Genomic DNA, 57,671 nt, shown 5'->3' on the forward strand with positions numbered 1-57,671 from the left:
AAATAAAACGAGGAATGAATATAGCGAGATCAGGAAATTCAGGCTTATCAATCGGTCCACATCTTCATTATGAGGTTCATCATGATGGTGTCAAACTAAATCCTGAAGACTTTTTCTTTCAAGATCTTGCAGTATTTGACTTAAATAAAATTAAATAAAGGGTAGAAGAGAACTAAATGATTTGGACTGTTGAATTAGCATCATATTTAGATGATGCACCTTGGCCCGCTACTAAAGAAGAGTTAATCGAATATACCGAAAGAATCGGCGCACCCTATGAAGTGCTCGAAAATTTAATGGAGCTTGATGATTCTGATGAGCCTTATGAATCCATTGAAGATATCTGGCCTGATTATCCATCGGATGAAGATTTCTTTTATAATGAAGATGATTACTAATTAGCCATAACCGTGTTAAAATATCTTGATCAGATAGTAGGTCAACCAAAAGTAGTAAAACTTCTTTCAAATTTTTTAAATTCCGATAAAATACCCCACGCATTTTTGTTTACAGGTGAAAATGGTTTAGGTAAAGAAAATGCAGCCTTATGTTTTTCAAAAGAATTAAATTCAACTCACAATTCTGAAGATGTAATCAGTCAAATCTCGAATCTTGCCGAGCCGTTTGTAAAATATATTTTCCCTTTACCAAGAGGGAAAAATGAAGATAATGAATCCTCTCCCTATGAAAAACTAAATTCAGATGAGATGACTTCAGTCAAAGATGAACTTCAAAAAAAAATTAGTAATCCCTATTATAAAATATCCATACCTAAAGCTAATTTAATAAAGGTAAATAGCATCAGGGATTTGCGAAAATTTATATCAATGAGTTATTTAGATGTAAATTACAGAACGGTTATTATCTCTGATGCGCACCTCATGAATGAGGAATCACAAAATGCTTTGCTCAAGAATCTTGAAGAACCTCCAAGCGGTGTAATATTCATTTTAATTACATGCAAACCAGATATGCTTCGCGAAACTATTAGATCGCGTTGCTGGGAGATTAAATTCAATTTCCTGAAAAATGAAAATATAACATCTATTCTGACTAAATATTTTAATTACAGTAAAGTGCAAGCAGAAAATTATGCAGCCTTCTCCTTGGGTTCGATAAATGAATTTCTCTTCATTGAGGGTATTGATTTTGAAGATTTTTTAAATAGAACAATAGTCATACTGCGATTTTCTCTGGGCAGAAAGTTTCATTCAGCAATCGATGAAATAAATAAAATTGTTGCAAATGATATAGATTCTTTTAAACTACTCTTATTCTTGATCTTAAGATGGTTTAACGATCTTCAAAAGTTTAAAGTTCAAAAAGAAATTTCTTTTTTCGTAAATCACAAAGAAACTTTTCAAAAATTTTTGACTAAATTTCCAGAAATAAAATATCTAAAAATTGTAACAAAGATTGAAAATTTAATTTCTCTTTGCTCAAAAAATATTAACCTTAATATTCTAATTTCAGATTTGGCTGTGGAGCTCGGAAAATTTACAGTTGAAACCGGAATCAGAACAGATAAATCAACCCAGAAAATTAGAGGCTGAAATGAAAAAAGTAGTAATAACACATGCTAAAAGAACTCCAATCGGAAGTTTTAATGGATCACTTTCCCCATTTAGTGCAAGTGAATTAGGAAGCATCGTAATCAAAAGTCTAATTGAAGAATCACGGATTGATGTCAAATCAATTGACGAAGTGATAATGGGTAACGTACTTACCTCAGGGATGGGGCAGGCTCCTGCTCGTCAAGCTGCAATTTTTGCCGGACTTACCGATCACACCGAGTGCCTAACGGTTAATAAGATGTGCGGTAGTGGACTTAAAGCCGTAATGTTAGCTGCTCAGGCTATAATTGTCGGTGATGCAGAAATAATAATCGCAGGTGGACAAGAAAGTATGACAAATTCACCCTATGTCCTACCAAAGGCGAGAAATGGATATAGACTTGGCAATGGAGAAATTGTTGATACAGTAGTTTATGATGGATTATGGGATAAGTACAACAATATTCACATGGGAAGTTGTGCCGAAAAATGCGCTAAAGACTTTCACTTCACAAGAAATGAATTGGATGAGTTTGCAGCCGCATCATATAGGAAAGCACTTGACGCTCAGAATTCGGGTAGATTTGAGAATGAAATTACAAAAGTCACAATTTCTAACAAATCTGGTTCCGTAGTTTTTGATAAAGATGAAGAGCCACAAAAAGTTAATTTTGGAAAGATACCCGCACTAAAGCCTGTATTTCAGAAGGATGGTGTAGTTACAGCAGCCAATGCTTCCAGTATCAATGACGGTGCATCAGCATTGTTAGTTATGTCTGAGGAAAAAGCAATTGAACTTGGGTTTAAACCTTTAGTAGAAATAATTGCACAGAGTTCTGCGGCAAAAGCTCCAATAGAGTTTACTACTGCACCTGCAGATGCTATATCGAAACTTTTAAACAAATCAAATCTAAAAGTTTCTGACATAGATTTATTCGAGATCAACGAAGCATTTGCTGTAGTTTCATTAGCGGTAAATAAAATTCTTGCTCTTAACCCTGATAAGATAAATGTAAATGGCGGAGCAGTCGCACTTGGTCATCCGATAGGTGCCAGCGGTGCAAGAATTTTAACTACATTGATTTATGAAATGAAAAAAAGAAATTCTATCTATGGTGTCGCTTCCTTGTGTATTGGAGGGGGAGAGGCATCTGCTTTATTAATTAAAAATTTTAATAGTTAAGGGGTCACTAAATGGATATTAAAAATATTGCTGTAATCGGAGGCGGAACTATGGGTAATGGTATTGCCCACGTTTTTGCGCAGTATAATTTCAAAGTTCATCTTGTCGAAATGAACAACCAATTAATTGAAAAAGCTATGGCGACTATCAACGGTAATATAGATCGTCAGGTAAAAAAAGGAATTTTAGTCGAAGAGAGAAAATCCGAAATATTAAATCATATCATCCCAACTATTGGAATTGAAAGTATTCCTGAAAACACTGATTTGGTTATAGAAGCTATTTATGAAAATAAAGATGCTAAATTAAATATTTTCAAATCCTTAGATAGTACGCTGAATCAAAATTGTATTTTTGCTTCAAATACTTCATCCATTTCAATTACAGAATTATCCAGTAAAAATCGCCCTGATAAATTCATTGGAATGCATTTCATGAATCCAGTTCCTGTAATGAAACTTGTTGAAATTATTAGAGGTTATTCAACAAGCGACGAGACATTTCAAACTATAAAAAACTTATCATTGCAACTTGAAAAAACACCGGTGGAAGTATTTGATTATCCAGGGTTCATTTCAAATCGAATATTAATGCCGATGATCAATGAAGCGATTTTTACTTTAATGGAAGGGGTAGCATCAGCCGAAGATATCGATGTTGTAATGAAGTTGGGTATGAATCATCCCATGGGACCTTTGACACTTGCTGATTTTATCGGGCTTGATGTTTGCCTTGCCATTATGAATGTACTTTATACTGGCTTCAATGATTCAAAATACAGACCTTGCCCTTTGTTAAAAAAAATGGTGGCAGCGGGAAAACTCGGCAGGAAAACAAAAGAAGGTTTTTTTAAATACTAAAATGGTCCTGATTGAAATCAGTCAAAAGAAAATATTTACAGAAATATTTAATTAAAATTAGAAACGCCCAACGCTGGTTCAGAAAATACTTTAATAGATTTTCATTTCCAGAGTACACTTCATTCACTCTTTTCTCCTTACTGATAGGAATTGCAGTCGGTTTAGCAGCGGTTTTTTTTCACAATTCAATTGAGTTTTTCAATAAGATATTCTTTGAAAAAACAAAAGATGGACTATACTTTTTAGGAGCCGCCTCGGTAATATTTTTACCTGCGATTGGAATGTTGATTCAATCATTTATGATCAGGTCCTCGCCTAATATCGCAAAGCAAAAGGGGGTCTCAGAAATTATAAAATCGGTTGCTACAAGGAATGCATTCATACCTTTTAGAACAACTTTGTTCCATTTTATTGCACCCGTAGTGTGTATCGGCTCAGGTGGTACATTAGGCCCGGAAGGTCCGGCGGCGCAATTAGGCGGGGGTATCTCAAGTAAAATTTCACAAATATTTAATTTTACCGATGAAAGAAGAAAAATCTATACAGCGGCTGGAGCAGGTGCAGCTATTGCTGCGATATTTAACACACCCCTTGGAGGAGTATTTTTTGCACTGGAAATTGTTTTATTGAATGATTTTCGGACAGCTACTTTTTCTTCTTTAATTATTGCTTCAGTTACAGCAAGTACAATTTCACGAATATTTTTAGGCAATGAATCTATTTTTATTTTCTCTGTTAATGCTTTTGAACAATATTCTCACCTCATTTATTATATTTTACTTGGACTGGTCAGCGGTTTTTTATCCTTATCCTTTATCAAGTATTCAGCTATTGTAAAAAGATTATTTCTTAAAAAAATATATACATCAAAAATTCCTCAATGGCTAGTGATGTCTTTCGTAGGGATTTTGGTTGGGCTTGCAGGCTTTTACTTCAAAGAAATTTATGGCATTGGATATTCATCTATCAACGAAATTTTAGCAATTTCATTAACCTGGAAAATAGTTTTAGTATTGCTTGGTCTAAAATTTTTACTTGTTCCATTAATCTTATATTCTGGTGGTTATGGCGGTGTATTTGCTCCATCGCTATTTATGGGAGCTTGCCTCGGATATCTCTTCACCATTTTATTAAATATCTTTTTTGGAATTACGGTGGATACAACTACAATGATTCTTGTGGGAATGGGTGCAGTTCTTGGAGGGATCAATACCATACCTATCTCGGCGATTATGATAATTTTTGAAATGACACAGGAGTATTCTTTTATACTTCCATTGATGCTTGCAGTTATATTTAGTACTACCGTTGTACAATTGATTTTGAGAAACTCAGTTCATGTGAAAAATTTAGAAGCAGAGGGATTTAAGCTTACTGATATTTCAGAAAAGAATATTCTTACTGATCTTCTTGTTTCAGAAATAGAGTTACATCCGATAGAATTAATACCAGACGAAACATCCTTGCCCGTGTTAACCTCAAAATTTATCGAAAACCCCAATAGTTCTTTTTATACTACTAATGCTGAAGGAAAGATTTCGGGTATTATTTCGGAAAACGAACTTCGTCCAATTATCACAGAATATGAATCTTTGAAAGATGTTATTGTAGCGAAGGATATTATAAATCCGGATGTATATTTTATAGAAGGAACTGATAGTCTCGATTATGTTCTTAAATTATTTTCAAAATATAACTATGATCAATTTCCAGTGATTAGTTCTGGAGATTCATCAATAATATTGGGCTCGATTACAAGGCAGCAAGTATTGGAAATATATAACCGGGAAAGTTTAAAGAATAATTTAGCTGAAGGACTTGCTAGAGAATTTCGATCACTCGAACGATATAGCTCAATAAAAATAAGTGAGGGGTTCTCTATAATTGAATTACCTGTACCGTCAAAATTTATTGGAAAAAGTTTATCAGACTTGCGTCTGCGAAATAAATTCGGATTAGAAATATTAATGATAAAACAGGCTGCGGAATTTTTAGTTGATAACTCGAAATTAGAGATCAAGCAACCAGACGCAAATTATTTATTAAACCAGAATGATATTTTGATCATTTTTGGTCGGGATGAGAAGATTCAACATTTTCGTGAGATGTAACTTCATTTTGTCCTATAATGTATATTATGTAAACTTAGATAATTATCAGATATAGCCTTTATATTTTAGATAAAATAATACTGCCACCACAATGAATAATAATAATCCATAACTACTCCTCTTCTTAGTAGTGAACTTTCGTGAGCGTGAGAATCCTAATTTCTTTTTCTTTTTTTCTTGAGGATCATCTTCAGGTTTGTAAAACCTTGGTTGATAATCAAAAATTCTATGTCGAGGTTTTTTCATAAACATAAAAAACTTTCTAATTCATCAAAGTATTTACAAAAGTTCCGGATCAAAATTTTGCAGGTCATCAATTTTTTCACCAACGCCAATATATTTTACCGGAATCTTTAATTTATTTGTAATATGGAAAATAATACCACCTTTTGAAGTTCCATCAATTTTTGTTAAAACGAGACCAGTTAACTTTACAACTTTCCCAAATTCTTCTGCTTGCTTAATGGCATTTTGACCGGTAGTTCCATCTAATACAAGCAATATTTCATTCGGAGCATATTGCAGTTTTTTATTGATAACTCGATTTATCTTTCCCAGCTCATCCATCAAATTTGATTTATTGTGAAGTCTTCCGGCTGTATCAATTAGTACAACATCATAACTTCCTTCAATAGCTTGATTAATCGTAGCATAAGCAACTGCTGCAGGGTCACTTCCTTGCTGACCACTTACTATCTTTACGTTTGCTCTTTGTGCCCATACATCAAGTTGTTCATTTGCTGCTGCGCGAAAAGTATCTGCAGCTCCGACAATCACTTTTAATCCGGCTCGCTTAAAATTATGAGATAGCTTACCTATTGTAGTTGTCTTCCCTGCTCCATTCACACCGACTATAAGAATAACGTAGGGTTTATATTTAATTAATTCTTCATCAAAATTTGTTTTTGGGGTTGAATTAAGGATGTTATGCAGTTCACTTTTAACCGCACTAATCAGATTTGTATTCGATCTATCCGAAGTGCTCCGAAGTTTAATTCTCACATTATCAATAATTTGAACCGAAGTTTCATAGCCAATATCAGAAGTAATCAGAATCTCTTCTATTTCTTCAAGAGTTTTATCATCAATGACAGCCTTCCCGGAAATAACTTCTGTGATCGAATTTAAAAGCTTTGTCTTTGTCTTGGACAGACCTTCTTTCAGCCTGCCCAAATTTATATTCTTAAATATTCCCATTTGTTATTTTTTTTGTAATAGGTTTGGTTTGAAAATTTGTACTGCGCGAAACAGATAAATAGAAAATGATAAATAAAGAAGAGTTATACTGGAATAGTAAAAACTTTTAAACAATAAACCATTCTGATCAATTCGCAAAATGATTAGAAGAATCACTAATCCAATATTAAATACAGCAATTTTGCCTGGAATATTTGATGGTAGAACCTTGCCTAATTTCTTTGAAACGAATACTCCACCTAAAAAAATTAATCCATCCCGCAGAAGAATCAAAATGATGTAATACGGTGTTATCAAATTTAGTAGAAACAGTTTCGTAACTATTACTGCAACTGCAATTTTATCAGCGAGTGGATCAATTATCTTTCCAAGCTCAGTCACTTCATTATATTTTCTTGCGAGTCTTCCATCCATTATATCAGTATAGGCGATAAGAATGCAAATTGAAAATGCCACATATCTCCACACTGGCTCCTGAAGGTAATCCAGAACAAACCACATCGGTATGGCAAGAAGCAATCTGAAAAAACTTAACAGATTAGATTTCGTATATATTTTATTAATTTGAACTATCATTTAATTACGGCAAACTTTCCAATTTTTTCTTCAAGTTCTTCACCAAGCTCGTCCTGTTTAATCACTCGATAAAAATAAATACCTGATCCGATTTCATCTCCGTTGAAATTGCGAAGATTAAATTCCAAGCCCCCATCCCCGTTCTTTTCCTCAAGTTCATTTATTTTGACCCCGTCAATTGTCCAGATGGTTACTTTAGCGTACTGCGGTAGATTGGCAAAAGTCATTTTTAATCCGGTTTCATCAGCTCTTACAGGATTAGGATAGACAAAAACATTATCAAGATTTTCTGCAAACTTGGTTAATACGATATAACTTCCAGCACCTTCCCCAATGGCAATATTCCCGGTTATATTTGAAGAGAAAATGTTTTTTAATTGCAAGGTATATTGAATACCAATAGAACCAACCGGTTTGTTTTTATCTATTGTTAAGTAGAGTACCTTTTTATCGGCAGGATCTAGTTTTGCAGAGACGACTTTATTATCGGGATTAAATCTATAATTAGATAAATCATTTATTGAATTTTCATCTAATTCCAGATTGAAAATTAGTTTAACATTATTTTGATCAATTATATCAAACGAGGAGATAAAGAAATCTTCAATCTCAATTATATCATTCACAATAAATGAAATTGAATCACTTTCGATAGGCGACCCATAATCATCTTTCAAATTATTTACATAAAGAGTGTTCGAACCTAAAGGTAAATTATTTTTGAAAGAAAGCAAATATGAAAATTGATCATTAGGTGAAATTGAGTTTGGAAATCCAAAATTTTTAATTTCAAAAGACTCAAGATTTTCAATCGTTGTATTCACTCTTTCTGAAAATCTGACAACTACAGATTTTGAACTTTTACTTTCTGCCGATTGCAGCTTTGCCGGTAAATGGGTAAATACTTTTATCACAGAACTTCGCGACGAATAAGGGTAGGTCTTGGAGTAGTCAACTCCTTCCAAAGAATAAAAATAATCTTCGTTAACATTCAAATTAAAATCAAGATATTCGTGTGAATCAGTTGAATCAATAAAGGATTGGTAGTTTTCCTCAGTTCCCCTGTAAATCCTGTATGAATTCGCGTTCCCGCTCCAATTCAATTTGATAGAGTTTTCATTTAAACTGAATCCAGTTAAATTGTTAGGCACCGAAGGCTGATCAGTAAGTGAAAACTCAGAGAAAGTAATTCCGTTAGAAGTCGGAAATCCTATTTCCAAGATATTATTTGTATTCAGATCACCTACAAAAATTGTATTTGAATTTATATTTTCTTTAAATGATATTATTTTTGTTGCACCATCCTTTAGCTTTAAAATATAGGAATAAGGAAATACAAAAGCGAGCAATTCATCTTTCCCATCATTATCAATATCTGCAAATCGTATTGCTTGTTCAGATTTCTGAAACGTCGAATTAAATTCGATTGATGCATCAATAAGACCCTGGTCATACAACACATTAAATTGATCGTTCTTTAAGTTGAAAACTATTAATCTATAAAATGGTGCTATATCAATCTCCTCAATTGAATGGAGAAGGACTGCCATATCAATTGTTCCATCACCATCATAATCACCGCTTGTTAAAAAAGAAGACGAACTCAAAAACCCGGTTTCGATAACACTTCCCTGCTGATAATTACCGGCGCTAACAATATCATAATTAAAAATGTCGCCATCAGTATCAACGAACCAGATTTCATTTTTTCCGTCACTATTCATATCCACTAATAGAGCGTTAGGAGAATCAAAAACCTGACCGCCAAATCCATTAGCAGTAAAGTTTACCAACGATTTTTTATTACTAATTGAAAAATCACTGCCAATATTATAAATGGCTGCTGAAGTGTCGCTGTCCAAAACCATTAAATTGGTAAGACCGTCTCCATCCACATCTTTAGCAAACACAGGCCAGAAGCGTTCACCAACTCGAGAAAATTTTTGAATCATATGAGAGGAAAAAGTATCTGCCTGTTCATAGAAAAATCCATCATAAACAAAATAAGTGAGCATGTCTTTTTTCTGATTATTGTTAAAATCACCAAAGTCCTTAACAATTTGATCACTTAATGAATCTTCTTTTTGTAGCCATTCAGAATTGAATCCTTGTTGCCATTTATAAATGAAAGAGGTTTTTGGTGTGTCGAATTCGCGCAGGACAATCTCCTTCGCATCATTGGAAGTTAAAGAAATCGGGTTACGGTATATTTCGCCGGCAGGTAAATTAAATGGAAGAATTTCTTCGGAGGCAAATGCAGCGTTATAATCTGTGTTTACCAAAAAATTTTGTCCATCATTTTTAATCTCTGTTTTTAGACCGACAAGATTTTCAACTTCAAAATAAATTTCATATTGTGAGTTTTGCTCGACTAATTGTTTAGGAATAAATCCATAGTGTAATTGTTTTACAAACTTGTTATTAATTGTAAAACCATCGAGTGTAATGAAATTATAATTAATATCTCCAAATTTTTTATAAAACATTTTTGCCGTGCTCGACTGATCAGAATACAGTGAAGCAAGCACGGTTGTTTTTTCACCATAAAACGCCGGAACAATTGAAACAAGCTGAACAACAGGGGGTGTTCTATTGATGTGAAAGTTAATCCTTTCTTCCAATGTCCGCCCGTTATTTAATTGAACTTCTAATCTTAAAGTGTAAACAGTATCAGGTAAATTAGAAATATCGAGTGTAAATATTTTCTGGTTTGAAAATTGATTTACTCCGTTTTCGATTAAAGTATTCCAATCATCTGGATTAAATCCAGGTCCATAGTATAATTTATAACTTATGAAATAAGGTGAAAGAACAGAAGCATAAATCGAGATGGTATCATTCAAAGTTGAAAAATCTTGAAGCGGATAATGGAATTTAATAACTGAAGGTGCAACCACAGATACAGCATTAAATAGATTTAATCTACCCGCACCACTTTTTAAATCCCAGCCTGGTGAATCTATATCTTCAGAAGTTGATTTTAGAATTTGCTTAATTTCTTCGTTCGTGAAATTTTGAAGCGATAAAATTAATCCTGCAGCGGCAGAAACAAATGGTGACGAAGCAGATGTGCCGGTAATTACTGCATAATTATTATCCCGATCTGTAGTTAGAATAAGAGTTCCAGGAGCAACCAGGTCAATTGTTGAACCATAATTAGAATTTGACGAGACAAAATCCTCTTGAGTTGAATTGCCAACTGCAATAACTTCTGAATAACCCGATGGGTAGTGTGGATCAGGTGAGCCTGAATTACCGGCACTTCCAACTAATACGACATTTTGCGAATAAGCAAATTGAATCACATCTTTCAGGACAAATGAAAAGCTATTATCTCCGAAACTCATATTAATAATTTTTGCACCGGATTGCACAGCATAGAGAATTGCTGCGGCAACATCATCCTCTTCTCCATAGCCAGAAGGATCAAAAGCGCGTAAGTTTAATAATTTAATTTTTGGGGCTGTTCCAGAAATACCGGAAATATTATTTGACTCAGCACCTGCAATACCTGCGATGTATGTTCCATGTCCATTTTCATCAATTGGATTATTATCCCAGTTCAAATAATCACCGCCCGTAGAATCAAAGGGAAAGCCAACACGATCAGTAAAATCCCATCCACGATAGTCATCAATAAATCCATTTCCATCATCATCAATATTATTGGTTTGCTTATCTCTGCCCAGATTGTCAGTGCCAACTTCACCTGTATTAAAAAAAATTTTATTTTTTAGTTCAATATGATTGTAATCAATTCCCGTGTCTATTATCCCAAGCAAAACTGTGTCGGCACCTTGTGTAATATTCCACGCATCGAAAGCATCAATTTTTTCCAATGCCCACTGCTGCGAAATTAAACTATCGTTAGGAATTATGTCCATCGAGTAATTAATAGATTTTTGAATGTATTCAATATCAGTATCAGATGAAAGAATAGAAATTAATTTTTCTTCTTCAACATTTTCTGAGAATTGAACTTTAACAATTCTGCCAAGAACTTCATCTCCCCTGCCCAACCCTTTTGCAAGATAATTCATATTGAATGAAGGAAGTGAAACCGGTCGGTTTGTAAGTACTTCACTTATTTTTTGCTCAGAAACTTTTTGATCAACTGCCGCAAGTGAAATTGAATTTTTATACTTAATAAAGTAAGTGGTCTGAGCAAAATTAGAAATAGTTAAAATCAACGTAACGATAAAGAAATAATTAAATTTCATAAATATCTTTCTTAAAATTTAGGTCAATTTTTGTTGGATAATTACCGGAGAAGCAAGCTGTACAAAAATTTTCTTCCTCAGCCTCGGCTACCGCTTGCAGCATTTCTTGAATTGAAAGATATTCTAAACTATCAACTTCTAAATATTTTTCAATTTCTTTGATATTTCCTTTTAAACGATTGGCAATTAATTCTTGTTCGCTCGGGAAATCCATGCCATAATAACATGGATGCATAATAGGGGCAGATGAAACTCTAAAGTGAATGGATTTTGGATTTGCTTCACGAATTAATTTAATAAGCTGCTTCGAAGTAGTTCCCCGCACAATCGAATCATCAATCACAACAACAGTTCTTCCCTCCAAAACTCCTTTTACAGTATTGAATTTTATTCGAACACCAATTTCTCTATTTGCTTGGCCCGGTTGAATAAATGTTCTGCCAATGTAATGACTTCTAATCAATCCAATTTCTAATTTAGAATTTATCCCTTGTTTTTCAAGCTCGGATTGATAACCGAGTGCAGTCGTGTTAGAGCTGTCTGGTACGCTGATAACTATGACTTTATCCCCATCCTTATCAACTACCGGATGATTGCGTGCAAGAGTTTTACCTAACCTTCTTCTCATCTTATCTACATTATGTCCAAAAATAAAACTGTCTGGTCGAGAAAAATAGATGTATTCAAATATGCAGTGTTTCTGATGTGCTAATTTTTCCGCATAGTGAATTGAATTAACCCTACCTTCGGAGGCAGTCTCCCGGTCAATAATTATCATTTCACCTGGTTCGACCTCACGCAAAAAAGCAGCGTTATTGATATCAAATGCACAGGTTTCAGATGCAACGACAAAGGAACCATTTAATTTACCTAATGATAGAGGTCTAAATCCATAGGGATCGCGAGCGGCAATTAATTTATCATCGGTTAAAATCACTAAACAGAAAGCGCCTTCAATTCTTTTTAAAGCTTCAATAATCTGGTCTTCCTGCTTAGCCAACCTTGATCTTGCAATAAGATGAAGTATCACTTCCGTATCACTTGTAGTTTGGAAAATGGATCCTTCATTTACCAACTCATCACGAAGTTGTTTTGCATTTGTAAGATTTCCATTGTGTGCAACGGCAAGGTTACCCAAACGATAATTCACAATGAACGGCTGTATATTCTTACGGGATTTCGAAGAACCTGTGGTTGAATATCTATTATGTCCAATTGCAGCGTCACCGGGTAAAAATTCTTTAAGAATATTTTGATCTGCAAATACCTCGGAAACAAGACCATCACCTTTATGAATATTGAAAAGAGGTTTTTCATTATCAGAAAAGCTTCTGGTTACAATACCGCATGCTTCCTGCCCCCTATGTTGTAAAGCATGTAAACCGTAATAAGTATCAAACGAAGCCGTTGGAGAATTAAAAATACCGAAAATGCCGCAATAGCTATTTGCATTTTCAGAAAGAGAATAGTTATTCATCATTATTAGTTATGTCTAAATATTTGTGGTAATATTAAATAAAAGCATTAGAAAAATATTCGTGGATTTGAAAATAAAAAAGGTACTTAAGTCAGTACCTTTAAAGTCGGAACGGCGGGATTTGAACCCGCGACCCCTTGAACCCCATTCAAGTACGCTACCGGGCTGCGCTACGTTCCGAATTATAATTTTGTAAATAGTGATTGCAGAAAAACTTTTATTTCAGCTAAATCAATTTTTATATCATGAATTTCATCACCAGTGTTAGAATTATTTTCAATACTTTCAATTGGTTCAGTAATTTTATTTGTTTCGATATTATCTGAATCAACATGTGTTAAACTATTTTCAAGTATCTTTTTTGCACCTTCGATTGTAAACTTTTTGTCTCTTAAAAGATTTTTAATTTTTAATATTAGTTGAATCTCTTTATTTGTATAAATTCTATTTCCAGCTCTATTTTTTTGAGGACTGAGTTGTTCGAATTCAGTTTCCCAATACCTAAGTACATATTGTTCAACGTCAACGATTTTACTGACTTCGCTGATTGAATAGTAAAGTTTTTTAATTGATAAATCTTTCATTTGCTTAATTAATCTATAGAGCTAACTTAATTAATAGTTAAAATAATATCAAGTTTAATCTTTTACCTGAGATAAATTCTTAGGTAAAATTTATAAATGGTTTTCCTCATTGATAATGCCAACGAGTTCAGAAATATCGTTTAATTCAAAATCAGCACCATGATCTTGGGTATTAAATGTGTCGCCATATTTCGCAAAAGCGGTTTTCATACCGGCATTTTTTGCCCCGAGAATGTCCCTCTCAGCCCAATCTCCAATCATCAAAGTTTCTTCAGGTTTTACATTGAGTTTGTTAAGAATCGCTTTAAATGGTGCAGGATGGGGCTTTCGTTCTCCTGTGTCGTTAAAAGTAACAACTGCATCAAAGGTATGGATAAAATTTAATTGTGCTAACCTTAACCAGGCTTCTTTTGTCGGAGCATCAGATAAAATTCCAAGTTTAATTCCGCTTTTTAATAACTTATTCAATGTTGAATAAACATGAGGATAAGGAATCAGGGCTGCTTCACGTGCTCTGCGGTAAGCTATTATCCCTGCTGAAAGTATTTTGTAATCAACATGTTGAAGAACGCGCTGAAGCAACATATCGAACACTCGCTGATACTCTATTCCTTGCTCTTTATAAATCTCACTTATAAAATCATCACACTCTTTATAGGTTATTGGTAAACCTGCATCTATCATTGCCGGTATCGCCTCCTCGATTGATCTTTTTTTCATTTTCATGAAATCAACCAAAGTATTGTCCAAATCGAATACGATTGCTCGAATCATTTTGAACCTGAAATTTTTATTAGAAGATAAGCTGCGGCAATATAACCAAAATGTTTAAACCCGGATAAATAACCATCACAAGAAGAAGCAGTTAACAATGTTTGCCTGAAATTTTCTCTATTGACTAAGTGTGAAAGATGTACTTCCACCTTAGGGATTTTTAACAACGAGAGTGCGTCTTTAATTACAACCGATGTGTGTGCATATCCCCCGGGATTTATGATCAAACCGTCTGCATCGCTTTGACAACCCTGAATCTTACTTACCAACTCACCTTCCATATTTGATTGAAAAAATCAAAAAAATGATCAGGGAATTCAGTCCTTAATTTATCTTCAATTACTTTAAGGGATAAAGAACCATACTTTTCAGGATCGCGTTCACCCAGAAAATTTAAATTTGGTCCGTTGATTACTACTATATTCATTTCAGCTCAGTCATTTCATCAATTATCTCTCGTAATTTTGGAGTTAAAAATATTTTATCAATACCTAATTCTTTTAGTGCCACAGAAAGTATAGAAATTTTTCTCTGAAGATTTGCCATTTTATTAATGACTATAACTCTGTTTTCTTTTAACAAACAATAGCCGCCTTTAAAATCTCCTTTTTCAAAACGTACTTCTGCTCCAAGCTGTCTTGCAACTTCCTTTAGCTCACCAATAATTTCTTCGAATTCCTTCTCTTTAATTTTCATTTTGCTTAGGAATTACTTGCAGCGGTCTAAATAATATGAAGTAAACAAAAGCTAAATAGCAAAGTATCTCAATTATAGTAAAACTGCCCAAAACTTTAAATCGAGATAGGATAAGATTGGTTATAATGTTAGTCTCAAAATTACCGGAATTTAAAAGTGAAATCATCTTAAAATCAATTGACATCAGATAAATTTCAAAAGGCATTAGGATGAATACAATTATCGTAATGATCAAGAACCATCCATAATGTTTTAAGTTTATTCTAGCGATAATTAGAAAAAGAATAAATGAGATTATAAATACACAATATGAAACAAACGTAATAGTTACCGCAGGTAAAATAGTTTCATAGATACCGTGCAAATTCTGCTCCGTAACGTATGACTTAAAATTCAGCTCAGGTCCCTCAAATAATTGATACGTAATCAATTGCCGTGTTACTGCTGATCCAACCCAGATTATTGCACTAAGTACAGCAAGAAATAAAAATATTTTAGATAATTTTGATAGTTTCTTCATAAAATAATTCAATAATTTTTATAGTAAAATATATTAAAAAAAATGGTCATTGCTTCTATTGATATCGGTACGAATACTGTTTTAATGTTAATTGCTAAAATTGATTCAAGAAATAAGTTAATTCCGTTAGTTAACGAATATCGAATGCCCAGAATCGGTGCAGGGCTTAAACCGGGTGGAAAAATTCTTCCGGAGAAAATCCTGGAATTAATGAAAATCATAGACGATTATGTTTCTATTGCAAATCATTTTCATTCAGATATAATATTAGCAACCGCAACGAATGCTTTTAGGATAGCTTCTAATGCTTCAGAAATTGTTAAAGCAATTAAAGAAAAATATCATCTTGCAATTAATATTATTTCTGGTGAACATGAAGCTATGCTGTCTTATTTGGGTGTAATCACTGGCAGCTATATTCACAAAGATTGTCTTGTAATAGATATTGGTGGTGGCAGTACGGAAGTTATCATAGGAAATAAAAATTCAATTTTATTTAGAAAAAGTTTTCCAATTGGTGCGGTATCAGCGAAAGAGAAATATTTAATTAACAATCCTCCTACGATCAGTCAAATAGATGAATTTAATTTACATCTAAACCAAGTGTTCAATGAACTTGAAGAACATAGATATTTTGAGATCAATGCTGTTGCAATTGCAGGTACACCAACCACACTTGCTTGCATAAAAAATAAAATCAAAGATTATGATGAAGAAATAATCGAAGGAAGTTTTCTTTCTACGAAGGAGGTAACTGATTTTGCAATCGAACTTTCACTTTTAGAATCACAAGCAATAAAATTAAATTATGGAAATGTAATGAAGGGACGAGAAGATATTATTTTGGCAGGAACTTTAATACTAGCAAAATTGATGAATAAATTGAGTATCAGGGAAATTAAAGTCAGCAGCAAAGGAATCAGGTATGGAGCGATTGCATATTATATCCAAAATGCGGAAAAAGATAAGTGAAATAAAATCTCACCTATGTTGACTGGCTTAAGACTTAAATTCTTTTAAACTTTCGTGAAAATTGTAGAGAAAGAAATCAGCATCGGATTTACTAATTATGAGCGGAGGTAACAGTCTTAAGACATTGGTGTTTGTACAGTTTATTAAAATATTTTTTTCAAGTAATTTAGAAACAAATTTTTGTCCATTTTCAAAAAGTTCTACCCCAATCATTAAACCTTTTCCTCGTATTTCCTTGATTGCTAATGGGAATAAATTTTTTAGTTCTTGTAATTCATTAGCCAGATACTGTCCCAACGATCTTGCATTTTCCATTAAACCATTTTGAAAAACTTCCTGCAACACAACTTTTCCCGCAGCACAAGAAACCGGATTACCACCGAAAGTTGTACCGTGATTTCCAGGTTCAAAGCAATTTTGTAATCCCTCATTAACAAGCACAGCACCGAGCGGCAATCCCCCTCCAATAGATTTTGCAACAGTAATAATATCTGGATGAAAATCTAAATAATTGTGAGAGAATGGTTTCCCGGTTCTGCCTATTCCACATTGAATTGAATCTGATACAACTATAAAATTGTGCTTTGTTCTTAATTCAGATAATGTGTCTGCGAATTCCTTACTTATGAAATGAATTCCCCCCTCTCCTTGCAGAAACTCAATAAATACTGCCGCAGTGTTTTTATCAATTTTTTTTCGGAGGTCATCAACATTGTTAAAGAATATCTGTGATATATTTGGTAAAAAGTGTTCAAAATTTTTTCTGTAGTTCTGTCTCTGCGTGATTGACAAAGCCCCATAAGTTCTTCCATGAAATCCATTTGAAAGTGAATATATAATTTTCTCACTTCCTTTAACTTTTCTAATTATTTTCATAGCTGTTTCAATCGCTTCCGTACCGCTGTTTGTGAGAAACAATTTATTCATGCCGGAATATCTCAGAAGTAATTCGCCAAATTCAACCTGAACATCAGTTATAAAATAATTAGACAGGTGAGCAAATTTTTGGATTTGTTCTGTTATTGCTCCAATAATTTTAGGATTTGCATAGCCAAGCGAATTGACTGCTAAGCCTGCAAAGAAATCCAAATAACGTTTACCATTTTTATCAATTAAATGTACACCCTCGCCGTAAGCAATTTCGATTGGTATTCTTTTATATGTGTTAAGAAAAATTTTCTTTTCTTTATTAAAAATATTTTGAATCATTTAATTGAATTTAGAATAGAAATAATTACAATAACGGGTAATGAAAAAACGATCAAATGAAATAGTACACTTACTGCTAAACCAAAGATTAAACTTTTTGACTGCAAATAAAATCCTCGATTCATTAAGAAAAAACTCCATAATATAAAAAGGCATTCAAAAATTAGCATTGAGTAAGCTGGAATAGGCTTAAGAAAAAATGGAGAAGGTGAATTTTGAATTAGTGTGCTGCCAAATAATATTAGTTCAATTGGTAAAAGTATTAGTAATGAAAAAACATACCCAACAAGTGAATAAACCAAAATTGAAAAATTATCTTTAGTTCTCGTTTCCACACTATATCTATGTAGTAAAAATTTAACACCCCAACTGAAAATATATAGTGTGGTAAAAACAGAAATAAATACAACCAAAGAAAAAATTAAAAAATGATTAGCTGCTGCTTCAGGATAGCTCAATGCAAATGTGGAAATAAAAAGCATTAGCAGTATCATCTTTGAAGCGAAGAAAAAACTTAAGAGCAGTACAAAATTTTTATGCTCTGAAAAAACGATCGTTTTGAATGCTTCACTTGGAGAATCAATTAATTTTAGAACTGTTGACCAGAAATCAATATTAGGAACTTTATCTCGCAAAAACCCTTTACACTCATCACATCTTAAATTATAAAATGGATTTTCTTCCTTACATATTTTGCAAGTTACAATGTTCTTCATAACTAATTTAAAAATTAATACGCAATGACAAACGCAAAGCAGATTCGCCGGGTGAATTTAAATCGTCAACAGAAAAATCAAATAAATGAGCGTCAACATAGGCATCCACCAGATTAAGCAGATATACCAATCCAATATAAATTGCAAATTCATCGCGCCTGTCTTGATAAGTAGTTCGCAAAAACCTGTAACTTTCGTTGCCAGTTTGAATGAAAAGTTCAGCATAATCATTTTTTAGATTGTTATTATTTACCCAATTATAAATTAACCACCCACCCAGTGCCCAAATAATTGGAGCTTTATAATAAGATTCATTATAAATTTGTCCTAACCCAGGAACGATTGCACTTCTAAGTACTGCACCCCAGGGTGATTTTTGCATCTCAAACCGAACTTGTGTGGAATCAGTTTTTAAAGAGTCTGATTGTGCCTGTGATCTGGGTGATAAAATTGAGATAAAACAAATTAGTGCTGAAAGAAAAACTATTTTTCGACCATCCGGCAGTTTAACCTTTTGCCTAAAATGATACGAGATGAATTTAAATATTTTTACTGCGTTAAACTCAAATAAGAGTGGCATCTTGAAAATTAACTATACTTAATTTCAATCATCTCAAACAACTCAATAAGTCTGTCGAGATCTTCTAATGAATAAAATTCAAGAATCACTTCGCCGATGTTGTCAGCCTTTTGACGGATGGTAACTTTTGTCCCGAATAATTTCATAAGTTTATCTTCAATTGCTGATGCACCTGCGGAATTTACATTTGATTTTATTCCAGGTCTGTAAGTCTTTCTAATTTTGCCGTCAGCAAAAATATTTTTAACCAACAGCTCAACTTTTCTTACTGACAAATTATTCTCAATAATTTTTTTGAGGGCAGATAGCTGTAATTCTTCTGAAGGAAGATTAATCAAGGCTCGAGCATGCCCCATAGTTATTTCTTCACTAATTAGACTCTCTTGAATTTTATTTGGTAGTTTTAACAATCGGATTGTGTTTGCAACAGTTGCACGATCTTTCCCCACCGTTTCAGCAATTTGTTCCTGTGTCAAGTGGCATTCATCCATTAATCTTTTATAAGCTGCTGCCACTTCGATAGCATTAAGTTTCTCCCGTTGAATATTTTCTATCAATGCCATAGCCAGCATTGCTTCATCGGAATCAACTTTAATAATATAGGCTGGGATATCAATGTATCCAATATCAATACACGCTTTTAATCTTCTTTCACCGGAAATTAATTCATAATGATTGTCAGATTTCCGCCTAACCGTGATTGGCTGAATAAGTCCATTTGACAGGATAGACTTTTTTAATTCATCGAGAGCAACCGGATCAAAATTTGTTCGGGGTTGAAATGGATTTGAGGAAATATTTTTAACCGGAATCTTTGCCAGAATATTTATTTCTTTTCCATCATCCTTTTTAAGATTATTATAATCAGGACTTTGCTCAGCATTGTCATTCAAATTATGAGGATTGATCAATGCCTCTAAACCCCGGCCTAATCCAAGTTTTATTTTACTCATTATTATTTTTCTTAATTACTATTTTATTTCTCTCAAGCAGCTCTGAAGCTAATGCCATATAATTTTTTGCTCCGGATGAAATTGCATCATAAAGAATTATAGGTTTACCAAAGCTCGGTGCTTCTGAAATCCTTACGTTACGGTGGATCACAGTTTCAAAGACTTTATTACCAAAATATTTTCTAACTTCTTCGGCAACTTGGTGCGATAGTCTTAATCTGGTATCAAACATTGTAAGCAATACACCTTCGATAGCGAGATCTTTATTAAAGTGCTGCTTTACAATATTAATTGTGTTAAGGAGCTGCCCCAACCCTTCAAGTGCAAAGTATTCACACTGAACAGGGATGATAACAGAATCGGAAGCATTCAACGAATTTAAAGTAAGTAAACCGAGCGAAGGCGGGCAATCAATAAAAATAAAATCATAATCATTACGAATTTTGTCAACAGCCTGCTTTAGTAATCCCTCCCTGTTTTCCATATCAACCAATTCTATTTCGGCACCGACCAGGTTTATATTTGATGGAAGTATGTCGAGATAGGGCATATAAGTATTTATAATTACATCGGAAATATTCTGTGATCCGATTAAGACTTCATAAACCGAAGGCGAGTGATTTGTAACTCCAACACCGGAGGACGAATTGGATTGAGGATCTATATCAATCAGCAGTGTCTTTTTTTCGGCGGCTGCAACAATTGAAGAAAGGTTGATTGAAGTAGTTGTTTTACCAACTCCCCCTTTTTGATTTGCTATGGAAATAACTTTCGCCATTTAATTTTCTGCTTAATGTACTCTTAATATTTTCAATTTATTTGATTATAAAATAATAATTTGAAGTTTAATATCAGAAATTGATTCTATAATTCTATCTCTTCGCCAAAATTTAGAATTTTGACTTTCATTCCTTTTGCTTCAGCTTGGTTTTTAAAATTATTAGGATCGGCTGTTATAACAGGGAAAGTGTTGTAATGCATTGGGATCGCAAAATCAGGCTTAACAAACTCAACAGCTTTTATCGCATCAGTAATTCCCATAGTAAAGTTGTCCCCGATAGGCAGAAGCATATAATTTATTTTATTCATTTCACCGATAAGTTTCATATCATAAAATAAACCTGTATCACCTGTGTGATAAATTGTTTTACCATCGGATGTAATTAACACTCCAGCCGCAACACCTCCATAAGTATTATCCGGAGTGACAGCGCCATGATGAGCAATTGTAAATTTAATTCGTCCGAAATCAAATTCGTGACTTCCCCCTATGTGCATTCCATGAGTATTCAATCCTTTTGAACTGCAATAGTTAGCTAACTCAAAAACACAAATAATGAGTGCATTGTTCTTTTTAGCAATTTTAAATGAATCACCAATGTGATCGCCATGTGCATGCGTAAGAATAATATAGTCCGCACGAACCTGATCTGATTTTACCGGAGAGGTAGGGTTATCATCCAAAAATGGATCTATCAAAATTACTATTCCTTTACTATTTGTAATTTGGAAAGCCGAATGAGAGAAATATCTTAGTTTCAATTTATCCTCCTCTTTGATCTAATTGTTTTAAAAATTCTTTTAATGTTTTACTGAATGTGAACCTGAACAAAGTGATATTCATTTTTTCCAATAAAACTTTTCTTTTCAATTCAAACTTATTAATTATCTTCTTAAAATTTGCATCAGAAAAATCTTTGCCCTGCAATAAATTTACTTTCATTATGTCAATATCTCTCACCTCACCGGTTAAATCTTGTAGTCTAACGATACGTTTATAAAACTTAATAAATATTCTTTCATCAAAACAAGAATAGAACAATTCAAGATTATATCTAACTCTTCGTAATGAAATTCTGACTTGATGTAAATTATCTTCAGAAGATTTTTCGAAATAAATTTTAATAGAATCAAGCAGCGCTGTTATTCTCGCTGATAGTGATTTTTTACCTGCAGAAATTAATGAAACGCTTTTATCCAATCCATCAATTTCCCATTTGAATTTCTTTTTCATGTTTCTACATAAAAAGTACTTTGATGAAACCAACGATTGCCTGAACTGATTTCATCTTACTTTTTCATCGCCATAAATAGTAGGAATACAAGTGAAACCAATCCGTAAATTATTTCGAGCTGCATGAACTATCATTTCACTTTCTGCTTCAAAACCATTTTTTGTCGGCAGAATTTTTCTTAGCGCCTCAATTCTAAATGCACGAAAACCTGATTGACTATCAAGAATTTTGCAGCCTGTTTTTTGGGAGAGTAAAAATGATGTCATTCTATTACTCATAATTCTTTGAAGCGGCATATTATTTAAATCATTTAACCTATTGCCTATCACAAAATCATTATTCGACAAACTGTTAATCAATTCAGGAATGCACTTGGGTGAATGTTGAAGATCAGCATCAAGTGTGACAACGAATTTAAAATTAGAATTTATTACTTCTTCAAACCCGCTTCGAAGTGCTTTGCCTTTTCCAATATTTTTCCGGTGTGAAATAATTTTGACATTATTTTTTAATTTAATTCTATTTTCAGATCCATCTGTCGAACCATCGTTAACAGCAAAAATATAATTGCAATATTCAAGAGTTTCATCAATTATTTTATCAATTGAATTTACTTCATTGTAAAAAGGAATAATTGCACAAGTTTCATTTTTGTTGTAAATATTGTTCAAGAACAGTTCTCCATCCTTTCACAGAAGGCGGTTTAATAGCCTTAGATAAAATTTTTCGCAAAGCATCTTTTGAAAGACCTCGGGTGAGGTAGCCATTTTCAGCAACTGAAATACCGCCTGTTTCTTCCGATACAATAACACTAATTACATCCGCTTGTTCACTGATTCCTAACCCTGCACGATGACGTGTCCCAAGTGATTCTCCATTTAGCTGTGTTGAAGTAGAAAGGGGGAGAATACACTTTGCGGCTTCAATAATATCATTTTTAACTATCACTGCCCCATCGTGCATTGGAGATCGCGGATAAAAAATAGAAGTTAATAAAGATTTTGTGAGCCGTGCATTAATAATTTCTCCGGTTTCAGCAAAACCTCTGATGCCGCTTGATTTTATTACCACTATAAGAGCCCCATGTTGTTTTTGTGACAATTCGAAAGCTGCCTCAGCAATTATGTTTGCTGATTCTTCAGATTCATTTTTTATAAATAATTTAAAAAATGGATTTCGCGCTACAAAAACTAACAGCCTCCTTATTTCCGGCTGGAATAATATTAGAAAGGCAATCACCCAAATATCTGTGACAAGTTTTAACAACCAGCTTACGGCTTTAAGGTTTGCTGCCTGGGAAATGAATGATAAGAAAAGTACTATCATCAAGCCGATAAAAATCTGGGCTGCAATTGTTCCTCTTAATAATGTATAAAGTTTGTAAATAATAAAAGAAACAATACTGATATCTATCAGATCAGAGAATGTAACTGTAAGAAATCCTATTTTAAAAAGTTCAAACATTATTTTGCATTATTATTTTGCGCATTAATCTTCTGATGTAAATTCCATTTTTATAGTTATGCGTGCGAATTATTCTTGCACCGGACTGAATAGATGCTGTTTCCAATATTGCACTCGGAATATCCCGCTCTGTCACATCAAGAGTAAGTTCATTCCCGATAAAAGATTTTCTCGAAACACCGATCATTAATGGATATTTAATTTCACAAAATTCCTTTAACCGGTTTAAGATTAAAAAATTATCATTATACTTTTTCCCAAAGCCAATTCCCGGATCAATGATGATTTTATCCACACCTTTAATCTCAGCTTTATTTATTTGAGTATAAAAAAAAGATTTAATTTCTGAGATTATATCTTTGTATTCAGGATTAACCTGCATGTTCTTTGGCGTTCCTTTAATATGCATTAAAATCAATCCAGCATTATATTCAGCTACAGCGTCTGCTATTCGCTCATCAAATGTAAGCCCGCTTATATCATTAATAATTTCTGCGCCACTCTTTAAAGCTTCAACTGCTACTTCATATTTGGTGGTATCAACTGAAATGATTGATGAAGGAAATTCTTTTTTGATTCCTTTAATACCGGCAAGACTCTATTTAATTCTTCTTCAGCAGAAATAAATTCTGAACCTGGTCTGCTTGATTCGCCGCCTATGTCAATAATATCAACCCCGACATTTATCATTTCAGAGGCATGAGAAAGAGCGTCAGCTTTTGACAAATATTTTCCTCCATCTGAAAAAGAATCCGGAGTTACGTTTAAGATTCCCATCACAAAAGGAAATCTGAAATCAAACTCTCTTTTACCGAACAAATATTTTTTTGGAATAATTTCTTCCTGGGTAATCATTTTATAATAAAAATAAAAGGTATCACATTTTTTGAAAATGTAAACGACACAGTTCTAAAAAAAATAATCAACAAAGACTATTGTGAAATAAGATTCTTCAGTTCGATGGCTGAAGCAGTAATATTTTCAGAGTGAAAAATTGAAGAACCAGCTACAAAAACTTCTGCACCAGCATTCCGGGCATCAACAATAGTTTTATTTGACACCCCTCCATCAATCTCAATCAGATATTTTGCATTCATATTTTTTCTTAATTCAACAGCTTCTTTAATTCTTCTATTTGAATTTGGAATAAATGACTGCCCGCCAAATCCCGGATTGACCGTCATAATTAAAAGAAGATCAATGTACTCGGCTATATTCTTTATAAAATGGATTGGAGTTGAAGGATTAACAACCACACCTGCTTTTGCTCCAAGCGATTTAATATAATTAATTGTACGATTAAGATGTTTGACTTCTTCGAAATGCACAGATACATAATTAGCGCCGGCATTAATAAAATCAGGAATAAATTTATCCGGGTTTTCAATCATCAAATGAACATCAACCGGAAGGTGGGTAGATTTTTTAACCGCTTCGACAAGGATCGGTCCAAAGGTAATGTTTGGTACGAAATGTCCATCCATAATATCGCAATGAATCCAGTCTGCCCCGCCCATTTCAACCAGACGAATTTGTTGAGAAAGATTTGAGAGGTCAGCCGAAAGTATTGAAGGCGCTAATATTGCCATTACTCTTCCTTAATTTCATCTCCCGAACCGGATTCGGAAGCCTTGGTTACAAACAAATCAACTTTATCACCCTGATTCAATTTATTTCCTTTGCTTGGATATTGATCAAGCACAGTATTTGGCAAAAGAGAAAATGACCTTTGATAATTTATTTTACCAACTACTAAAGAACTATCTCGTAAAATCATTGTAGCCTCAGTTAATGATTTTCCAATAAGATCGGGCACTTCAATTTGCCCATCAACATTTCCCGCACTGATTGTTATATTAACTGATGAGCCTCGTTTGAGCGGCGTGCCCTCGGCGAACTGCTGATCAAAAATCATTTCTTTAGGATTTGTGGAACTTATTTCATCCACCACCCCATGTTTTAGTCCAATTTTTTCAAGTGCAAATTTAGCATCACGAATTGATCTGCCGATTAATCTTGGGACATTAACTTCAGGTTCTCCCCCGCTCACAAAAAGATAGATCAATCTTCCTTCTTTTACGATGCTTCCGGCATTTGGCTTTTGTAAAAATACTAACCCTGCCTTGTATTTATCAGAAAAGGAAGTGTCGGCAATCAGCACTTTGAAATCTGCGTCCTCAAGTTTTTCAATTGCGGCTGCCTCTTTTAATCCTAATACATTCGGTACACTTGTTTCAGGCGAGCTTACATACCACGGCATAATTAGATAGTCAAGTAATAATATGCCAATAATAATTAGCCCAAGAGCGATCAGTGTTTTTTTAACAAATGATTTTTTAACGATTTTTTTCATCAATTCAAAATTAAAATAATTTTAACAGACCATTGCATTTAATTTGTGTAATTAGAAAATCAAATTGCCTTCTCCTGTCTCGCAACGAAGAAATTATATAACCACATTAGTATTGTTGCAAGCACTCCAATTCCGATTAAGGAAAACCAAATCATTTCGGGTTTGCCGGCAGCTTTCGATGTTTGATAAATCCATCCGCCAAATGGATCACCGACAAATCTTGCAATCGCAATAGGCAGGAAAGCATAGCCCTGAAATAATCCTTGCTGACCCGCTGGCGCAATCTCTGAAATATATTCGTAGTATCGCGGAGCCTGAACCATTTCGCCAATTGCAAATGCTACTATTCCTGCTGCTATTGTCGGAATGCTTGGATAAATTCCAATGATAATCCATATTAATGATGATAGAGCAAAACCCCAAAGAATTGCTTTTCTTGTGGGTAGATTTTTAGTCAAGCGGTTGATGGGTATTTGCAAAAGAATTATTGCCCCCGCCCCGCCCACGATTGTATAATCTCGTAAGGTGCATCGGCATTGATATAATCCGTGATATAGTATGGTACAATTATAAATTCCTGCCAGAAGATTATCCAGTACAGTGAGTATATCAAAAGGAAAATCATAAACTTAAAATTGCCAAGCACAACAAATAGGTTTGTAATTTTTTTCCCTAGGGATTCAACCACTTCGTTCTTTTCATCTTTAACATCTTTGTATAGAAGCAGATTTACCACCAGCATTGCAAAGCAGCTTATGGATGAAACAACATAAACAAATTGATTTCCAAAACTATCGCGAACAAAATATGCCAGCGTTGGTCCAATCATTGCCCCGGCGTTAACAAGCCAGTAGTAAATAGCAAAGCCGAGTGATTTTGTCCCCTTGCTGCTTGTTGCGGCAACTGTTCCAAGTACTGATGGTTTGATAAATGATCCGCCGAAAGCAGTAAAAATTAAAAATGCCATCAAAAGCCAATACTGATCAAAGCCGCTGTAAACGCTATCGAATGCACTCATACCAACTGAACCAATTAAAAAATATCCCAACCCTAAAATTGTAAACGCCACATTAAAAGCGCGCCGGAATCCCCATTTATCTGCTAATGTGCCGCCAAGTATCGGTAGCAGATAAAGTAATCCGCCAAACATTCCCGAAAGCTGCCCGGCTTCTGCTTCAGAAAATCCGAGATTGTTTCGCATGTAAATCATGAAAACAATTTGCTGCCCGTAATAAGCCAGCCGCTCGAAAAGTTCCATTCCGTTTGCAACCCAAAATGATGGATGAAACCCCTTTTTCAGATAGTCGAACTTTGCCGATATATTCAATTAAAACCTCTTAGCTAAATTTTGAAGTCAAATATATTAAAGTGGTATCTATCTACCAATAAATGGACTGTTAATTGATAGCTTAAAATAAGTGTAACCCTCGAGGTATTTCCAATCATTGATAGATTTTGATTTCTTTACTGATTTGTTTAATTCTGTTGTTAAGATGTATAAAAATTATTTTATTCTCAATCGGTTAGCAATTGAATTAAATGGGTTGATAAGCGGATCAACTCTGATGGAATCTTTTACTCAAGATAAGGATAAGCTGATATTTTCTTTTGCAAAAGGTGATGATAATATTTCTCTCGAGTTTTCTACTAATCCCGGATTTCCTTTCGTCAATTTGCGAAAAACTTTTTCAAAATCTAAAAAGAATACCACTAATTTTTTTTCGGAATATTTTCCTGTCACTGTTAATTCAATTTCGATAGCTGATGATGATAGGATTATTCGACTTTCAACAACACATGGCGGATTTTATTTTTTAATTAGGGGGAAGTACACAAACGTTTGTTGTATTGATCATAATAAAAATATTTCTTTCTTCAAAAAGTTAGATGAAGAAATTCAACAACAAGTAAAAGAAGAATTAGCAGGGAAGAATTTTATTCACTCCAAAAATCTTTTAGAGAATATAAAAATAGATGAGAAATTTTCTGTTGATGTTTTAAGGAAACAATATCCGATCATCAGCAAAGAAATCATTACTGAACTCTCGTACCGAAATCTTGAGCGGAATACTATGAACCTTCGTTCTCTATTGACGGAAATATTTATTAAACACCCTGCCGTTTTTGTTGATGAAGATGAAGGAAGCATTCACCTTGCGGTTGAATCGTTTCACATTTTCCCTTCTACGAAAATTAAATTATTCGATAGCCTTATCGAGGCATTCAATTATTTTATTTCAAATAGATATTCGATTGAGAGCAAAGCCTCTTCTGAAAAAATTATACTTAAACATTTAGATAAAGAATTACTGCGATTATATAAGAAAATAGATAACCTTAAAATTATTGTTGAAAGAGAAAGTAAGGAGGATGAATACAATAAAATTGCCAATTTGCTTCTGATTAACCTTAACAAAATTAAAGCGGGGGTAAAGGAAATTACATTAGTTGATATTTATAATATGGATACACCGCTCAATATTAAATTGGATACAAAACTAAGTCCGCAAAAAAATGCTGATTTATATTTTCACAAAGCTAAAAGTGAGCGGATCGGATTGGAAAAATCACGGCTGCTGCTCAAACAATGTGAGTTGGATTTTCATAAATTTCAATTGCTTAAAAAGAAAACTATTGAATCTAAATCTTCTGAAGAATTAAAAAACATAATGAAAGAACTTGGAATAAAAGAAACACAATCAAAAGAGCAATCAGCCGATGATCTGAAGATTAAATTCAAACATTATATTATTCAGAATAAATATCATGTATTTGTAGGAAAGGACAGCGAGAACAACGACTTGCTTACCACCCGCTTTGCTAAGCAGAATGATTATTGGTTTCATGCGCGCTCTGTTTCCGGCTCTCATGTAGTCTTACGAGTTGAGAATTCTAAGGAAGCAGTACCAAAAAATATTCTAAAATCTGCCGCTGCACTTGCGGCGTATCATAGTAAAGCTAAAACATCCGGGCTTGCGCCTGTCTCCTTCACTCTAAAAAAATATGTCGTAAAGAAAAAAGGATTTCCTGCCGGCACTGTTCATTTACTCAAGGAGGATGTTTTATTAGTTAAGCCTGCAATACCTGCAGATGCGGAGTATGTTGAAAAAGAATAAAATTATTCATCAAAATTTATCGTTTAATTTAAATCGGAGGTACAATGGATCAGTTTAATCAACAAATGCCGGGACTAACACAAAGACAATATCAACCCATAACTATCGGCGATTGGGTTGTAACTTTCATAGTGACGGCTATTCCATTAGTCGGCTTCATCATGCTTATTGTTTGGGCAGTGGGAACAGACACCCACCCAAGTAAAAAATCCTGGGCACAAGCAACATTAATTTTTATGGTGATCAGCTTAGTGCTCGTAATAGCATTCATTTTAGTAATCGGTTTTTCACTTTCAAGAATGATAGATGCAGATGGCGTTAAGTGGAGTAGTTAGTATATTGAGACTTCTGAAAATTCAAGTCTTGTCCCAAAGTGGGAATCCAGGAAGAAATCAATAGATTCCCGTTTTCACGGGAATGACATTTGGAATTTTTCAGAAGTCTCGATTAACAAAACTGCTGAAATTATTAAAACCTGCAAAAATTAGCGTTATTTGAACTTTTATGCGATTATTGAGACCCTCATGGAGACGCATGAGCCATTCATGACGCCCCATGAACCATTCCGCAGTCTCCATGAATCATTCATGAAGCTCCATGAACTATTCATCAACCTTCATGGATCATTCATGGAGCTCCATGAACCATCCCGCAACCTTCATGGATCATTCATGACGCTCCATGAAGCATTCCGCAGTCTCCATGAATCATTGATGAAGCTCCATGAGACATTCAATAATTCTCAAACTAATCAAATTCTTCGTTTTTAGTAGATCGAGCATACCAATATTGAACATTGGCAATCAACCTGAATTCATCTAATGAGTGAATGAGATTGAAGAAAGGAAAAAGCTTAGGTGCGTAATTCTAAAAGATTAGCCGTGAGATTTGACTGATTGGATTGAAGAAAGAATTTCGAGGAAGATGTTACTGCCTGTTTCAACTATTTCATCCGGTGGAAGGAAATGAGGATTGTGTAAACCGAACCTCTCCCCTTTTGATGTACCAAGCCAAAACATGAAAGAAGGAAATTTTTTCGAGAAGAAACCAAAATCCTCGCCGGTCATTTTGTAACCGCAGTTTATAAATTCATATTTAGTTGAAAGCGAATTACTGAGAAACTTAAAAAGCGATTGATCAATTATTACTTCAGGATAATGTGCGCCTTTAGTTAATTTGAAATCAACACCGGTGGAAATTTTTACTTCATTTAAAGTTGAATTTAATTTATCACAGAATGCGAGCGCAGCTTTTTCACTTAATGCTCTGATTGAACCTTCAATTCGTGCATCACCTGGTGCAATATTTCTAACAAAGCCGGAGGTTATTTTTCCAATTCCAAAAATAAATGGCTCGTCAATTTCTTTTGAAATACTATCAACCTTATCAAGGAATAATCTCATCGAATTGAAAGCATTTTTCCCTTCTTTTGGAAATGCTACGTGTGCACTCACCCCGATAAAATCAATATCAATTTCGAGCGCAGAAGCAAACAGAACACCTGGTGAAGAAGCAATCGTTCCGAAAGAATATTCATCAGTCACGTGAAGTGCAAATGCATTTTTTATTTTGAATTGATTAAAAATTCCTGTTTGATAAAACTTCATTGCCCCTCCCCCGCTTTCTTCTGCAGGCTGAAACAGGAATCAAATATTTTGATCAGGTTCAATTCGTAATACCGCTTCAATGAAAGAATAAAGAATTGAAGTGTGAACATCGTGACCGCAGGCGTGCATAAAATCATTTTCAGATTTAAAAGAAATATTCGTCTGCTCTTTAATCGGTAAAGCATCAATGTCAGCGCGGAATAAAATGAATTCGCCCTCATTGACTTTATATTCAACCAAAGCACCTGTGGCAAAAGGGGTATGTAATTTTAATCGTTTGTTTTTGTCAACAGCTTGAATACTGTTTATAATTAACCCGGTAGTTTGAAATTCCTGGTAAGCTATTTCAGGATTTTTATGTAGTTGATGCCGAAGCTGAATAGGGAGTAAGAGCAGTCATGTTCATCAGAAATTATTTAACCCAATGCTCGTGAAGCAACTGAATAGTTTTATTTAGCAGATCTTTATTAATCAATAAAGAGATACGGAAGGAAGTGGTTGAAACTCCAAATATGGAAATATTATTTTCTGAAAGAAGCTTTAAAGTCTCAACAATTATTCTACTCTCACGACTAAATCCTTCGCCAATCAGTGAAACTGCTGCGAGATGTTCGTCAATAGAAATTCTATCGCCAAAGGTTTTGTTAAGATGAGCTTCGATATTTTTCCAATTATGAATATTACTTTTTGAAATCAGGAAAGAATATTTAGAGATGTTGAGAGTTTCATCTTTTAAATAATTAAATTCTTTAATTGGAAAATCTAATTGGCTGATGAGAACAGAAATCTCATTTGTTGAATTTATTGTTTCGTCAAATTTAATAGTCACGCGAATAATATCCTGTTCGTGAACGATACCGATAACATCATTTTTATTATCACTTTCCAATTTTCTAATAACAGTTTCTTTTCTATCATCAAAAGTGCTTCTTGCATAGATTGCTATTTTAGATTCTTTAGCGAATTGAATTGCCTGTGCATTCAAAACCTTTGCCCCAGCCTCAGACATTTCCTGTATTTGTTGATAAGATAGTTCAGGAAGATGTTTCGCATCCTTCACAACATTTGGATCAGCAGAGTAAACACCATCAACATCAGAATAAATCTCACAGCGCTCAGCATTCAAAGCAGCAGCCATTGCAACTGCCGAAGTATCAGACCCGCCTCTGCCAAGCGTAGTAATATCACGCCGATAACTTACTCCTTGAAATCCGCCAATCACAACTACTTTTCCTTTTGCCAATTCATCCTGCACCCGGAAAGGACGAATCTCAATTACTCTTGCATCATTGTATCTGTCATTTGTAATTATCCCTGATTGTGAACCGGTGAGTGAGATTGCTTTTATACCCAAATCATTTAACGCAATACAAAGCATCGCCATTGTAATTCTTTCGCCGGTACTCAGAAGCATATCAAGTTCACGTTTATCAGGCGAAGCTGAAAAAGACTTCGCCATATCAATAAGCTGGTTGGTAGTCTTACCCATTGCAGAAACAACAACAACCACATCAAGCCCCTGATGTTTAACCGCTGCAACCATCGAAGCAATTTTTTTTAATTTATCAACATCCGATACGCTGCTTCCGCCATACTTTTGAACAATGATGCTCATGATAATTTTCTTAACTCTTCTATCAATTGGGTTTTACTGCGAGTTTTATCATCAACATTTTTAATAACTTTTGCCGGAACACCAACAACCACCTGATAAGGCTCAACGTTTTTTACTACAACCGAACCAGCCGCGACAACTGCCCCCTTTCCAACTTTAACTCCTTCAAGGATAACTGCGTTTGCTCCAATCAATACATCATCTTCAATGATTACTGGATCAGCGCTTGGCGGTTCGATTACGCCGGCTAATACAGTGCCTGCACCTATGTGACAATTTTTACCAACTACTGCTCTGCCGCCAACAACGACATTCATATCAATCATTGTTCGTTCGCCAATAACAGCGCCAATATTTAATACCGCCCCCATCATGATCACACAGTTATCTCCTATTTCGACTAGATCTCTTATCACAGCACCGGGCTCAATTCGCGCATTGTATTTTGTCAAATCTGCCAAGGGAATTGCTGAGTTGCGGCGGTCAATTTCAATTCGATGCTTTAAAATTATCGAATTATTTTTTTTTATAAATGATTCAAACTCAGAATATTCACAAAAAAGTACTCCACTTTCGGAATTTCCATAAAAATCTAATGCTTCAAAATTTATGTTAGCAAGATTACCCTGCAAAAAAACTTTGATGGGAGTTTTCTTTTTCGAATCTGCTATGTATTTAATTATTTCGAATGAATCCATAATTATTTTTAATCATATTTTTCGTTAAATAGAATTTCTTCAAAAGTATAAAAGCCCCGTTTTTTATCCATAATAAATTCAACGGATTTTAAAATACCTTCAGCAAAAGTTCGCCTTGAAAGTGCCGAGTGAGAAATCTTAAGTACCTCCCCCCAATGAACCAAATTGAATTTCATGTTCTCCGGCAACATTACCTAACCTTAGAGAAGAAGTATTTATTTTTTTAGGATCGAATAATGCCTGAATCATTTTTGCAGTGCCGGAAGGCTTATCTTTTTTAAATCGGTGATGAGTTTCCGTGATTTCAATATCCCAATCATTAAGATAATTTTTGGCTTGCTTAATTAGACGAAGCATTACTTGAACACCAATAGAGTAATTATAACTTTGAACAATCGGATATTGAAGTGACAATGTCTTTAAAGTTTTAATCTCCTCATTTGAAAGCCCTGTTGTTGCGATTATAAATGGGACTTCAAACTTACAAAGATAGTCAATACTTTTTGTAAAAACTTCCGGTAAAGAGCAATCAATTAATAATTCCGGTGTACCTTCTTTCCATTCGCCATCTATATCAAATGCAAAAACAAGTTGATGCCCATTTTCTGAAAACACACTGTGAACTTCTTTTCCAAGTTTTCCAGAAGCTCCAATTAAACCATATTTTATTTTCTTATTCATAGTTGAATTACTGAAAGTTTAATAATTCTTTATCCAAAATTGCTTCGCTGGACTGAGTGGTTTTAGCTAATGGAAGTCGAAGTACATTATTGCACAAACCCAATTTGCTCATTACATATTTTACCGGTGAAGGTGAAGTTTCGATAAATAGTTTATTCATCATCGCAAGATATTGATTATTTAATTTTTGTGCAGTGATTAAATCATGATTCAATAAGGCGTTTACGATCTCTTTCATCTGTCCTGGAAAAGGATTTGAGAATACAGAAATGACCCCTACCCCGCCAAGAGCCATAATCGGCAATGTTTGGTCATCATTTCCTGAAAGCACCTCTAAAGAATCTGGTTTGATAGAAATCAGATGAGCTATTTGCGAAATATTTCCACTCGCTTCTTTTATTGCTACAACGTTTTTACAAGCTTCGTGGATTTTCACCGCAGTTTCTGGAAGAATATTCATTCCTGTGCGGGATGGGACATTATATAAAATTATTTTAAGTGAAGTACGTTCAGAAATGTATTTGTAATGTTCTATTAAACTTCGCTGTGTTCCTTTATTATAATATGGATTAACTATCAGTACACCATCAAGATTGAAATGTTCGGCTAATTTATTTTGCTCAACGACATGTTTAGTATTATTACTACCCGTACCCAGAATTACGGGGACTCTATTCTGATTGGCATCAAGAACAGTTTCTAAAATTTTTTTTCGCTCATCGTCATCAATTACTGGAGACTCTCCGGTCGTACCAAGCACAACAAGCGCATCAATTTTATTTGCAATTTGAAAGTCAACTATTTTTCTTATTGAATTATAATCAACCGAAAGATCTTGATTGAATGGGGTAATTAAGGCGGTGCCAACTCCTTTGAACATTTTACTTCCTAAATAAAAATTTTAATTTTATTTAAAAATATCAAAGTTCAGAAGATTAGCCTAATTGAATGGTTAACATAAAGTAGCTATTTATTAATTAAGAAAAAAAAGTCCCTCCTTAAATCGCGATTATCCTTCTAAAGATTTTAGCAGCAAAATAAGTATAGTAAACCCAACTAACATCAATGCTGAGATTGTGAGTCCATTATAAATTTTCATCCTTTTCTCGAAAGACATGAATGGTAAAAAGCCTAAAGGATTTATGATCCCGTTTCCAATTTGTTCCTGGCGATATTTTTGGAAATATTTCTTTGATAATGATTTGATGGCTAACATTGCATTACTCCGATTTTAATATTTCATAAATAAATTGTTTAATTCTTTTCTAGCCTTAAAAGATTTAATAACACTTTTAAGGATTCTAAATGTTAGAAGCAATGTGACTGAACTTATTATTAACTCTAAGAAATTCATTTAGCACCTGTATTTTTAATTGACTGTTACAACTATCATACCATTTATTTATTGACAAGAAATTTTGAAATCATTCATAGTCAAATAAATAATTGTCCGAGATTAGTGAAATAATTCCAAATCGAAACAGAATTTCTCATAATAGAATTAAATTTCAGAAAGTTAATATTAGCAAAATGTAGATTTTTGGAACGATGGATAAAATTTCTAAATTTGCGATGTAATTTTCTTCAACTACTGTAAGAAAAATTACAAAAACCAGGAAATGCACCCGTAGCTTAATTGGATAGAGCATCTGACTACGGATCAGAAGGTTCGGGGTTCGAATCCCTGCGGGTGTACTAAGTTTTCCTAATCTTTTTCCTCTCTTCGTCTTCTGCTTGTTTAACTTTATCCGTAAATTTGTCAATGAATCATACTTTTATTTTAATTCTTCAATTCTGTGATCAAGAAAAATTTTTTTAATATTTTTTATTTCTCAGTTTCTTTTATTGCCATTATTATTTTTGTCGGAGTGGTTTACACCTGGTACAATTTGATTCTGGATGATGCAAAACTTTCTCACCAAAAGAAGCAATTAGAGATGTCGCAAGTTTCCGCAATTGGAATTCAAATGTTTTTTGAGCACATCCAAACTGAACTGTCGTTTTTTTATAAGCTGCAATTATCTTACGAGAATTATGATAGCGATGAGTTAGGTATTCTATTAGATCATTTTAAAACCGAAGGCATAATTGGGATGTATCTTTTGGAAGGTGAAAATAAAAATCAAAGTATTTTTGGAACTCCACCTATTGCAAGTGAAATTAAAAATATCACCAATATTCATAATCAAGAATTCTATTTGTCAGATATTTTCAGAGAGAATTCAGCGAGCGGACAAATATATTTTTACCTCTGTAAAAAAATTAATCCGGGAATTTTTGATAATAAAGTTTTTTATATCAAACTCAATCTTGATTTTATTCTTGAAAGATATTTACTGCCTTTACAACTTTCAAAGAGTGATTATGCCTGGGTATTAGATGATGAAGGTACTCTGATTTATCATCCTAATCACAAAAAAATGATTTTAAAAAATATTTTCGAAAGCTCCAGCAAATGTAATTCCTGTCATCAGTCATTCGATATTCAAAAAAATATGCTTGTTAATAAGACTGGTTTTAGTGAATATCTCATTGGTGATGAACCTTCAAAAATCATGGCTACTCACCTATCAAAGTCGCAAACCGAAATTGGTTTATATCAATTTCAACTTACCTTTCCGACGTAACATATAATTTGAAGTCCAAACTTTCTTTATTAATTATTTCTTCAACTATAATTTTTATAATTATAATTGGATTCATCATTTTTAATTATCGCTCTAATCTTAAAAGAATCAAAGCAGAAGAAGAAAAGAAAATCATTTCGAATGAAATGAAATTTCAAGATGAAGTCAATCATATTTCGAGACTTGCTTCTGTCGGGGAGTTGGTGGATACTGTTGCTCACGAAATCAATACCCCGGCGGGAATCATTGGCATTCAGGCAGATACGTTAAACTTAAAATATCCAGATAATAAATACTCTGAGGAAATTGCGATAATCAAAAAACAGGTTTCCAGAATTTCAAGTTACACTCGAAGTCTTTTGAATTTCTCAAAAAGGATTCCTTATAATCCCCAACGAAATAATATTATAACCGTACTCGAAGATTCACTTTATTTGTTAGGTCATAGATTTAGAGAAAAACAAATTTTAGTTGTTAAGGAGTTTGATCTGCATTCATACGACTATTTTTTTGATAAGCTTCAATTGGAACAAGTTTTTATAAATATTTTAAACAATGCCGTTGATGAAATGGAAATCGGCGGGACTATCACACTTTCAATTAAAACAATTTTGGGTGAATCTGAAAACGCATCCTTCCAATCAGGAATTGAAATTAGAATCCATAATTCAGGTAATCAAATTCCTGAACAAAACATACATCAAATATTCGAAGCTTTCTTTACTACAAAGCCCGATGGGAAGGGTACCGGGTTAGGGCTGTCCATTTCTAAAAAAATAATTCAGAGACACGAAGGAAATATTGAAGTTAAAAATACTGATTCTGGTCCGGTGTTTATTATTCGTCTTCCAAATAAAAAAATATGATATAGTGTTATGATAAAAATTTTAGTGATTGACGATGAAATTGAAATGCTTAACGGGATAAAAAAATTACTCACCCTTTCTGGTTTCGATTGCGTTACTTCTCAGGATGGTAATAAGGCTATCTCACTTTTGAATGATTTCAATTTTGATTTAGTAATCAGCGATTTATTTATGCCGGACATTAGTGGAAATCAAATTATAGAACAGATAAAAAAAAATCATCCTGAAATTCCAATTATAATATTTACTGCCTTTGGAACTGTTGAAAGAGCAGTCGAAGCGATGAAGCTTGGTGCTTATGATTTTATAGAAAAACCATTTGACAGCCAGCATCTTATAATGAAAATAAAAAGAGCGGTTGAATTAAAAACTCTGAAATCAGAAAAAGAAAATCTGATTTCGCAACTGCAGGACAAATACAGTTTCCAAAATATAATTGCAAAAAGTCAGGCGATGAAAAATGTTTTTGATATTGTTGAACAAGTGGCGCCGGTTGATGCAAACGTTCTAATAACAGGTGAAAGTGGCACAGGTAAAGAATTAATTGCACGGGCAATTCATGTTTTGAGTCAAAGAAAAGCCGGTCCTTTTGTACCGGTTAATTGTGGAGCTTTTCCGGAAAATCTTTTTGAGTCCGAATTATTCGGTTATGAGAAGGGTGCATTTACAGGAGCTGCTAATAGAAAAATAGGATTTTTAGAATACGCCAGTTCAGGTACATTTTTTATGGATGAAGTTTTTGAAATACCGACTCATATTCAAGCAAAATTACTCCGGGCATTGCAAGAACGAAAACTAACCAGGGTGGGTGGAAATAATTTGATTGATTTCAATGTTAGAATAATAGCCGCTACTAATAAGGATGTGCAAAAAGCAATTGAGAATGGCGAACTGCGCGAGGATTTTTATTTTAGAATTAATGTTGTTCAAATTCATATTCCACCATTAAGAGAACGCAAAATAGATATTCCACTGCTTGCAGATTATTTTATATCTAGATCAAATGATTTATCTAAAAAAAATATTTCCGGGATTGACGAGCATGTGCTCAATATTTTTGAGAATTATTCCTGGCCCGGAAATGTTAGAGAATTGGAAAACGTTATTCAAAGTGCTTTCGTATTTTGTCAAACGGATAAAATCACACAGGCTGACTTACCCAAATATCTTTTTTCCGCATCTTCAAAAAGTGAATTCGAAAAAATTTCATTAACTGAAGCAAAGCAGCTTGCAATCGAAAAAATTGAAAGAGATTTTTTATTATTTCTTATGGAAAAACATAGCGGCAACATAACTAAAGTAGCAGAAGAATCAGGGATGACAAGGCGAAACATTTATCGAATCATAAGCAAATACAGCCTCAACCCTGATGACTGGCGCATTCAAAATGATAAATAAATTTTCATTAATAGAGCTTAATTAAGTTTATTTCTAAAGTTATTGTTTATTGATACTGCGACATTAGATGCACAGTCTATTCCCCAAGTAGAGAAAAATTAAATCTCTTGTAATGGAAATGTTTGAAAATTATAAAAAATGATTACTTATCTGAACATTATTAGTGGCATTTCAATTGACTGTCCTGTTCCAATGGAATTTTGTTGAAACGCTTTTCTGTGTTAACTAATAAATTTATAGTTATTTTTGAAAATAGATATAGCGTATTCAAGTATGCTGTTTGCTATCGAATGTTTTGATAATATTAAAATCAAAAAAAATAAATAAATAAAGGTGTCTGAATATGAATGAAACTGAAACTTCAACTAAAAAAACAACACGCAGGGGTTTTCTAAACTATATAATGTCTATAACTGGAATTGGATTTAGTGCATCAATTCTTTATCCCTTATTTTCATTTCTTAAACCACCAAAGCAAAATGAAGTTGAAGTTTCAAGCGTTTTGGCTTGCAAACTTTCCGAAATTGAAAAAGAAACTCACAAGATAATTCGGTTTGGGAGTAAGCCGGTGATTTTAATTCGAACAGCTGAGGATAAGCTTGTTGCTTTTTCTGCTGTTTGCACCCACCTTGACTGCACTGTTCAATATAAAAAAGAAATGGGTACAATTTGGTGTGCTTGCCATAACGGTAAATATGATCTTACGGGCAGAAATATTTCCGGACCGCCTCCCCGACCATTAGATCCATTCGTTGTTAAAGTTAAAGGTGATGAAATTTATATATCTAAAAAAGCATAGTTTTAAAATGAAAAATAAATTACAAAATATTTATTCCTGGGTTGATGAAAGAGTTCATCTGCAGGACTTAGTAAATTTTATGGGTAAAAAATATGTGCCTGTTCATCGTCATTCGATCTGGTATTATTTCGGAGGTCTTTCACTTTTTCTATTTATAATTCAAGTTGTTACTGGAATCTTGCTTCTGCTTTATTATAAAGGAAGTGCTGATCTCGCATTCGAAAGCATTCAATTTATAATGTCGAAAGTTCAGTTCGGATGGCTGATCAGATCAATACACGCATGGTCGGCAAACTTGTTTATTTTATCTCTATTCATTCACATGTTCAGTGTGTATTTTGAAAAAGCTTATCGCAAACCAAGAGAGTTGACTTGGTTTACAGGTATGGTAATGCTCTTCCTTGCACTTGGATTTGGCTTCAGCGGTTATCTTTTACCATGGAATGAATTAGCTTTCTTTGCTACCAAAGTTGGTTCTGATATTGCGGGAGCTGTACCGGTGATAGGTGAACCAATGAAAATTTTTATTCGTGGAAGTGAAGATGTAACGGGCGCTACATTATCACGTCTATTTGGTTTTCACGTTGCTTTATTTCCAGGAATTTTTACTTTCTTTCTTTTAATACACTTAATATTAATTCAGAGACAAGGAATCAGTGAACCAATGCACTTTGAATCAATTCCAAAGAAAGAAAAAAAGACAATGCCCTTTTTCCCAAACTTTCTTTTGCGTGATTTATTATTCTGGTTAGTTGTCTTAAATATTCTCGCAATCCTCGCAGTCTTTTTTCCGTCGGAACTTGGTAAGAAAGCTGATCCGTTTGGCTCGGCTCCGGCAGGCATAAAACCTGAATGGTATTTTCTTTTTATGTTTCAAAGCCTAAAATATTTACCCGCTAATATTTTATTTATTGAAGGCGAGGTCGTTGGTATTCTATTATTTGGATTAGCCGGGGTGCTCTGGTTATTCGTTCCGTTTTGGGATCGAAAATCTTCACGCGGGGAAAAAAATTATATAATTAATTACCTGGGAATCTTTGCCGTTGTTTTCATCATTATTCTAACTATGCTTGGATGGTTATCATGAAAAAGTATTATTTAATTATTACATTATTAATTTTATCAGCAGCTTTTACTCTTGCTCAAGAAACCAAAGAGGAAGATCAGTGTTTTACATGTCACGAAATGTTAGGAAGCAAAGAAGCAGAATTATTTAAAAAAGATATTCATCATTTAAAGGGAATTTCCTGTTCTGCCTGTCATGGTGGAGATAGTAAAAATGATGATATGGATGCAGCTATGAATCCCAAAATCGGTTTCACCGGCGTTCCTAAAGGTGATGGGATAACGGAAAAATGTATTAAATGTCATGCCGATAAAGATAAAATGCAAAGATATGGTTCGAATCTGCCTACAAATCAATATGAAAATCTAAAATCAAGCGTGCATTGGAAATTATCATTGAGTGGAAAAGAGCACATGGTTCAATGTACTACTTGCCATAATGCTCACGGGATAGTTTCAGTAAAGAATCCCCTCTCCCCTGTTTATCCATTGAATGTTCCCAAAACATGTTCATCCTGTCATAGCAACGAAGTTTTTATGCGAACATTCAATCCATCATTACCTGTTGATCAGTTTCAAAAATATAAAACAAGTCAGCACGGAATATTAAATTCAAAAGGTGACAGCAAAACTGCTGAGTGCGCAAGCTGTCATGGAAGTCACGATATAAAATCTACTAAAGATGTTAACTCAAAAGTTTATCCATTGAATGTTCCTAAGACTTGCTCGAAATGCCACAGCGATGCCGACTATATGAAAAGCTATCACATACCAACTGATCAATTTCAAAAATTTTCATCAAGCGTTCATGGAAAAGCATTACTAGAAAAGAAAGATATCAATGCGCCGGCTTGCAATAGCTGTCATGGAAATCACGGTGCAGTTCCCCCCGGAGTTGAATCAATTTCAAAAGTATGCGGATCCTGTCACGCACTAAATGCAGAATTATTTTCTAACAGTCCGCACAAAAAAGCATTTGATGAAAAAAATTATCCCGAATGCGAAACCTGTCATGGAAATCATGAAATTGCTCCCCCTACCATCAGTATGCTTGGTGTTACTGATGATGCAGTTTGTTCAAAATGCCATAAAGAAAATGAAAACAAAAAGGTTATTTAATCGCCAAACAAATGAAAGAACTTTTAGTAAGATTAGAATCATCTGAAAAAACTGCCGGACTTCTAATTGAAGAAGCAGAACAAAAAGGCATGGAGATCAGTGAATCGAAATTTAAATTAAAAGATATTCGGCAAGCCCGGCTGGAATCAAGAACTATGATTCACTCATTCGATTTAGAAAAGTTTAAGGAGGTAGTTGACGGCAAAGGTTTGACAACAAGTAAAATAGTTATTGAAGAAGCAACAGCTTCTATTGATGATTTCTATTTCAGAAGATATGGCTTAGTGGCTTCCATTTTGGTTATTAGTCTTCTTGCTTTAAGCATTTATATCTTTATAAAAAAATTAGAGAAGAAACAAAGTTCCAACTAATCAAGACTTCTTATTGCATCGCCACAATCTGTCATTTCCATGGCAATGCCATAGGGATCCAGGAAGAGATCAATGGATTTTCGTTTTCTCGGGAATGAAATTTAGAATTTTTCAGATGTCTCTAAAGTACTTCCTTCGTTGTTGAAAATAGAAATTTGAACAAAATTGGTATGAATTTTTAAAATGAGTAAATTAGCGTTCAAAATTTTAGAAGTTCTTTATTAATAGTTTCGGAAATGATCTATGCCCTATTTAAAACCCAAATTTTTTACCACACTTAAAAATTATAATAAACAACAATTTATTTCTGATGCGACTGCCGGCGTTATCGTTGGTATCGTTGCACTTCCACTTGCAATTGCATTTGGTATCGCTTCCGGTGTTACACCTGAAAAAGGAATTATCACTGCAATCATTGCAGGTTTTGTAGTCTCCTTTTTTGGCGGCAGCCGTGTCCAAATTGGTGGACCAACCGGCGCATTCATTATTATTGTTTACGGAATTGTTCAGCAGTATGGAACAACCGGTCTGGCAATTGCCACTATAATGGCGGGTATAATTTTAGTCATAATGGGATTGGTTAAGTTTGGTTCGCTGATAAAATTCATACCCTACCCTGTTGTTGTTGGATTTACAAGCGGTATTGCTCTGCTGATCTTTTCTACACAGGTAAAAGATTTTTTTGGATTAACTATTGAAAAAGTACCTGCCGAGTTTCACGAAAAATGGATGGCATACTTTCAAACTTTCTCAACAATAAATTATAATGTATTTGGCATTGCAATGCTGGCATTGTTAATAATGATTTTCTGGCCAAAGGTAACACATAGAATTCCAGGTTCATTAATTGCAATTATTGTAACAACGGTTATTGTGATTATATTCAAACTTCCTGTCGATACAATTGGAAGCAGATTTGGCGAGATACCTTCAAATCTTCCTTCCCCAAGTTTTTATGAAATTGATTTAACTATAGTGCGTAACTTAATTGGACCTGCAACTGTAATAGCAATACTTGCAGCAATAGAATCACTTCTCTCTGCAGTTGTTGCAGACGGAATGATTGGCGGTAAGCACAGAAGCAATATGGAATTAATTGCACAGGGTTTAGCCAACATTATTGTCCCAATATTTGGCGGCATACCCGCTACCGGTGCTATTGCGAGAACTGCCACTAATATTAAAAACGGTGGAAGAACGCCTGTTGCTGGAATCATACACGCATTAACACTTTTATTGATAATGTTATTTTTTGGCAGTTATGCAAAATTAATTCCTATGGCTACATTAGCTGCAATACTTATTATTGTTGCATACAATATGAGTGAATGGCACGCATTCAAATCATTATTAAAAAGTCCTAAGAGCGATGTTGCAGTTTTATTAACTACATTTTTCTTAACTGTTATTTTTGATCTGACGATTGCAATCGAGATTGGAATGGTACTTTCAGTTTTACTATTTATGAAGCGTATGTCTGAAGTTTCTAATGTTAGCGTTATTACTCGTGAGCTTGAAGATGAAGAAGACCAGCCCGATCCTAATGCAATTGATAAGAAACAAATTCCCGAAGGTGTGGAAGTATTTGAAATTAACGGACCATTCTTCTTTGGTGCTGCGAAAAAGTTTAAAGATGAAATGGCTGTTATAGAAAAGCCGCCAAAGGTAAGGATTATAAGAATGAGAAACGTGCCTGCAATTGATGCAACCGGACTGCAAACTCTAAAAGATTTTCATCACGATGCGATAAAGCAAAAAACGCACATGATTCTTTCCGGAGTTCATACACAGCCTTTATACGCAATGACACAAGCAGGTATTTTTGATCTGTATGGCGAAGATAATATTCATGGTAATATTGATGATGCACTTGATCGTGCGAGAGAAGTACTTGGTTTGCCAAAGATAGGCAGACCAAAAGATTTTATTCCAACTGTTAAGAGAGATATGGAGACAAAATAATAGATGGAACTTAACATAAAAGATATTTCTCATTTGCTAATGCTTCCCGAAAAAGAAGTTCAGCAGTTGATTAAGAAAAATGAAATTCCATTTCAACATCTTCACGACAAAGTTGTTTTTAACAAACACCAGATAATCGAATGGGCGCTTGGACACAACCTTCCAATCAACGTTTCAGGTCATCAGAAATTAAGTGAATATCACATAGAAACTTTGGGCACTTTGTTAGATAAAGATTCATTTCATTATGATTGTGAATTAACAGAAGCTGGTTATCTCGAACAAATGATTTCACAAATAAATTTTGAAAAAAATGTTGATAAGGAAATTATTGTGCAGCTTCTTAAAAGCAGGGAATCAATGATGAGCACAGCTATTGGAAACGGAATAAGTCTTCCCCACCCTCGCGTACCGCTTATGGTGGGAAGAAATAAACCACTGATAAATTTTTCTTTCCAAATAAACCACTTGATTTAAAATCAATTGATGGTAAACCCGTTCATACTTTAATTATGCTAATCTCTCAAACAATAAAGCAGCATTTAAGTTTGATCGCTCATTTAAGTTTTTTACTTTCAAAAGAAACATTTAGATTTGCGTTGGAAAACAGACTTGAGTGCAACGAAATTTTAGATATAATTACAAAGATTGAGGAGACAAGAAATAAATCTTAATGAACGGTTTACTTAATTCGGAAAATATTTTCTTCACATCTGCCTTTGCGATTCAGTTTATCTCTATCGCATTTTTGTTTATTAAAGATCAACACAAAGCGCTCTTTGCTGCAAACACAGTTTTGTTAATTGGATTAGCACTAGGTCTGATCTCCACTTTGTCCTCCGCACTTTTTTCTTCCAATGAATTTTCTTCACACAGTATTTTTTATAATTTTATTCGCTTGATGGTTTGGGAACATACTTCCTATTCATCATTCAGTTAGTTGCAATCCCAACAACTATTTTTAACTTTTCTTATCTTCAGCATTACATCGAAGAAAAAAATCCATAAAAAGTTTTGTTACCTTTTATATTATTCTTCTGATCTCAACTCAGTTTATAGTTATTGCAAATCAGTCAATTTTATTTTTGGTTAGCTGGGAAGTAATGAGTATGTCAGCCTACCTTGCAATGCTGTTAGAAAAAGAAAAAGAAGAGGTTCAAAAAGGAAGTTTTTATTATTTCGCTGCTTCACATGTTTTAATCTTTATTTTGTACATAATGTTCTTCCTGCTTCATCAGCAAACCGGAAGCTGGTTCTTTAGCGATTATCATCTTTCATTCTCAACTGGAATTGTTGTTCCCATAATTTTTCTTTTATCGTTTATCGGATTTGGAATTAAAGCTGGATTTATGCCGTTTCATTTTTGGCTGCCGCAAGCTCATCCAATCGCACCAACTGTTTTAAGCGCCTTTCTTTCCGGTGTGATAATCAAGATGGGCATCTACGGAATTTTAAGAACTTATCTTTTTATCAAACCTGTGCCCGAATGGGCTGGATGGTTTATTTTAATTATTAGTATCATCAGTGCAATATTTGGTGTTTGGTATGCGCTTGCTCAACACGATATTAAACGACTGCTTGCATATCACTCAATAGAAAATATTGGAATCATCGGGATTGGAATTGGAATTGGATTTATCGGATCTGCAAATAATCTACCTGCTGTCGAAGTTTTAGGATTTGGCGGAGCACTTCTTCACACACTTAATCACGCAATATTTAAAAGCCTTTTGTTTATTGGCAGCGGAGTTGTGTATCAAAATCTTGGAACACGCAACATCGAATTGATGGGCGGAATTGTTCATCGCGCTAAATACATTGCATTACTTTTTCTAATTGGTTCAGTTGCGATTAGCGGTGTTCCACCTTTCAATGGATTTATTTCTGAGTTTATCATTTACACCGGATTTTTTAAAACAGCAAACGAGTTAAAAAATTATTACCCAATTTTAATGTTGATGTTTGTTGTTGGTTTGGCTTTTGTTGGCGGACTTGCAGTTGCTTGTTTTACGAAAGTAAATTCAATTATGTTTTTAGGAAGTGAACGGAAAGAAGTAAAACATTTTCACACTTCAGTTTATGATTACATCTCACTTGGAATCTTTGCTCTTCTTTGTGTTGTGATTGGATTTTATCCGCAGCCATTTATTGGAATAGTCAATAAAGTTATTGTAAGTGATTTTGTTTCGACTCATCCTTCTTCGGCATTAGTTAATATTGATTGGCTGTATTTTACTTTGATATTTTCATTCATAGCACTTGGAATTTTCTTTCTATATTTATTTAAAGTTAAACTTGAAAAGAAATTTGGGAGAAGAACTTCTGATGCCTGGGGCTGCGGCTATGAAAACCTGAATCCACGAATGCAATACACAGCTTCATCTTTTGCCGATGAGTTAAATGAAATTCCAAAATCTATTTTAGTATATCATAAAAAGATTAAAGTTTCAAAAAATGCTTATCCTCTTTCTTCAAAGTTTGAAAGTCATTCAAATGATTTTGTTGATAGTAAAATAGTTTTACCTTCATTTAGGTTTTTAAGTTTTCTCGTAACAAAAATTAAATTCCTAAGTCAAACCGATATTCGCTATTACATCGGTTTCATTTTGATCATCATTACAATTTATAGTTTCATAGCATTCTTATGGTCATAGTTATATTACAAGGAATTGCTTCTGTATTAATATTGTTAGGATTAGCTCCTTTGTTTGTTGGCATTGTGAACAAACAAAAGGCAAAACTAACAGGAAGAGTTGGTGCGCCAACCTTACAGCCATACTATGACTTGCAAAGACTTTTTAAAAAAGAAACAATCAATGCAAGCACATCGTCTTTTATCAGTCGTGTTTCACCATTAATAAATTTTATCACACTTATTGTGGCTGCGGCAATGCTGCCCGTAGGATTTTGGAAACCACTTGTAAGTTTTAATGGTGATATAATTTTATTTGCCTACATTTTAGGATTGTCAAGATTTTTCCAAATACTTGCGGCGATGGATATCGGCAGTTCATTTGAAGGCATGGGCGCAGCACGCGAAGCAACATTTGCCTTATTTGCAGAACCAATTTTCTTTTTTACTATTGGAAGTATTTCTTTCATAAGCGGCTATACTTAACTTTTTGATATCTATCATTCAATCCAGCTTGATAATATTTCTTATGAAGTTTTTATTGTGATATGTTCAATCTCAGTATTTATGCTTGCAGTTACAGAATGTTCACGTATGCCTGTTGATGATCCAAATACTCATCTGGAGTTGACAATGATTCACGAGGTGATGATACTTGATAATTCAGGCTTGGATCTATTCCTCTATCAATACTCAAGCTACATAAAGTTATTCATCTACTCTGTTCTTGAAATATCATTCTTTTATCCATTCAGCCAGCAGAGCTACCTAATTGGGATATTAATATTTATAGTTGGAAGCATCGTGTTAAGTTTTTCACTTGCTGTTGTAGAAACTATTACCTCAAGATATAAAATGAAAAGCATTCCACAATATTTGTTATTTGCAACTGCAATCGGAATATTAAATTTATTGATTTACACTTTTACAAAATGAAAAATAAATTATTGAATAAAATTCAAAGTAATTCTACTTGTCATTCCTGCGAAAGCAGGAATCTCCTATGCTTTGAGGAATTAGATTCCCGTTTACACGAGAATGACAGAACATTCACTTGTCATTCCTGCGAAAGCAGGAATCCACTGTACTTTGCAAAATTAGATTCCCACTTTCGTGGGAATGACGAGTTTGACCGTGTTCGAAATAAATATTTCTATTGTTAAAATTCTATGGAAAATCTTTTAAGCATACTTTTTTGTCTCACAATTTTTTATGTTTCTGTAACTCCAAGAGTTAAAAGCTACGTTGCCGTGCTGCAAATTCAAGGATTACTCTTATCAATTCTTGTCTTTCTGCCATTCATAAAAAACTTTTCGATCTTCGGAATAATTTTACCAATCACTCTTTTAATTGTAAAAGTTATTTTAGTTCCGCGCTACATCAATAAAATTATTCTTGATCTTGATATCAAAAGAGTTATTGAACCAACAATTCAGCAAATAGTATTTTTGCTTTTAGTAATTACAACAATGATAATTATTTTTCTTACTTCAAGCATAATTTCAAAAAATACCGAACTTGATGTTATCCCCTTTGCAAGCGGCTTTTCTGCAATAGCAATTGGAATTTATATAATCATATTTAGGAAAAAACTTATTGTTCATGTTTGTGGATTCCTTGTATTAGAAAATGGAATTTTTCTTTTCGGTACTGCCGTTGCATCAGAACTTCCGATGATGATTGAACTCGGTGTTTTGCTCGATGTTTTTGTTGTTGTTTTTTTAATGGGAATTGCATTAAACAAAATCCGAAGCACCTTTGAAGGTTTTGAAGTTTCTGATCTTGGAAGGTTAAAAGACTGATGTTAGGATTTTCAATACTAATACTACTACCGCTGTTTACAGCTTTGTTCTGTTACTTTGTAAAGAATCTTCGCTTACAATACAATGTATCTTTGGTAGTAAGTCTCGTGCATCTATTTGTAACGCTTATGGTCTTTCTTGGAATTTACCATATACAGCTTCCAACATTTTTCAGTTTTGATTCTTTAAGCAAAATATTTTTAATGATCCTTTCCAATGTTTACTTTTGGGTTGTGTTTGTTTCATACGCTTATTTGAAACGCCCCGTTACAACAAAAGCAACCGAAGGTCAAAGGTATTATTTCCTTTTACTTAACTTTTACCTCGCATCAAATTCAGCGGCAATGCTAAGCAGCCACTTTGGAATGTACTGGGTTACTGCTGAAACTACAACCTTATCTGTAGCGCCTTTAATTTATTACTATAGAAATGAGGAAGCTCTTGAGGCAATGTGGAAGTATTTGTTTTTAGTTTCGGTTGGAATTGCATTTGCGTTTATCGGAATTTTATTCTTAACACTTTCTGCCAATGGAACTTCGCTCGAAGGTAAACAACTATTTTTCTGGGAGTTTATCCGAAATGCAAAAGAATTAAATCCAATCTGGCTTAAAGCAAGTTTTATTTTCATTTTTGTTGGATTGAGTACAAAAATAGGTACAGCACCAATGCACTCTGGTGATGTTGATGCAACAAGCAATGCGCCAAGTCCTATTGCTGCACTTATGTCAGGTTCGCTGCGTCTTACAGCTTTAATTGGTGTGATGAGAATTTTTCAAATTATAACTCAAACATCTTCGTTTGAATTTGCAAGAACCATACTAATCATTGGCGGATTGCTATCTCTGTTTACTGCTTTTGTATTTATGTTTAAAGTAAATAATTATAAACGAATGCTTGCATATTCAAGCGTTGAGCATTTAGGGATGATCACACTGGGAATTGCAACTGGCGGCATTGCTTTTATTGGTGCAATGTACCACGCAATATATAATTCAATTACCAAAATAGTTTTGTTTTTAAGTGCGGGGAATATTCATAGCAAATTCAAATCACGTGAAGTTGATAAAGTTAGAAACGTAATGAACATTTTACCCAAAACAGGATGGCTTTTCTTGATTGCTTATCTTGCTATTTCCGGCATTCCACCATTTGGTATATTTTTTAGTGAAATAAAAATATTTGAAGGAATTCTTTTTTCTGATAAACCTTATGTTCTTGCTTTAGTGATGATTTTTATGTTATTCATTTTTATAAACATGGGTAAGATTATTTTTACAATGCTTTATAAAAAAACATCAGATGATTCTAATGAAGTTGCGAATGAAAAGTTTGATATAATTCATCTTGCAGCAATTTTACTCCTGATTTTATTAGTTACAATTGCCATAACTTCACCTGATATTATTTATCAAAACATATTAACCGTTGGAAAAGATTTTGGAATTACACTTTAATAATAATTTTGTCTGTCATTCCTGCGAAAGCAGGAATCCATTTTATTTTGAGATAAGCACATGAGTCTTCAACTGCAAAATAATCAGCGCTTTGATGTTTCATCAATTCAATTTTTAACTGTTGATGATTTCCAAAATAATGTACGCAGTGCTCTATCAAATGGCTATCGAATAATTGCTCTTACACCGATTGATAAAAATATTCCAGAAAAAATAATAGCTGTAGTTACTGATAATGCTTCTTCATCAATTAATATTATTGGTGGTCAGTTTGATAAATCTAAATTGGAGTTTGAAAGTTTTGCAAATGAATTTCCTCAAACAAATTATTTTGAATGTGAACTCTCCGAAAATTATGGATACGTTCCGCTCAATCATCCTTGGCTTCGTCCGGTTAGAAAACAAAATGTTATTCTTGGAAATAAACCGTATCACTTTTATAAGTTAGAAGGTGAAGAAGTTCACGAAGTTGCGGTCGGTCCTATCCATGCAGGAGTAATTGAACCCGGTCATTTTAGATTTCAATGCCACGGTGAACTCGTTTACAATCTTGAAATAAATTTAGGCTATCAGCATCGTGGAGTAGAAAAACTTTTACTTCAATCAAATTCAGATCAAAGAATTATTCTGTCTGAATCAATTGCTGGTGATACAACAATCGGTCATACTTTTGCACATTGCAGTGCAATCGAAAGTTTAACACAAACACAACTTAGTCTGCGCGCTGAAGTAATCAGAACAATCGCTTCTGAAATTGAGAGGATTGCAATGCACTTATCCGGTCTTGGCGGCGTTGCTAATGATGTTGGTTTTGCTTTGCCTTCATCATCTTACGGAAGACTTCGCACGCTTGCGATAAATAGTTTACTGGCACTTTGCGGCTCTCGTTCTGGCAGAGGTTTATTTATTTATGGCGGTGTTCGATTTGATTTTAATGACGATATAATAAATGTTGTAAAGAAAAATCTTGAAGTTATTCGTAATGATGTTGCAGAAATTAACAACTATCTTTTTTCATCAATTGGTGTGCTTACAAGATTTGAAGATACAGGCTCAGTCTCTAATGATCTTGCAAAAACTATTGGCTTGGTTGGTCTGACGGCACGTGCATCTGCTTTAGAAGAAGATGCAAGAATAAATTTTCCGTATAGCGCCTATCGTTATAATCCCGTTTCTATGATTACTCTCTCAAGCGGAGATGTTTTTGCGCGTGCAAGGTTACGTGCATTGGAGATTGATGAATCACTTAAATTTATTTTTGATCAGATGGATAATCTTCCATCAGGCGAATTAAAATCCAATGTGGGAGCAATAAAAAATAATTCCGGTGTCGTTTCTATTGTTGAAGGATGGCGCGGCGAAATTGTTCATATCGCTTTTACTAATGAAAACGGAAATTTAACTCAATATAAAATCAAAGATCCATCATTTAATAATTGGTACGGATTAAGTTTAGCTTTACGCAAAACAGCTATTTCAGATTTTCCTTTATGTAACAAAAGTTTTGATTTATCGTATGCAGGACATGATCTTTAATAATTTATTGGCAAATGATACTTGTCATTCCTGCGTAAGCAGGAATCCAATTACTTGGAGTAAAGTAGATTCGACATTTTCGTGGGAATGACATAACAAGTAGAAAAATAATTTATGAATGACGCAATAAAAATAAGATTGCTGCAAGGCGATCCAATAATTCACGATGTGAGAAGTGTAAAACTTCCTCCCCTATTTCGTGGGTTACCAAGGATTGAAGACAAAGAATGTCAAGCTGGTTGTACCAAATGTTCAGAAGTTTGTCCAACAAACGCAATCAATTTAAATCCTGTACAGATTGATTTGGGCTTATGTGTCTTCTGTCCTTTATGTGAAGAAGTTTGTCCGGAAAAGATTATTCATTTCACAAATGAATATCATACAGTAGTTGATAGCAGAGAAAAACTAATAATCACAAAACAAGTAAAATCAATTTCGCCTGAAATCGCTTCACAAAAAATCAGAAAATATTTTGGTAAATCATTAAAGCTGAGAGAAATTTCCGCCGGCGGCTGTAACGGCTGCGAACTTGAGTTGAATGCACTAAGCAATGTTAATTTTGATTTAGGAAGATACGGAATTGAATTTGTTGCTTCACCTCGCCACGCAGATGGAATTGTTATAACAGGACCATTAACACAGAATATGACAAACGCAATAGAGCTTTGTTACGAAGCAGTTCCAAATCCCAAAATAATTATTCTGTTCGGTGCTTGTGCAATTAGTGGAGGAATATTTCAAAATTCTGATTCGATACAAAGTAATTTTTTAGAAGAAAATAAAATTGATCTTTACATTCCCGGCTGTCCCCCACATCCACTAACATTTATAAATGGATTATTGGATTGGTTAGATAAAAAATAATGGGAATCCCTCCCTTCCGGAATTTAGCTAAGATTTTTCTACAGGTAAGTTAAATTCAATTGTGATTGATTCAGCATCAATTATTTTTTCAATTACAAAAGGCTGGCTGTTATCCATTACATGATATTTTTCCTTCGAGGGTTCTAATACAATATAAAAGTCTTTAACAATCATTTGAGTGAAAGAGAAAACATAAATCTTTGTCACGTTTCCCGTTGAAACTGTTCTAATTAGATAATTATTTTCTTTATCTGCATAAGTTTTTGCACTAACTTTTAACTCATCCTCTAAAGTATCAGCAGCGAGGATATTTGATTTACGAGGTTCGTTTTCCCACTTGATATGATTCGGATAGAGCGTAAATATTTTTGGTAAGGTATAGGCGCTGATCTTTTCTGCCAATTTTATTTTTAATGATTCATCAACTTTTTTAGATAGATTAAGTTTCAGATTCTTATAAAATTCTATTGCTTCCCTCATTGACTCCCCCTGTTCAATCTCACGTATCTTTTCCGCACTCAAATTTTGCGGAGAAAAAACGTACTCAAACAGTTCTTGTTCATTTATCATTTTTATAGTTCCTTAATATGTTCATTCTATCATTATAATATTCGTAAAATATGTTTTTACGGAAAAGCGGCTTTATTTAATTTTTTATAAGGTCAGTAATTTCTTTTTTAAAGATTTTAAATAGATACTCGAATATATTCTGATATTTTTTTTGATAATCGCTTAATGATATTTCAATAAACTGCTCAAATAAATATTTATATAATCCGGGACTTACTCCTCCATCCTTCAAATCTGTTGAAATACTTTGCAAAGCCTTCTCAATTCCGCTCACTTCAAATTCATTCAACTTATGCTGCGCTAAATAGGATACCCGCATCTTTTCAAATGTACTCTTTAAGGCTTTATCAACAATTCTATTAACCTCAAATTTATCCTCTACCTCAACTGTTCCGTCATTTAGTAATTCAGCAGCATTCAATTTTTTTATTCGCATCACTAAAGCATTAATCGGAATAGCCGGCGTTTTATTCGTTTGAGCTTTGATATAAGAAAATATTTTTTCAAGCATTTTCTTTGATGAAAACAGCTCAGCCGGAAGCGAATTTATAAAATCAGCATCCGGAAGTGAATCAGGCTGATGTTCCCTATCATCCTGAACAATGTATGTGATACCGAGAAAATGCTTCTTACAATATTTTTCTTTATCAATTTTATAACTCACCGAATCAAGAATTTTAGAAAAGAATGGATCAGAGGTTCGTAAAAGCTGCGCTACATAATTTTCTGAGGACTTAGAGACTAAAGAGTTGAGAAAGTACAAAGCGCTTTCTTCAGTTTCGATTTGCGGCTGCCAATTATGTATTAAGGTTTTTAACCTAATGAATACACCGTTTGAATCACGCTCGAATAAATGAACAATTGATTCGATAGACATCTCTGTTAAGCTGACATCTTCAGCGAGCAGAGCTTTACTGATATTCTTATAGCGATACTTCAAATAAGTATGAGCTATTTTTTGACATACCACAACGAGTTGATTTATTTGAAGTCGTGTAATGTTGTCATCACAAATTGCATTTAATATTTCAAGTATAGAAAAGGAGTTTTTCATACAGGGCTAAACTAATAAAAAATGGAATACCAAAAATATAATGAGTGGAGAAAAAGAATTTTCCATTTTTATTAATATAATATTTTTGTACACCTATATAAGGTTAGCACAGACAGGATTGTCTGTGCTACGAATAATTCATTCGGGCTTTTACAAAACTTAGCAAGTTATGGACAGCCAATATGGCGTAAAAAATATAAGATAACTGCAAGGTATAATTAAAAGCCAATAGGAGTATAATAGCTAAGCAATAGGTGAGCAATAGCTGTTTGTAACTAAAACACGCTAAAAACGAAGTGACTGTATTAATAGTTGTTTTTGTTTGGCAATATTGGCAGAAGGATGAAAATGAGATTTTATTTCCTTAAAAATCATTTAGATTCAATCCGTAACTAACGAGTGCGGGTAATACGCATAGCCCATAAAACAAGCTAAAAACAAAACAAAAAATATTTTTAATAAATTTTTACTTTTTTTTCCGAAAAGGGAAGAATTATGAATATACAGGTAATAGAAGTAAGAAGATTAATAAACGAAAGGAAAGATTCAAATATTCTTAATGAAACAGATATTCAAAATAAATTGGATTTTTTTATTAATAACTCTGAGCCTTAACGGTCCAAGTTTTACACAACAAACTATTTACTTTGCAGATGCGCATTATTCGGGTTTTGCTTCAGAAATGTATGAGAATCAGTATGATAAAATACCGAAACAATGTAAATCAATTAAAAGAATATTTCAATGTTGGCGGTAGATTGGTCGGGATAGTTTTTACCGTACCAGATTATAACAAGATTGTTATGAAAGTTATTCCGGATTCAGTAATTATTGTAATGTACAATATATACGATGAAATTCTCAAATTAAATTGTGATTTCCTTACATCCTTTAATCCTCATAGCTTGGATACTAGTAAACTTAATTTATTCATTACAATCGAAGGATTGACAGAGAGTTCAATCAATAAACTTCTTGATATCGATACTGAACATTACATTATGGTTGTAGGCATAATTCATAATAATGATACTGAATTAGGTAACTGTTGCTATTGCTCGAAAGAAAATGATATGGGGCTGACTGAAAAAGGTAAGGCATTAATCGAAAAATTAATCAGAAATAAAATTATCATTGATGTTGCTCATACTTCTTTAAATAGTTTTAGAGACATTCTGAAAATCTGCATAGAAAAAAATGGTTTAGTTTTATCCTCACATACAGGCTTATACGACCTTAATGAGCATCCGCGTAATCTGAGAAACGAGCAAATTGAAGAACTTAAAAAGATAGATGGTGGAATAGGGTTGATAATTCACCAACCCTACATTAGTAAAATGCCTACAAAAAAAACCACAATCGCCACCTACTTCGAGTTATTAGAATTTCTAGTTAATGATATGAATATGAAAAATGTTTTTATAGGATCCGATTACTGTTCAGATATCCAACCAATAGTTGGTGTTCATTCATTAGCGGATTTGCCCAGAGAGATATTACATTATGACAAAAGTAATTTAACGAGCCAGGAAATTCAAGGTTTTACAATTAATAATCTTTTAAAAATATTTAATAAAATTAATTAAGAGGCACTTATGAAAAAGTTAGTTGTGATAGTGATTTTTTTAGCCTTTGCATTTCCGTCTTCCATAAATTCCCAAAATTTGTGGGATAAAATAAAAGATAAAGGCAGAGAAATAATTAATCAGGGGAAAGAAAAAGTAAAAGAATATTATGATAACAATAAAGATAAGATCAAAGAAAAAACAAGAGAGGTGATAAATAATTCTACTAATAATATTCAAAAACTAAATAATAAATATAGCGGAACGTATCAAAGGACTATCGAAAAAACTAAGGAAATCACATCTGAGATAAGAAAAAACCCAAGAAAAATATTTGAATATAAAAAACAGGCAGACAGACTTGTACAGGGTGCGGTAATACTGGGGTAAAAAATATTCCTGTATATGATCCTCAAACAGGTCAAATGACAAATATGGATTCATACTGTAGAACCTTTGTTAGCGAGGTCGGTGGTGATGCAATTAGAGGCAGTGAACTTGAAGAAGATCCTGTTGGATTAGCTGTAATGATTATGATGGATGAGGATTATTTACTTGAGGCGAAGTTAATTACCACGCCTGAGGGAGAGTGGATCAGCGCAAATGATGCTGTAAATTCAAGTCTAAATCAGCATTCAGTAAATCTATTGCATACCGACTATGCAGAAATGAAAAATGCTTATGAGAGAGGGGACGTTACTTATTTCAATCAAAAATTTGAAGACTTTAGAGGTGATGTTGCAAATCTTTCTAACTATTGTGCTTATTCTTGTCCTTGGGTATATCTCTTCAACGGTGAAAAGTTTATCAAATATAAGGAAACAATTAAAGATCAAAATTCTGAATCTTTAGATTTATACCAACCACTCACAATACCAGTACAATACGTTATAGATAATAAACTATCAGTTTTGATAAATGAAGAGCTTGAAGAAACATCTTACTTGGATCATATCTATTTGGAAGTTGATGGAGCCAGAATAGAACCTGAAGCTGCTCTTGTGATAAGAGAATTATTATTGCGACCTGATGAAAAGTATTTGAAACTGGAAAAGGGAGAAAGCGTTTTGCTAACTTTCAAAATCTTAGGCAGCACCCTGCTCGATAGTGAAATAAAGATAGTAGCCAAAGGTTATTATCAACCAAAAGTAAAATTAACATCAAGATAGATTTATAAATATTAAATCGGGATTCACAATGAAATCAACAAAATTTTCCATCATAGTTCTAATTATAATTTTAATAACAAGTTTTACAAGTGGCCAAAATTTTTGGGAACAAACAAGTGCCCCTGGATATATAATTACTTATGCAATGTTTCAAGATGAAAATGAATATATCTATGCTAGTGCCCAAAATATTGGCATTTATCGTTCAACCAATAATGGTACAAATTGGAGCTTATTGACTGTTGGGTTAACAAACCTGAATATATCTTGTATTCGTGGGGACTTTGATGGTACTTTATATTTGGGTACTAAGTGGCCAGGAATATTATTTAAGTCTACTAATAATGCTCAGACTTGGAGCCAAGTAACTACTACACCAACAGATATAGTGTCTGTTCTTGCAATAAAGGGGACACAAAATATATTTGTTGGAACCGCTGAAGGTATATATCGAAGTCTAGATAAAGGAACAAGTTGGCAGTTATTAGATAATGGGATTCCCACTAGTTTCCCTACTATCATTCATAATATAGTGATCTTACATAATGGGGATATATTAGCTTCAGTTTCCACAGATACTTTTAGCAGAGTATATCGTTCTACTGATAATGGGGATTCTTGGGCACCGACGACAAGTGATACCTATTACATTACTAGAATTAAAGTAGATGAATGTAATAACTATATATATATGTCATTTAATGGTGGAGAATTGTGGAGATCGGTTGACGATGGTTACTCATGGGAAGTGAAAAATAATGGTATCATTACAAACATTACATCTGATATTGCCATTAATTCTTCAAACTATGTTTATTTAGCAACTCAAGGACAAGATTTTGAAGAAGTCTATAGAACTACAGATTTAGGAAATAATTGGGAGGCAATATCTTCAGGATTGCCGTATGTCCAGGTTATTTCGCTTCTATTAACTAAAGATGGATTTATATATGCTGGTACATATCGTAATAATACGGGATATGGAATCTACCGATCAGTAACTCCTACTTTTACTCCACCATTAGTCACAACAAATGACCCTGTAAATGTTACACAAACTACTGCGACTTTAAAAGGACCCTAAATCC

59 protein-coding genes, 2 tRNA genes and 4 pseudogenes (1 of these 65 only partly in view) are annotated in these 57,671 nt (G+C 33.7%); 32 read left to right on the forward strand and 33 right to left on the reverse strand.

Annotation, left to right across the window (positions count from 1 at the left end):
- The 6 genes in view from IPH11_18965 to IPH11_18990 are tightly spaced (at most 18 nt apart) and all read left to right on the forward strand, a layout consistent with a single transcriptional unit that may run on beyond the window.
- On the forward strand, nt 1–158 hold the 3' end of the coding sequence (locus tag IPH11_18965; GenBank protein MBK6915637.1) for a M23 family metallopeptidase. Its footprint begins 697 nt before the window's first position; the window shows 158 of its 855 coding nt (coding positions 698–855); its start codon lies beyond the left edge, outside the window; it ends in the stop codon at nt 156–158.
- A gap of 18 nt (nt 159–176) precedes the next feature.
- Nucleotides 177–398 carry a DUF2795 domain-containing protein gene (locus IPH11_18970; GenBank protein MBK6915638.1) on the forward strand — a complete coding sequence of 74 codons (222 nt, stop codon included), beginning with the start codon at nt 177–179 and terminating at the stop codon, nt 396–398.
- A 12-nt stretch (nt 399–410) separates the two neighbouring features.
- Nucleotides 411–1,553: a hypothetical protein gene (locus tag IPH11_18975; protein ID MBK6915639.1), complete on the forward strand. Its 1,143-nt coding sequence runs from the start codon at nt 411–413 to the stop codon at nt 1,551–1,553.
- A gap of 1 nt (nt 1,554) precedes the next feature.
- Complete coding sequence (locus IPH11_18980) at nt 1,555–2,736, forward strand: acetyl-CoA C-acetyltransferase (protein ID MBK6915640.1); 1,182 nt, start codon at nt 1,555–1,557, stop codon at nt 2,734–2,736.
- 17 nt (nt 2,737–2,753) lie between these two features.
- Nucleotides 2,754–3,596, forward strand: a complete 843-nt coding sequence (locus tag IPH11_18985) for a 3-hydroxybutyryl-CoA dehydrogenase (GenBank protein ID MBK6915641.1) — start codon at nt 2,754–2,756, stop codon at nt 3,594–3,596.
- An 11-nt stretch (nt 3,597–3,607) separates the two neighbouring features.
- Nucleotides 3,608–5,707: a chloride channel protein gene (locus tag IPH11_18990; GenBank protein MBK6915642.1), complete on the forward strand. Its 2,100-nt coding sequence runs from the start codon at nt 3,608–3,610 to the stop codon at nt 5,705–5,707.
- Nucleotides 5,708–5,752: 45 nt separating this feature from the next.
- On the opposite strand, the gene IPH11_18995 is transcribed toward IPH11_18990, so the two are convergent.
- From IPH11_18995 to IPH11_19045, 11 genes and pseudogenes are all read right to left on the reverse strand, one after another.
- Nucleotides 5,753–5,953, reverse strand: a complete 201-nt coding sequence (locus IPH11_18995; GenBank protein MBK6915643.1) for a hypothetical protein — start codon at nt 5,951–5,953, stop codon at nt 5,753–5,755.
- A gap of 33 nt (nt 5,954–5,986) precedes the next feature.
- Nucleotides 5,987–6,904: a signal recognition particle-docking protein FtsY gene (ftsY, locus tag IPH11_19000; GenBank protein ID MBK6915644.1), complete on the reverse strand. Its 918-nt coding sequence runs from the start codon at nt 6,902–6,904 to the stop codon at nt 5,987–5,989.
- 3 nt (nt 6,905–6,907) lie between these two features.
- On the reverse strand, nt 6,908–7,480 hold the full coding sequence (locus IPH11_19005; protein MBK6915645.1) for a CDP-alcohol phosphatidyltransferase family protein: 573 nt from the start codon (nt 7,478–7,480) through the stop codon (nt 6,908–6,910).
- Nucleotides 7,477–11,700, reverse strand: a complete 4,224-nt coding sequence (locus tag IPH11_19010) for a S8 family serine peptidase (GenBank protein ID MBK6915646.1) — start codon at nt 11,698–11,700, stop codon at nt 7,477–7,479. The genes IPH11_19005 and IPH11_19010 overlap by 4 nt, the downstream gene beginning before the upstream one ends.
- Complete coding sequence (locus IPH11_19015) at nt 11,690–13,177, reverse strand: amidophosphoribosyltransferase (protein MBK6915647.1); 1,488 nt, start codon at nt 13,175–13,177, stop codon at nt 11,690–11,692. The genes IPH11_19010 and IPH11_19015 overlap by 11 nt, the downstream gene beginning before the upstream one ends.
- A gap of 106 nt (nt 13,178–13,283) precedes the next feature.
- Nucleotides 13,284–13,357, reverse strand: a tRNA-Pro gene (locus IPH11_19020).
- A 2-nt stretch (nt 13,358–13,359) separates the two neighbouring features.
- Nucleotides 13,360–13,761: a MerR family transcriptional regulator gene (locus IPH11_19025; protein MBK6915648.1), complete on the reverse strand. Its 402-nt coding sequence runs from the start codon at nt 13,759–13,761 to the stop codon at nt 13,360–13,362.
- A 90-nt stretch (nt 13,762–13,851) separates the two neighbouring features.
- On the reverse strand, nt 13,852–14,535 hold the full coding sequence (locus tag IPH11_19030) for a TIGR02253 family HAD-type hydrolase (GenBank protein ID MBK6915649.1): 684 nt from the start codon (nt 14,533–14,535) through the stop codon (nt 13,852–13,854).
- A pseudogene (locus IPH11_19035) lies at nt 14,532–14,962 on the reverse strand (3-dehydroquinate dehydratase). The gene IPH11_19030 and the pseudogene IPH11_19035 overlap by 4 nt, the downstream one beginning before the upstream one ends.
- Entirely contained in the window at nt 14,959–15,231 is a 273-nt protein-coding gene (locus tag IPH11_19040; protein MBK6915650.1) for a hypothetical protein, read from the reverse strand. The pseudogene IPH11_19035 and the gene IPH11_19040 overlap by 4 nt, the downstream one beginning before the upstream one ends.
- The gene (locus IPH11_19045; GenBank protein MBK6915651.1) at nt 15,221–15,751 is read right to left on the reverse strand and encodes a hypothetical protein; all 531 of its coding nucleotides are present in this window, start codon (nt 15,749–15,751) and stop codon (nt 15,221–15,223) included. Before IPH11_19045 ends, IPH11_19040 begins: the two co-directional genes overlap by 11 nt.
- Nucleotides 15,752–15,793: 42 nt before the next feature.
- On the opposite strand from IPH11_19045, the gene IPH11_19050 reads away from it, so the two are divergent.
- Entirely contained in the window at nt 15,794–16,723 is a 930-nt protein-coding gene (locus IPH11_19050) for a hypothetical protein (GenBank protein ID MBK6915652.1), read from the forward strand.
- Nucleotides 16,724–16,750: 27 nt separating this feature from the next.
- Here IPH11_19050 and IPH11_19055 read toward each other — a convergent pair whose 3' ends face one another.
- The 14 genes and pseudogenes from IPH11_19055 to IPH11_19120 all read right to left on the reverse strand — a co-directional run bounded on the left by IPH11_19055 (nt 16,751) and on the right by IPH11_19120 (nt 27,334).
- Nucleotides 16,751–17,932, reverse strand: coding sequence for an acetylornithine/succinylornithine family transaminase (locus tag IPH11_19055; GenBank protein ID MBK6915653.1), 1,182 nt, complete (start codon nt 17,930–17,932; stop codon nt 16,751–16,753).
- Complete coding sequence (locus IPH11_19060; protein ID MBK6915654.1) at nt 17,929–18,648, reverse strand: hypothetical protein; 720 nt, start codon at nt 18,646–18,648, stop codon at nt 17,929–17,931. Before IPH11_19060 ends, IPH11_19055 begins: the two co-directional genes overlap by 4 nt.
- Before the next feature lie 7 nt (nt 18,649–18,655).
- The gene (locus IPH11_19065) at nt 18,656–19,228 is read right to left on the reverse strand and encodes a hypothetical protein (GenBank protein MBK6915655.1); all 573 of its coding nucleotides are present in this window, start codon (nt 19,226–19,228) and stop codon (nt 18,656–18,658) included.
- Between the two features lie 8 nt (nt 19,229–19,236).
- On the reverse strand, nt 19,237–20,172 hold the full coding sequence (locus IPH11_19070; protein MBK6915656.1) for a ParB/RepB/Spo0J family partition protein: 936 nt from the start codon (nt 20,170–20,172) through the stop codon (nt 19,237–19,239).
- A gap of 1 nt (nt 20,173) precedes the next feature.
- Nucleotides 20,174–20,959, reverse strand: a complete 786-nt coding sequence (locus IPH11_19075; GenBank protein MBK6915657.1) for a ParA family protein — start codon at nt 20,957–20,959, stop codon at nt 20,174–20,176.
- 86 nt (nt 20,960–21,045) lie between these two features.
- Entirely contained in the window at nt 21,046–21,723 is a 678-nt protein-coding gene (locus IPH11_19080) for a metal-dependent hydrolase (GenBank protein MBK6915658.1), read from the reverse strand.
- A 1-nt stretch (nt 21,724) separates the two neighbouring features.
- Nucleotides 21,725–22,195, reverse strand: a complete 471-nt coding sequence (locus tag IPH11_19085; GenBank protein ID MBK6915659.1) for a CHAD domain-containing protein — start codon at nt 22,193–22,195, stop codon at nt 21,725–21,727.
- A 51-nt stretch (nt 22,196–22,246) separates the two neighbouring features.
- Nucleotides 22,247–22,867, reverse strand: coding sequence for a glycosyltransferase family 2 protein (locus IPH11_19090; GenBank protein ID MBK6915660.1), 621 nt, complete (start codon nt 22,865–22,867; stop codon nt 22,247–22,249).
- A complete protein-coding gene (locus IPH11_19095) occupies nt 22,842–23,660 on the reverse strand; it encodes a TIGR00159 family protein (GenBank protein MBK6915661.1) in 819 nt (272 codons plus the stop codon). Before IPH11_19095 ends, IPH11_19090 begins: the two co-directional genes overlap by 26 nt.
- The gene (folP, locus tag IPH11_19100) at nt 23,653–24,246 is read right to left on the reverse strand and encodes a dihydropteroate synthase (protein ID MBK6915662.1); all 594 of its coding nucleotides are present in this window, start codon (nt 24,244–24,246) and stop codon (nt 23,653–23,655) included. The genes IPH11_19095 and folP overlap by 8 nt, the downstream gene beginning before the upstream one ends.
- Nucleotides 24,180–24,515, reverse strand: a complete 336-nt coding sequence (locus IPH11_19105; protein MBK6915663.1) for a dihydropteroate synthase — start codon at nt 24,513–24,515, stop codon at nt 24,180–24,182. The genes folP and IPH11_19105 overlap by 67 nt, the downstream gene beginning before the upstream one ends.
- A gap of 77 nt (nt 24,516–24,592) precedes the next feature.
- Nucleotides 24,593–25,249 carry a ribulose-phosphate 3-epimerase gene (locus tag IPH11_19110; GenBank protein ID MBK6915664.1) on the reverse strand — a complete coding sequence of 219 codons (657 nt, stop codon included), beginning with the start codon at nt 25,247–25,249 and terminating at the stop codon, nt 24,593–24,595.
- Nucleotides 25,249–26,013, reverse strand: coding sequence for a PASTA domain-containing protein (locus tag IPH11_19115; GenBank protein MBK6915665.1), 765 nt, complete (start codon nt 26,011–26,013; stop codon nt 25,249–25,251). Before IPH11_19115 ends, IPH11_19110 begins: the two co-directional genes overlap by 1 nt.
- Nucleotides 26,014–26,072: 59 nt before the next feature.
- Nucleotides 26,073–27,334 (reverse strand): annotated as a pseudogene (locus IPH11_19120) (MFS transporter).
- Nucleotides 27,335–27,458: 124 nt separating this feature from the next.
- Between IPH11_19120 and IPH11_19125 the strand changes: the two are divergent.
- Nucleotides 27,459–29,129 carry a DUF814 domain-containing protein gene (locus IPH11_19125; protein ID MBK6915666.1) on the forward strand — a complete coding sequence of 557 codons (1,671 nt, stop codon included), beginning with the start codon at nt 27,459–27,461 and terminating at the stop codon, nt 29,127–29,129.
- A 65-nt stretch (nt 29,130–29,194) separates the two neighbouring features.
- The gene (locus tag IPH11_19130) at nt 29,195–29,464 is read left to right on the forward strand and encodes a hypothetical protein (GenBank protein ID MBK6915667.1); all 270 of its coding nucleotides are present in this window, start codon (nt 29,195–29,197) and stop codon (nt 29,462–29,464) included.
- A gap of 540 nt (nt 29,465–30,004) precedes the next feature.
- Here the strand turns inward: IPH11_19130 and IPH11_19135 are convergent.
- The 6 genes and pseudogenes from IPH11_19135 to IPH11_19160 all read right to left on the reverse strand — a co-directional run bounded on the left by IPH11_19135 (nt 30,005) and on the right by IPH11_19160 (nt 34,946).
- Nucleotides 30,005–31,132, reverse strand: a pseudogene (locus IPH11_19135) (amidohydrolase).
- A gap of 16 nt (nt 31,133–31,148) precedes the next feature.
- On the reverse strand, nt 31,149–32,351 hold the full coding sequence (locus IPH11_19140; GenBank protein MBK6915668.1) for an aspartate kinase: 1,203 nt from the start codon (nt 32,349–32,351) through the stop codon (nt 31,149–31,151).
- Nucleotides 32,348–33,049 (reverse strand): 2,3,4,5-tetrahydropyridine-2,6-dicarboxylate N-acetyltransferase, encoded by a 702-nt coding sequence (gene dapD, locus IPH11_19145; GenBank protein ID MBK6915669.1) that lies wholly within the window; start codon nt 33,047–33,049, stop codon nt 32,348–32,350. The genes IPH11_19140 and dapD overlap by 4 nt, the downstream gene beginning before the upstream one ends.
- An 8-nt stretch (nt 33,050–33,057) precedes the next feature.
- A pseudogene (locus IPH11_19150) lies at nt 33,058–33,718 on the reverse strand (4-hydroxy-tetrahydrodipicolinate reductase).
- A gap of 19 nt (nt 33,719–33,737) precedes the next feature.
- Nucleotides 33,738–34,610 carry a 4-hydroxy-tetrahydrodipicolinate synthase gene (locus IPH11_19155; protein MBK6915670.1) on the reverse strand — a complete coding sequence of 291 codons (873 nt, stop codon included), beginning with the start codon at nt 34,608–34,610 and terminating at the stop codon, nt 33,738–33,740.
- A gap of 129 nt (nt 34,611–34,739) precedes the next feature.
- On the reverse strand, nt 34,740–34,946 hold the full coding sequence (locus IPH11_19160) for a hypothetical protein (GenBank protein MBK6915671.1): 207 nt from the start codon (nt 34,944–34,946) through the stop codon (nt 34,740–34,742).
- Nucleotides 34,947–35,351: 405 nt separating this feature from the next.
- Between IPH11_19160 and IPH11_19165 the strand changes: the two genes are divergently transcribed.
- The 19 genes from IPH11_19165 (at nt 35,352) to IPH11_19255 (ending at nt 52,225) form a co-directional block, all read left to right on the forward strand.
- Nucleotides 35,352–35,425 (forward strand) — tRNA-Arg (locus IPH11_19165).
- A 101-nt stretch (nt 35,426–35,526) separates the two neighbouring features.
- The gene (locus tag IPH11_19170; GenBank protein ID MBK6915672.1) at nt 35,527–36,357 is read left to right on the forward strand and encodes a hypothetical protein; all 831 of its coding nucleotides are present in this window, start codon (nt 35,527–35,529) and stop codon (nt 36,355–36,357) included.
- 8 nt (nt 36,358–36,365) lie between these two features.
- Nucleotides 36,366–37,223 (forward strand): GHKL domain-containing protein, encoded by an 858-nt coding sequence (locus tag IPH11_19175; protein ID MBK6915673.1) that lies wholly within the window; start codon nt 36,366–36,368, stop codon nt 37,221–37,223.
- A 9-nt stretch (nt 37,224–37,232) separates the two neighbouring features.
- Nucleotides 37,233–38,621, forward strand: a complete 1,389-nt coding sequence (locus IPH11_19180) for a sigma-54-dependent Fis family transcriptional regulator (GenBank protein ID MBK6915674.1) — start codon at nt 37,233–37,235, stop codon at nt 38,619–38,621.
- 343 nt (nt 38,622–38,964) lie between these two features.
- The gene (locus IPH11_19185) at nt 38,965–39,420 is read left to right on the forward strand and encodes a Rieske (2Fe-2S) protein (protein ID MBK6915675.1); all 456 of its coding nucleotides are present in this window, start codon (nt 38,965–38,967) and stop codon (nt 39,418–39,420) included.
- Between the two features lie 7 nt (nt 39,421–39,427).
- Nucleotides 39,428–40,507, forward strand: a complete 1,080-nt coding sequence (locus tag IPH11_19190; protein MBK6915676.1) for a cytochrome b N-terminal domain-containing protein — start codon at nt 39,428–39,430, stop codon at nt 40,505–40,507.
- Nucleotides 40,504–41,604, forward strand: coding sequence for a cytochrome c3 family protein (locus tag IPH11_19195; GenBank protein MBK6915677.1), 1,101 nt, complete (start codon nt 40,504–40,506; stop codon nt 41,602–41,604). The genes IPH11_19190 and IPH11_19195 overlap by 4 nt, the downstream gene beginning before the upstream one ends.
- An 11-nt stretch (nt 41,605–41,615) precedes the next feature.
- Nucleotides 41,616–41,975, forward strand: a complete 360-nt coding sequence (locus tag IPH11_19200; protein ID MBK6915678.1) for a hypothetical protein — start codon at nt 41,616–41,618, stop codon at nt 41,973–41,975.
- A gap of 243 nt (nt 41,976–42,218) precedes the next feature.
- Nucleotides 42,219–43,937, forward strand: coding sequence for a sulfate permease (gene sulP / locus IPH11_19205; protein MBK6915679.1), 1,719 nt, complete (start codon nt 42,219–42,221; stop codon nt 43,935–43,937).
- A gap of 3 nt (nt 43,938–43,940) precedes the next feature.
- Nucleotides 43,941–44,414, forward strand: a complete 474-nt coding sequence (locus IPH11_19210; GenBank protein MBK6915680.1) for a PTS sugar transporter subunit IIA — start codon at nt 43,941–43,943, stop codon at nt 44,412–44,414.
- A 5-nt stretch (nt 44,415–44,419) separates the two neighbouring features.
- The gene (locus IPH11_19215) at nt 44,420–44,611 is read left to right on the forward strand and encodes a PTS sugar transporter subunit IIA (GenBank protein MBK6915681.1); all 192 of its coding nucleotides are present in this window, start codon (nt 44,420–44,422) and stop codon (nt 44,609–44,611) included.
- The gene (locus IPH11_19220) at nt 44,611–44,877 is read left to right on the forward strand and encodes a hypothetical protein (GenBank protein MBK6915682.1); all 267 of its coding nucleotides are present in this window, start codon (nt 44,611–44,613) and stop codon (nt 44,875–44,877) included. Before IPH11_19215 ends, IPH11_19220 begins: the two co-directional genes overlap by 1 nt.
- A 145-nt stretch (nt 44,878–45,022) precedes the next feature.
- The gene (locus IPH11_19225) at nt 45,023–46,591 is read left to right on the forward strand and encodes a hydrogenase (protein ID MBK6915683.1); all 1,569 of its coding nucleotides are present in this window, start codon (nt 45,023–45,025) and stop codon (nt 46,589–46,591) included.
- On the forward strand, nt 46,582–47,055 hold the full coding sequence (locus IPH11_19230) for an NADH-quinone oxidoreductase subunit H (GenBank protein ID MBK6915684.1): 474 nt from the start codon (nt 46,582–46,584) through the stop codon (nt 47,053–47,055). The genes IPH11_19225 and IPH11_19230 overlap by 10 nt, the downstream gene beginning before the upstream one ends.
- A 57-nt stretch (nt 47,056–47,112) precedes the next feature.
- A complete protein-coding gene (locus IPH11_19235; protein MBK6915685.1) occupies nt 47,113–47,505 on the forward strand; it encodes an NADH-quinone oxidoreductase subunit H in 393 nt (130 codons plus the stop codon).
- A 233-nt stretch (nt 47,506–47,738) separates the two neighbouring features.
- Complete coding sequence (locus IPH11_19240) at nt 47,739–48,371, forward strand: hypothetical protein (protein ID MBK6915686.1); 633 nt, start codon at nt 47,739–47,741, stop codon at nt 48,369–48,371.
- A complete protein-coding gene (locus IPH11_19245) occupies nt 48,371–49,825 on the forward strand; it encodes a hypothetical protein (protein MBK6915687.1) in 1,455 nt (484 codons plus the stop codon). The genes IPH11_19240 and IPH11_19245 overlap by 1 nt, the downstream gene beginning before the upstream one ends.
- Before the next feature lie 60 nt (nt 49,826–49,885).
- The gene (locus tag IPH11_19250) at nt 49,886–51,361 is read left to right on the forward strand and encodes a hydrogenase (protein ID MBK6915688.1); all 1,476 of its coding nucleotides are present in this window, start codon (nt 49,886–49,888) and stop codon (nt 51,359–51,361) included.
- A 114-nt stretch (nt 51,362–51,475) separates the two neighbouring features.
- Nucleotides 51,476–52,225 (forward strand): NADH:ubiquinone oxidoreductase, encoded by a 750-nt coding sequence (locus IPH11_19255; GenBank protein ID MBK6915689.1) that lies wholly within the window; start codon nt 51,476–51,478, stop codon nt 52,223–52,225.
- Nucleotides 52,226–52,252: 27 nt separating this feature from the next.
- Here the strand turns inward: IPH11_19255 and IPH11_19260 are convergent, their stop codons facing one another.
- Both IPH11_19260 and IPH11_19265 read right to left on the reverse strand, forming a co-directional pair.
- On the reverse strand, nt 52,253–52,795 hold the full coding sequence (locus IPH11_19260; GenBank protein ID MBK6915690.1) for a hypothetical protein: 543 nt from the start codon (nt 52,793–52,795) through the stop codon (nt 52,253–52,255).
- Between the two features lie 76 nt (nt 52,796–52,871).
- Complete coding sequence (locus IPH11_19265; GenBank protein MBK6915691.1) at nt 52,872–53,849, reverse strand: hypothetical protein; 978 nt, start codon at nt 53,847–53,849, stop codon at nt 52,872–52,874.
- 698 nt (nt 53,850–54,547) lie between these two features.
- Between IPH11_19265 and IPH11_19270 the strand changes: the two genes are divergently transcribed.
- The 4 genes from IPH11_19270 to IPH11_19285 are packed head-to-tail and all read left to right on the forward strand — an operon-like array spanning nt 54,548 to nt 57,667.
- Nucleotides 54,548–55,435: a membrane dipeptidase gene (locus tag IPH11_19270; GenBank protein MBK6915692.1), complete on the forward strand. Its 888-nt coding sequence runs from the start codon at nt 54,548–54,550 to the stop codon at nt 55,433–55,435.
- Nucleotides 55,436–55,444: 9 nt separating this feature from the next.
- Nucleotides 55,445–55,804 carry a hypothetical protein gene (locus IPH11_19275; GenBank protein MBK6915693.1) on the forward strand — a complete coding sequence of 120 codons (360 nt, stop codon included), beginning with the start codon at nt 55,445–55,447 and terminating at the stop codon, nt 55,802–55,804.
- Nucleotides 55,805–55,839: 35 nt separating this feature from the next.
- A complete protein-coding gene (locus IPH11_19280) occupies nt 55,840–56,583 on the forward strand; it encodes a hypothetical protein (GenBank protein ID MBK6915694.1) in 744 nt (247 codons plus the stop codon).
- A gap of 28 nt (nt 56,584–56,611) precedes the next feature.
- Nucleotides 56,612–57,667, forward strand: a complete 1,056-nt coding sequence (locus IPH11_19285) for a hypothetical protein (GenBank protein ID MBK6915695.1) — start codon at nt 56,612–56,614, stop codon at nt 57,665–57,667.
- Nucleotides 57,668–57,671: the final 4 nt, after the last annotated feature.

Source organism: Ignavibacteriales bacterium, from assembly GCA_016709155.1.
Taxonomy (GTDB): domain Bacteria; phylum Bacteroidota; class Ignavibacteria; order Ignavibacteriales; family Ignavibacteriaceae; genus JADJEI01.

Coding starts and splice junctions, on each gene's coding strand:
- IPH11_18970 (MBK6915638.1), top strand. CDS start 177: ATGATTTGGACTGTTGAATTAGCATCATATTTAGATGATGCACCTTGG.
- IPH11_19075 (MBK6915657.1), bottom strand. CDS start 20,959: ATGGCGAAAGTTATTTCCATAGCAAATCAAAAAGGGGGAGTTGGTAAA.
- IPH11_19015 (MBK6915647.1), bottom strand. CDS start 13,177: ATGAATAACTATTCTCTTTCTGAAAATGCAAATAGCTATTGCGGCATT.
- IPH11_19180 (MBK6915674.1), top strand. CDS start 37,233: ATGATAAAAATTTTAGTGATTGACGATGAAATTGAAATGCTTAACGGG.
- IPH11_19265 (MBK6915691.1), bottom strand. CDS start 53,849: ATGAAAAACTCCTTTTCTATACTTGAAATATTAAATGCAATTTGTGAT.
- IPH11_19190 (MBK6915676.1), top strand. CDS start 39,428: ATGAAAAATAAATTACAAAATATTTATTCCTGGGTTGATGAAAGAGTT.
- IPH11_18980 (MBK6915640.1), top strand. CDS start 1,555: ATGAAAAAAGTAGTAATAACACATGCTAAAAGAACTCCAATCGGAAGT.
- sulP (MBK6915679.1), top strand. CDS start 42,219: ATGCCCTATTTAAAACCCAAATTTTTTACCACACTTAAAAATTATAAT.
- IPH11_19185 (MBK6915675.1), top strand. CDS start 38,965: ATGAATGAAACTGAAACTTCAACTAAAAAAACAACACGCAGGGGTTTT.
- dapD (MBK6915669.1), bottom strand. CDS start 33,049: ATGGATTCATTCGAAATAATTAAATACATAGCAGATTCGAAAAAGAAA.
- IPH11_19280 (MBK6915694.1), top strand. CDS start 55,840: ATGACAAATATGGATTCATACTGTAGAACCTTTGTTAGCGAGGTCGGT.
- IPH11_19050 (MBK6915652.1), top strand. CDS start 15,794: ATGGTCATTGCTTCTATTGATATCGGTACGAATACTGTTTTAATGTTA.
- IPH11_19110 (MBK6915664.1), bottom strand. CDS start 25,249: ATGGCAATATTAGCGCCTTCAATACTTTCGGCTGACCTCTCAAATCTT.
- IPH11_19140 (MBK6915668.1), bottom strand. CDS start 32,351: ATGAGCATCATTGTTCAAAAGTATGGCGGAAGCAGCGTATCGGATGTT.
- IPH11_19195 (MBK6915677.1), top strand. CDS start 40,504: ATGAAAAAGTATTATTTAATTATTACATTATTAATTTTATCAGCAGCT.
- IPH11_19025 (MBK6915648.1), bottom strand. CDS start 13,761: ATGAAAGATTTATCAATTAAAAAACTTTACTATTCAATCAGCGAAGTC.
- IPH11_19010 (MBK6915646.1), bottom strand. CDS start 11,700: ATGAAATTTAATTATTTCTTTATCGTTACGTTGATTTTAACTATTTCT.
- IPH11_19275 (MBK6915693.1), top strand. CDS start 55,445: ATGAAAAAGTTAGTTGTGATAGTGATTTTTTTAGCCTTTGCATTTCCG.
- IPH11_19085 (MBK6915659.1), bottom strand. CDS start 22,195: ATGAAAAAGAAATTCAAATGGGAAATTGATGGATTGGATAAAAGCGTT.
- IPH11_19130 (MBK6915667.1), top strand. CDS start 29,195: ATGCCGGGACTAACACAAAGACAATATCAACCCATAACTATCGGCGAT.
- IPH11_19115 (MBK6915665.1), bottom strand. CDS start 26,013: ATGAAAAAAATCGTTAAAAAATCATTTGTTAAAAAAACACTGATCGCT.
- IPH11_18995 (MBK6915643.1), bottom strand. CDS start 5,953: ATGAAAAAACCTCGACATAGAATTTTTGATTATCAACCAAGGTTTTAC.
- IPH11_19030 (MBK6915649.1), bottom strand. CDS start 14,535: ATGATTCGAGCAATCGTATTCGATTTGGACAATACTTTGGTTGATTTC.
- IPH11_19065 (MBK6915655.1), bottom strand. CDS start 19,228: ATGCCACTCTTATTTGAGTTTAACGCAGTAAAAATATTTAAATTCATC.
- IPH11_19055 (MBK6915653.1), bottom strand. CDS start 17,932: ATGATTCAAAATATTTTTAATAAAGAAAAGAAAATTTTTCTTAACACA.
- IPH11_19250 (MBK6915688.1), top strand. CDS start 49,886: ATGAGTCTTCAACTGCAAAATAATCAGCGCTTTGATGTTTCATCAATT.
- IPH11_19040 (MBK6915650.1), bottom strand. CDS start 15,231: ATGAAAATTAAAGAGAAGGAATTCGAAGAAATTATTGGTGAGCTAAAG.
- IPH11_19285 (MBK6915695.1), top strand. CDS start 56,612: ATGAAATCAACAAAATTTTCCATCATAGTTCTAATTATAATTTTAATA.
- IPH11_19255 (MBK6915689.1), top strand. CDS start 51,476: ATGAATGACGCAATAAAAATAAGATTGCTGCAAGGCGATCCAATAATT.
- IPH11_19270 (MBK6915692.1), top strand. CDS start 54,548: ATGATAAAATACCGAAACAATGTAAATCAATTAAAAGAATATTTCAAT.
- IPH11_19230 (MBK6915684.1), top strand. CDS start 46,582: ATGGTCATAGTTATATTACAAGGAATTGCTTCTGTATTAATATTGTTA.
- IPH11_19210 (MBK6915680.1), top strand. CDS start 43,941: ATGGAACTTAACATAAAAGATATTTCTCATTTGCTAATGCTTCCCGAA.
- IPH11_19095 (MBK6915661.1), bottom strand. CDS start 23,660: ATGTTTGAACTTTTTAAAATAGGATTTCTTACAGTTACATTCTCTGAT.
- IPH11_19045 (MBK6915651.1), bottom strand. CDS start 15,751: ATGAAGAAACTATCAAAATTATCTAAAATATTTTTATTTCTTGCTGTA.
- IPH11_19220 (MBK6915682.1), top strand. CDS start 44,611: ATGAACGGTTTACTTAATTCGGAAAATATTTTCTTCACATCTGCCTTT.
- IPH11_19155 (MBK6915670.1), bottom strand. CDS start 34,610: ATGTTCAAAGGAGTTGGCACCGCCTTAATTACCCCATTCAATCAAGAT.
- IPH11_19240 (MBK6915686.1), top strand. CDS start 47,739: ATGGAAAATCTTTTAAGCATACTTTTTTGTCTCACAATTTTTTATGTT.
- ftsY (MBK6915644.1), bottom strand. CDS start 6,904: ATGGGAATATTTAAGAATATAAATTTGGGCAGGCTGAAAGAAGGTCTG.
- IPH11_19060 (MBK6915654.1), bottom strand. CDS start 18,648: ATGAAGAACATTGTAACTTGCAAAATATGTAAGGAAGAAAATCCATTT.
- IPH11_19160 (MBK6915671.1), bottom strand. CDS start 34,946: ATGTTAGCCATCAAATCATTATCAAAGAAATATTTCCAAAAATATCGC.
- IPH11_19105 (MBK6915663.1), bottom strand. CDS start 24,515: ATGATTACCCAGGAAGAAATTATTCCAAAAAAATATTTGTTCGGTAAA.
- IPH11_19005 (MBK6915645.1), bottom strand. CDS start 7,480: ATGATAGTTCAAATTAATAAAATATATACGAAATCTAATCTGTTAAGT.
- IPH11_19245 (MBK6915687.1), top strand. CDS start 48,371: ATGTTAGGATTTTCAATACTAATACTACTACCGCTGTTTACAGCTTTG.
- IPH11_19260 (MBK6915690.1), bottom strand. CDS start 52,795: ATGATAAATGAACAAGAACTGTTTGAGTACGTTTTTTCTCCGCAAAAT.
- IPH11_19200 (MBK6915678.1), top strand. CDS start 41,616: ATGAAAGAACTTTTAGTAAGATTAGAATCATCTGAAAAAACTGCCGGA.